Origin of the sequence: Pseudooceanicola sediminis, assembly GCF_003575965.1 — a bacterium.
Lineage (GTDB): Bacteria > Pseudomonadota > Alphaproteobacteria > Rhodobacterales > Rhodobacteraceae > Pseudooceanicola > Pseudooceanicola sediminis.
On record NZ_QWJJ01000001.1, the window covers coordinates 1 to 56886 of the forward strand.

A 56886-nucleotide genomic window follows, 5' to 3' on the forward strand; every position below is an offset into this window, starting at 1 on the left:
CGGATCGGCGCGGGAGGGGGCGGCGCGGTGCGGGGCGCGGGCTGAGCGGGGCCGCTTGGGCGGGCGCGGCGCGGGGGCGTCGGTATTGCGCGGGGATCGACCTGTAAGTCGTTGATATCGCGAGATTCGAACGTCGGTATTTGAACGGTATCTGAGCTGTATCCGAACGGTGAAAAATCTGCATCACCAGACCACCGGATGCGTGGCCCCTGTGGCGACGTTCACCAGCCCTTCGGGGGCATGATCGGAGGGCGCGACAAGGCACCATTTCCAGGGCGAGCAGGTCAGCGTGGCCCATGCGAGGCGTTCGGGAAAACCGGGTTGCCAGCGCGGGTTGAAGGAGGGTTCGTACAGCCAGTCGATCCCTTCGGCCGCCGTGAGCAGGGCCTGCATGTCGCGATCCAGCGCCTCGGCGGGACGCGCGCTCATCAAGCCGGCGATTTCCCAGCGGATCGTGGCCAGCACCCGACCGCCCGAGACCAGCGCCCAGCCGCCATCCATGTCCGCGACCGTGTTGGCGGCCAGCGCCATGGCATCGTCGGACGAGCCGCAGGCCCAGAGGTTGTGCTTGTCATGGGCCATCGAGCAGGCAATCGCGGTGTCGGGGGTGCGCGGGCCACAGCCGAGCCAGAACATCTTCGACACCGCGCCTTGCCCCGAGAACCGGTCGATCACGGCAAACTTTGTGACGTTGCGGTCGGCATCGCGTTGCACCGCCCCGTCCTGCACCGGCAGGTCCATCGTCAGGAAGTCATCGGCCCAGTGGAAGGGGCGCAGAAGCGCCGCCGTGACCGTCTGGCGACCCGAGGGCGCGGCGATGCGGAAATCGCCGGGCACCAGCGCGCGCCCGACGTTGATGGTTTTCGTCGCCCAGTCGGGCCAGTCGATGCAGGGCACGTCGATCAGGTAGTCGGTGCCGGTGGCGACGTGGCGGCCATCGGCCCAGACCTGATGAATGGAAAAGCTGTCGAGATCGTCGAGCAGCACGATGTCGGCGTAGCGACCGGGCGCGATCAGGCCGACCCATTGTTCCAGCCGCATGTGCCGCGCCGGGTTGATCGTGGCGCATTGCACGGCGATTTCGGGGGCAAGACCGGCGGCAATGGCGGTGCGCACGTTGTGATCGGTCGCGCCGGTTTTCAGCGTGTCGCTGGCAGAGCGGTCATCGGTGGCGAAGGCGACGCGGGACCAGTCGCGCAGGCCAAGATCCAGCAGGCCGCGCACCATTTCGGAAAGCGAGTGGATGCGCAGCTCGATGAACAGCCCGGCGGCGAGCTTGTCCATCGCCTCTTCTGCCGTCCACATCTCATGATCGGAGGAGATTCCGGCGGCGGAAAAGGCGTTGATCGTGGGCAGGTCGGTCAGGCCAGCGGCGTGCCCCTCGACCACGGCGCGGCGTTCCAGCGTGGCGCGGATCATGCCCCAGAGGCGTGTGTGCGAGGGGTTTTCGGGGTCAGAGACGCCGGGCCAGTCCATCACCTCGTCCAGGCCGGCGACCATGCGCGAGGCGTCGAGGAAATCGCGCTGTGCGTCATAACCGAGCCAGCCGCCGCCATGTTCATAGGCGGTGGGGGGGACGGCGGAACCGGGCAGCGGAAAGATTTTCAGCGGCGAGCCACGGCGGCGGGCCTCAAGCCAGAAATCGAGGGTGCGGTCGGCGTTGACGTTGGAAAATTCGTGGCTGGCCTCGCAGGTCCAGGTGTTGCCCCGGGGGATGACGAGGGCGGCCTCATGCTCGGGTGTCAGGTGCGAGGATTCGATGTGCTTGTGCACCTCGCCCAGGCCGGGAACGGCCGAAAGGTCCGGCAGGTCGACGCGGGTTGTGGCGGTGCCGGGCCAGCTGCCTGCGGGGCCGGTGTAGGCGACGCGCTTGCCTGCAATGACGATTTCGCGGTTGTCGCGCCAGAGGCCGGTGCCGGTGTCGAGCAACCGCCCGACGCGCAGAACGGTGTCGGCGGGGGCGCGGCCAAGGGCAACCTGCACGAGGTGCTGGCGGATCGCGACTTCGGTTTCCGGGTTCAGGTCGACGTCGGCGTCAAGGTCGGCATCAACATCGGGAAAGGTCTGGTCTGTCATCGGTATCCTGTGGGCGCACGCGGGCCTCAAAACGCCCCGGTTTGATGACCCGGGGGTAGAACATGTCGCCGGGCCGGGCAAGAGAGGCCGCGAACGGGTTTGTGTCAGCTTTCGCCGGAACCGCCACGGCTGCGGCCCAGTTCGTGCCGCAGAAACAGCGCGTAGCCCGCCAGCACCATCAGGGCCAGTGCGAACCACGTGATCGCATAGCTGAGGTGGGCATTGCGGAAACTGACGACGGTCTGCCCGCCACGCGGCCACGTGTCGCTGTCGGTCTTTTCCTGGTCGACGAAATAGGGCGCGACGTGGCCCAGCCCCTTGGCGGCGGCGATCGCGGCGATGTCGCGGCGATACCAGGCGTCGTCTTCTGGGCGGTTGTCCTGGCTGAACAGCCAGCCCTGATCTTCGGGCAGGCGCAGCAGGCCGGTGACGGTCTGCGGGCCTGTCGGGGCGGCGGTGCGGGTGGCGGGGTCGCGCTGTGCCTCGGGCACGACGCCACGGTTGACCATGACGATGCTGTCGTCATCGCGCCGCAGCGGGGTCATCACCCAATAGGCCGGGCCGAAATCGGAGGGGGTGTAGACCTGAACCTCGTCGTCATTGAGGAAGGTGCCGTGCAGGGTGACATGGCGGTATTCATCGCGCGGCCGGGTGATGGCGGGCCAGTCGGCGGGCCCGGGGGCGGGCTGAGCGGGGGCATGCACGCGGGCATCGACACGTTCGATCAGGTCGATCTTCCAGTGCAGGCGGCGCAGCTGCCAGGTGCCGAGGCTGGCAAAGCCCGTGATGGCGAGCGTGGCAACCAGGGTGACGATGATCAGGAGGGGCCAGCGGAGGGGGCGGGACATGGCGCGAAACTCGGTACGGTCTGGGAAACGGAAAACGGGGCCGGGCGTGCCGGCCCCGTCGAAGGGCAATAAGGGGGCGGATCAGCCCTGTTGCGACTGAAGCGACATCATCTTGTCCATGTCGGGCATAGGCATCATGTTTTCGTTCATGTTGTGCATGACCCAGAGCGAGCCTGCCAGCACGATGACGAGGATGATCACCGCAAAGAGGGTGGCGGCGATGGTCCAGCCCCCCTCGGACGAGCGGTTGACGTGCAGGAAGTAGACCAGGTGCACGATGATCTGCAGGGCGCCGAAGCCCATGATGATGCCGATCTTGAGCATGCGCGAGATGTCCGGCTCTCCCAGAATGATCCCGAAGGGGATCACCGTCAGGATCGCGGCCAGCACGAAACCGGTCATGAGCTGGTTCATGTTGCCATGGCTATGGGTTGAATGATCGCTCATCAGATCAGCCTCACGAGATAGACAAAGGAAAAGACGCCGATCCAGATCAGGTCGAGGAAGTGCCAGAACATGCTGAGCGTCGACAGGCGGCGCATGTTGGCCGTCGTCAGCCCGTGCATGCGCAACTGCACGCAGAGCGTCACCAGCCAGATCAGGCCACCGGTGACGTGCAGGCCGTGGGTGCCGACCAGCACGAAGAACGCCGACAGGAAGGCCGAACGATCAGGGCCTGCGCCGATGTGGATCAGGTGGTTGAACTCGTAGATCTCCATCCCGATGAAGCCGAGGCCGAGCAGACCGGTCACGACCAGCCATTTCAGCGCAGTGTCGAGGCGGTGTGCCTCGGCTTGCAGCATGGCGACGCCGAAGGTGATGGAGGAGAACAGCAGCAACGCCGTCTCGATCAGCACGAAATCGGCCTCGAACAGATCCTTGGGGGCCGGGCCACCGGCGTAGTTGTAGCCCAGCACCGCATAGGTCGCGAAGAGCACCCCGAAGATGATGCAATCGCTCATCAGGTAGATCCAGAAGCCGATGGGCGTCGGGCTTTCGTGGTGGTGATCGGGATGGCTGTCCGGGCCATCGGGCCCGTTCACGGGCCCGGTGACGGGGGTGTCCAACATGGTCATGCCGTGGCTCCCTTGCTTTCGGTGTGCGCGACCTCATCGACGGGGATGTAGTAGTCGCGGTTGTAGTTGAAGGTATGGGCGATGCCGATGGCGATGCAGGCGAACAATGCCAGGATCGCCAGCCACCAGATGTACCAGACCATGGCAAAGCCGAAGGCCAGCGCGAACAGCGAGATCACCGCACCCGTTCCCGTGCCCTTGGGCATGTGGATCGGGGTGTAATGCGTCGACCATTTGAAGCCGGTCTGCTTCATCCGCCAGAATTCGTCGCGGCCGTGCACCTCGATCACCTGCGGAAAGTTGTAGGGCGCAGGTGGCGATTGCGTGGCCCATTCCAGCGTGCGGGCATTCCACGGGTCGGGGCCACAGGCCAGCGCCTTGCGGTTCCTGATCGACACGGCAAAGCCGATGAAGGTCGACAGGATGCCGAAGGCGATCAGCACCGCGCCACAGGCCGCAATGATGAAATAGATCTGCCAGCCGGTGTCCATGTACTGCTGCATCCGGCGCGTCGCGCCCATCAGCCCGAGCGCGTAGAGCGGCAGGAAGGCAAAGTAGAAGCCGATGCACCAGAACCAGAAGGTGCGCTTGCTCCACTTGTCATCGAGGCGGAAGCCGAACGCCTTGGGCCACCAGTAGGTGACGGCCGCGTAGACGCCGAACACCACGCCGCCGATGATCACGTTGTGAAAGTGCGCGATCAGGAACAGGGTATTGTGCAGCTGGAAATCGACCGGGGGAACGGCCAGCAGAACGCCGGTCATGCCGCCGATGGTGAAGGTGACGATGAAGCCCAGTGTCCAGAGCATCGGCACTTCGAGGCGCACGCTGCCCTTGTACATCGTGAACAGCCAGTTGAAGACCTTGACCCCCGTCGGCACCGCGATGATCATCGTGGTGATACCGAAGAAGGTGTTCACGCTGGCACCGGACCCCATGGTGAAGAAGTGGTGCAGCCAGACGACGAAGGACAGCACCATGATGCAGGCCGTGGCCCAGACCATGGTCTTGTACCCGAACAGCGGCTTGCCCGAGAACGTCGCCACGACTTCGGAAAACACACCGAAGATCGGCAGGATCAGGATGTAGACCTCGGGGTGGCCCCAGATCCAGATCAGGTTGACGTACATCATCGCGTTGCCACCAAGGTCATTGGTGAAGAAGTGCGTGCCGAGGTAGCGATCCAGCGTCAGCAGGGTCAGCGTGGCGGTCAGCACCGGAAAGGCGGCGACGATCAGCACGTTGGTACACAGCGCGGTCCAGGTAAAGACGGGCATGTCGAACAGCTTCATCCCCGGCGCGCGCATCTTGAAGATGGTGGCGATCAGGTTGATGCCCGACAGCGTGGTGCCGACCCCGGCGATTTGCAGCGACCACAGGTAGTAGTCCATCCCCGGCCCGGTCGAGAAAGAGGCCCCCGACAGGGGCGGAAAGGCCAGCCAGCCGACCCGCGCGAATTCACCCACGAACAGCGACACGTTGACCAGCAAGGCGCCGGCAACCGTCATCCAGAACGAGAAGTTGTTCAGGAACGGAAAGGCCACGTCGCGGGCCCCGATCTGTGTCGGCATGACGAAGTTCATGATGCCGGTGACGAAGGCCATCGCGACGAAGAAGATCATGATCACGCCGTGCGCGGTAAAGACCTGGTCGAAGTGGTGCGGCGGCAGATAGCCCTCGGCGCCACCGGCGGCCAGCGCCTGCTGCGCCCGCATCATCAGCGCGTCGGCAAAGCCACGCACCATCATGATAAAGCCCAGCACCATGTACATGATGCCGATCTTCTTGTGATCGACGGTGGTGACCCAGTTCTTCCAGAACGGCACCCAGAGGCGATAGCGGGTCATTACCGCCAGCACCGCCAGCCCGCCCAGCACGATAGCCAGGAAGGTGCCGACAAGGATCGGTTCGTGATAGGGAATCCAGTCGAGGGACAGCCGACCGAAGATCGGAGAGACCGTTTCCTGCGTTGTTTCAACGACTTCTGTTGACATATCAGTTGTGCTCCATTGCCGGGGCCGAACGGGTGTGTTCTTGGACATCGGGGGCGTCGTTGGCACCGGTATCGTCGTTGCCATCGATCAGGCCCGCGCCGGGGGCCTGCATCAGGTTGCCGAAACCGTCGATCATGCGCTGGCCATCGTATTCGTAGGCGGCCTTGTCACCGATACCGGCCAGGCCTCCGCCGCCGTGCATGTCGGTCATCATCATCTGGTCCATGCAGACCTTGCCCTCCTCGACGCAGAGGCCGACGATACGCTCGAACAGTTCGGGGTCGGGGTCGGTGTAGAGGGTGACGGGATTTCCGATGGAGGGTTTTTCCAGCGCGAGATAGGCGTCGCGGGTCAGGGCGGTGCCCTCGGCCCTGGCGGAAGAGACCCAGGCATCGAAATCAGCATCGCTCATCGCGTCGGTATCGAAGGTCATCTGCGAGAAGCCGGGCCCGGAATAATGCGCGGAGCGGCCCGCGAAGGTGCCGACCTCATCCGCGATCATGTGGATCCTGGTTTCCATGCCGGCCATCGAATAGACCATGCCGGACAGCGCCGGGATCGACAGCGTGTTCATCACCGTGCTGGAGGTAAGGCGGAAGTTCACCGGGCGATTGACCGGGATCGCCAGTTCGTTGACCGAGGCGACACCGTATTGCGGATAGATGAACAGCCATTTCCAGTCGAGCGAGACGGCCTCGACCTCGATCGGCTCGCCCGCGTGGGCAAGGTCGAGGGGGCGGTAGGGGTCAAGCCGGTGGGTGTAGATCCAGGTGAAGACACCGAGCGCGATGACGATGGCGACAGGGGCGCTCCAGATCAGGACTTCGAGTTTGTTGGAATGGGCGAAGTCAGGTTCGTAGTCGGATTTGTCGGGGCGGTCCGCGCGGTATTTCCACGGAAAGTAGACGCCCATGAAGATCACCGGAATGATCACGATGAGCATGAGAAGAGTCGAGATGATCAGAAGGTTACGCTCCTGTCCGGCGACCCAGCCGGAGGGGTGGAGCACATCGTACTGACATCCCGACAAGGACACTGCCAAAAGCAGCATCAGAGGGATCTTGAAGGGTTTCAACACTGCTTGCCTCTTGCGCGGTTGACGGGCGGGCCGGTCGCGGGACCGGCAACCCGTAGGAAGGAGAGCCGGTGCGCAAAACGGAGGGGGCGCGACCGGACTTGTGCCGCGGCGAATATGCCGCCGCCGACAGGAGCGCGAGGCGTCACACGGCCGCACCTTGCGCAACTTGCCGTTTAATCACAAATGCTTGAGGTGAAATGCGTGCAACCGGGGGTGGACCGCGCGGCGGGGTTCGCATGGCCGGGCAATGGGCCTGAAGTCGCATCTGCGACGCATATATCCCAACAAAACCGGGCGCTTTGGCGGGGCTGCGTCGCGACGCGGGCCTGAGCGATTTCCCGCTGTGCGGGTTCGCGGGCGACGGGTCATTTCGCAGGTGCAGCATCGTCGTGCACGCGGGGATTGCGCACGCTTGAGCACGGCGCAGAGCGGCAATGATCTGAGCGCAGGGCAGAGCGTGAAATTTGTGACCCGGACCCCGCGGCGTGGGGTCCAAAGGGGGGGTGGCCAGGGGCGAAGAGTCGGCGCGGGCGCGGATCGCGCAGGGGGGTGCGGCACAAATCCACGTGTGGCCCGCAAGTTTGCTGTTGCGAAGGCCGCCCGGCCGCGGGCAAGCATTTCGAGCGCCTGCCGGGACTTGCGCGTTTTGCCTATTCGGGACCTGTCATCATGGATTTCATCAATGCCGCGCTCCTCGGGATCATCGAGGGGATCACGGAGTTTCTGCCCATATCATCGACCGGGCATCTGATCATCGCGGAAACCTGGTTGGGCGCGCGCTCCGAAACCTTCAACGTGGTGATCCAGGCGGGGGCGATTCTGGCGGTGACGCTGATCTACTGGCGGCGGATCGTCAGCCTGCTGACCGGCTGGAACGACCCTGAGGCGCGCGATTACCTGGGCAAGATCCTGATTGCCTTTGCCATCACCGGGGTGCTGGGCCTGATCGTCAAGAAGCTGGGATTCGAACTGCCGACGGAAATCAGGCCGGTCGCCTGGGCGCTGGTGATCGGTGGCATCTGGATGCTGCTCGCCGAGGCGCTGGCGGCGCGGTTGCCCGATCGCACGCGAGTCACGCTGAGCGTGGCGATCGCGGTGGGGCTGGCGCAGATCGTGGCCGGGGTGTTTCCGGGCACCTCGCGATCGGCCACCACGATTTTTGTCGCGATGCTGCTGGGGTTGTCGAACCGGGCGGCGGCGACCGAGTTTGCCTTTCTCGTCGGGATACCCACGATGTACGCGGCCAGCGGATACGAGCTGTTGTCGCAGCTGAAGGACGGCGGCATCGAGGAAGACTGGAGCGCGCTTGGCGTGGCGTTCGTGTTTTCCACGCTTACGGCGTTCATTGCCGTGAAATGGCTGCTGGGTTTCATCCGCAGCCACCGTTTCACGTCGTTCGCGATCTATCGCATCGCCTTTGGCGGGGCGCTGCTGGCGGCGGTGTCGGCCGGTCTGCTGACCTGACGCCGCGGGCGGCGCCCGCGCAGGGCGGCGGCCTGGCATTGGGGGTGGCGCATTTATCAGGACGGCGCAGCATGCGGCAGCGCGACGGGAAGACGCGGGGTTTGGCCGGGAGGGTGCGAAAATTCTGGTGATCATTAACCCGTGGTGGCACGGTTTAGGTTAGACCGGACCTGCCGTAGCCCCAGGAAGAAGACGCTGATGATGGCGAGCCCGAAGCGGACGTACGATGAAATTCTGGATCTGCACGGGATCAAGGTGCCGCTGTACGCCGACGTCGTGACGCCGAAGATCGAGCGTCAGATGCGCGTCGGGCACTATGAGGCGGGCGAAAGCCGGGCCGCGCGGGCATTTGTGCGCGCGGGCGACAGGGTGCTTGAGCTGGGGGGGGGACTCGGGGTGATCTCCTCTGTCGTGGGGCGGATCGAGGGCGTCGAGAAGGTGCTGTCGATCGAGGCCAATCCGCAGTTGATCGAGGTGATCCGGGAAACGCAGCGTCTGAACGGCGTGGACAGGTGCGAGGTGCGTCACGGCGTGATCGACAGCCATGACCGCGACAGCGTGGCGTTCTATGTGCGACCGGATTTCTGGGCGTCCAGCATGACGCCGGACGCGCCCGTGTCCGGTGCCCAATCCGGTGCGGTCGATGCGGAGCGGCCCGGCCATCACGAAACGGTTTCGGTGCCGGGTCTGTCGCTGGATCGTCTGGTGCAGGAGTTCCGCCCCAGCGTCCTGATCGCGGATATCGAGGGGGGCGAGCTGGATCTGTTCGAGAGCAGCGCCCTGAACGGTGTGCGCACGATCATCATCGAGCTGCATCCAGGCGTCTATGGCACTGCGGGGCAGGAGCGGATCTTGTCGACCTTGCGCGGGCTTGGGTTCGTGATCGACGCGGATCATCTGAAAGGGTCGGTCTGGGTATTGCATCGGCAGGCGGTGCCCGCGCTGTCGCCGCCCGGGCATCGGGGCGCAGCCCCCCGCATCGCCATCGTGACCTGCATGAAGAACGAAGGCCCGTTCCTGTTGGAATGGCTGGCCTATCATCGCGCCATCGGCGTGACGGATTTCGTCATCTTCACCAACGATTGCACGGATGGCACCGACCGGATGCTGGACAGGCTGGATGCGGCCGGGGTGGTCACGCACCTGCCGAACCCGGCCACTTTGGTCGGCTCGACGTATTTTCAGCCTGTCGCGCTGAAATATGCGTGCCAGTTGCCGCAGGTGCGGCGGGCGGATTACGTGATGTGCATCGACGTGGACGAATTCGTCACCATCCGCGCCGGGGCGGGCCGGTTCAGCGACCTGTTGCAGGCGGCAGGCCCGTTTCATGCCCTGTCGATGAGCGAGCTGAACTTTACCAGCAGCGCGACCTGGGGTTTCGAGGATTGCTGGCTGACGGAGCGGTTTCGCGATCATGAGACGCCGACGCCGGGACATTGGCAGGCACGGCGCGGGGTCAAGACAATCGTGCACGGCATTGAAAACATTCGCGCGATCCAGGTGCACCGGCCCTATCTGACGCCGGGCACCGAGGCGGATTTCGTCTGGCTGGACGGATCGGGACGCGCCTTTGACAGGTCGTTCACCTTTTACGATCCGCAGAACGGGGTCGACCGACGCGGGCGCTATGACCTGGTCTGCCTGAACCATTACGCGCTGCGCAGCGTCGAGAGCTATCTGCTGAAGCTGGACCGCGGGGATGCCGTTTCGCCGCGCAACGTGGTGGACGGCACGTATTTTCGCAAACGTTCGATCGGGGGGGCGGCCCTGGGCTGGATCGATCCGATGGTGCCCGCCGCGCGCCGGGAATGGAGCGTGCTGATGCAGGACGACGTTCTGGCGGGGCTGCACGACGCGGCGGTCGCGGCCCACAAGGCGCGACTGAGCCATATCGCGGAACGTCCCGAAATCGCGGGCATCGCGGCGTGGATCCGCGAGACATATTTTGCCGCGCGATAACCGGGTCTGCGCCATTTACTGCCAAGCGTCCCCGTGCCCTTCGGCGCCATCGGGGGGTGAGGCGGGCCTGGGCGTGAGGACGACGCCGGTGACGGTTGGGGCAATGTCGTCACGCCGGCTTGTCGCGAGGCGGAGGCTTTCCGTGCCGCAGGTCAGCACCACGTCGTCCTGCACCTGCCGGATCCGTACCGGCCCCATCACCGCCCAGTCCGACAGGTCGATCACCCCTGTGCGGAACCCCCGCACCAATTGCGGCAGGCCTGTGCGCAGAAAGATCAGCGTCGTGATGCCCTGGGTGGCGTCGATGGTGTTCTGACCAGCGTCGAGGGTGATGCGGCTTTGCCCCGGTCCGGTGGTGATCATGTTGACGCCGCCACCGGAATAGATGGTGTCGTTGCCCATTCCGGCAAAGATCACGGCATTGCCGCTGCCGCCGTGGATCAGGTTGTTGCCGTCGATGGCATGGATGGTGTCCTGGCCTTCGCCGCCATGGATCGTGGCATCCGACACCCCGGCGTGAACCCGGTTTTCACCGCGCCCAAGGTGGGCGGTCAGGCTGTCGCTGGAGGTGGTGATGTCGTCGCCGCCATCCCCCCCGACCACATCCAGCGCAAACCGGTTGTGGCCCCCGGCAAAGAAGATCCGGTTGCCGGCGTCGTTGCACTGGATGCGAAAACGCGTGACGCCGCCGTTGGTGTCGGAGGCGAAAAGCAGCTCTCGGATGCCATCGGCGAGGTCGAGCGTGCCGTTTTCGCGCAGCGTGGCGAAGTGCTTGCGATGGCCCGGGGCGGACAGGCCTGCGGGCGCGGACCCCACCGTGATCACGCCGTTCGTGGGCAGCGATTGCAAGGGCGGGCCACCGTCGTGCACCGATATGTAGTCGGCCGTGCCGGAGTGCGGCGGATCGCCCGCCGCCGCGATGAGCAGGCCATAATCGCGGCAGGTGGCCAGCAGGCTGCTGCGCATTTTGGCGTAGTGCGGGTGATCGGGGCCCAGATCGGTGGTCAGCCAGGGGTCGTGCGTCACGTCATAGAGGGCGCTGGTGCCGTCCTGATAGAGCGTGACGCGCAGGTCGCCTTGCCGGATTGAGGCGCTGCCATACCAAAAGGTCGGCACGGCGCGATCGGGCGCGCGCCCCCCCTCGACCAGCGGACGCAGGGAGGTGCCGACCGCGTGGCGCATCGGGCGCGCCCCGGCATAGTCCAGGATGGTCGGCCCCAGGTCGAGCAGGGCCACGGGGTCATCGACGACGCGCGCGGGTTGGCGCGGATCATGCACGATCAGCGGGACACGCGTCGCCTCTTCCCACAAGGTGAATTTGCGGAAACGGTTCTTGTCGCCCATGTGGTAGCCGTGATCGGAGAAGATCACGACGACGGTGTCGTCTGCGTGGGGCGAGGCCTTGAGCGCGTCCCAGACCCGGCCGATATGGCTGTCGACATGGCTGAAAGCCGAGAAATAGTTGCGGACGGATTTCTGCCAGTCCTCGACCGCGCCGGCCGTGTCCATGTTTTCCTGCATGAAGGTGGCGGTGAAGGCATTGAGATCGAAGCCCTGCGCCCAGTCGGCCGGCTGGATGAAATCCTCGACCGGGTACATCTGCTTGAAGCGATCCGGGGTGCGGAACGGCGGGTGCGGGTGGTGAAAGCCGACCTCTCGGTAAAACGGCGCGGCGGCGTCGTAGGATTTGAGGAACCGGATGGCGTGCTGGGACGAACGGTAATCGTAGTAGGCGCGGTCATCGGCGGTATCGGTGGTGCCAGCGCCGTTCATGCGCCCGCCATACTGGATTGCGGGGGCGTCGCGTTTCGGGCCGAAATAGACCTGCGCCGCGGGATGCGAATAGAGCGTGTCGTGCACCGCGGGGGGCAGGGGTTTGTAACCATGGTGGATCTTGCCCGCGGTGGCGCAGTGATAGCCCGCCTGCCGCAGGCGGTATTGCCACATCTGTTCGGGGCGCAGCAGGTCAAAGATGTTGGTGTAATTGTCAAAGATGCCGGTGGCATAGGGCGACAGGCCCGACATGGCGCTGGCCCGGCTGGGTCCACAGATCGGCACCTGGCAATAGGCCGAGGTGAACAATGCGGAGTTGGCGCAGATCCGGTCGAGGTTGGGCGTGTGCAGCGTGGCCCCGAACGCGGTACGGTAGCGCCAGAAGGCGAAGGCGTCGTCCATGCCGATCAGGATCACGTTGCGCCGGTCTGCCATCTGCATCTTCTTTCTTGCCTTTGCGTTGCGCGGCCGGGGTCAGCCGGTGACCACCTTTTGAAGGCCCGACAGGGCGTAGCGCCGCAGCACATGCCCCGGAACGGCCAGGCTGTCGGCCTGCCATGTGTCGCGCAGGCCGCCGCGATTGGCGGCGCGGTCCTGCTGTCCATCCGCCGTGGCGCCCCAGGCATAGCTGAGCGAGAGCGCGGCGCCGGTCGGGGCCTTGTCGCAGAAGATCCTGACGATGGGGGGCCCGCGCATGACCCGCACGCCCGTGATCTGCGCGCCGTTGTCGCAACCGTGCAGGGCAAATCCATGCGGTTCGTCGGGGTCGAACGCCAGCCCGGCGTCGGTGATGAAATGCGCCCTGAGTTCATCGCCGTCGGGGTGCACCAGGCTGAGAGAAGGGCAGCGCCAGGGGGTGCCCTGCTGGGTCTGGCGGACCGCCAGCACCTTGATCTCGTCCATCAGGGCGGCGCTGGTTGCGTCGTGCGTTGCGGGCATTCCGGGCAGAAAGCCATAGGGATAGCCGGGTGTCGCGACGATGAATTTCAGTGTCGGGTGATCCAGGTCCAGCCGCGCCTCGGCCAGGATCACGCCCGATGTGCCATCGTCACGGGTGCCTGCCGACTGGGCCACGACGATATGCGGCACGCTGGCCTGTCCGGTCGTCGCGGCCACGGCGCGCCCCAGCCAAAGGGCGGTCCGGGCATAATGCGCGTCGGCCTGCGCTTCGTCGGTGTCGGGCGCACCGCTGAGCAGGGAAAGGTCGATGCGATCGACATGCAGGTGCTTTTGCCAGCGCGACAGCGCCTGTGCGCCGGTGGCAAGTTGGTCGTTCAGCGTCGCGGCCAGGGGCGCATCGGGTGCGGCCTCGGCCAGGGTCAGGCCGGGTTGCTGTGCCTCGATGGCCAGAACGGTGCGAAAGGCCAGGCCGTCGCGGCGGGCGTGCATCTGCGTCAGGACCGCCTGCGACCGGGCCGCCAGATCAGGGGCCGCACCACTGAGGTGCTGGTTCACGACGTGATAGTCAAAGCGTTCGGGCAGGGTGCGCGGGCTGCTGCGCATGTCGCCAAAGCTGAGCATGGCCAGCGCCAGCGGCGGGGTCTGGGCCAGGGTCAGGCGTTCGCGTTCCTCGTATCCCATCAGTTGACCGCGATACTGATCCGAAAGATAGCGCAGGGCGGATCCGTCCCGCTGTATCATCCAGGCATTGCCGCGCGTGCGCGGCGTGTCCGGCGCGGTTGCGGCCTGTGGTTCGGGATCTGATCCCGCCTGTAATCCGGCGTTTGATCCGGCGTGTAATCCGGCCTGTGATCGGGGGGGCGTTGGTGGGGCGGGTGGCATTGGTGTGACCTGATCCTAAACGCTCTTTGGGTCGCCGCGCGGTGATGCCGCGCCAAGGGCACCCGGTGACCCCATCCCATGACCCCAGATGGCCGCAGTTGCCGCGATACTGGACCATCAACCTGCATCAGGGCAACAGATCCTTTCGCGGTCGCGCGGCGCCCCGACAACAGTGCCAAGGGGGTGCGGTGCGGCGATCGCGCCGTGGCAACACCGGCCCGACAGGGCGGCGAAGTCGGGCGACGGCCATTGCCATTGTCCAGACCACGGGATAGCAATTCGCGGAATCAAGATGTCAATGAGGGAGGACATTCGATGTTTTTGAAGGGAATTCGGGGCACGGCGCTGCTTGGTGCCATGGCCAGTGTGACCGCAGGCGCGGCCATGGCACAGACCGAAGTCAAGATCGCCTATGCGCTGGCGCCGGACTCGCACTATGGTGTGGCGGCCCAGAAATGGCAGGACGTGGTCGAAGCCGAGACCGATGGAAAGTTCACCTTTCGGCATTTCCCGTCCTCGGCACTGGGTGGGGAACGCGAAGTGATCGAGGGGCTTCAGCTGGGCACCGTCGAGGCCACGATCGTGTCGACCGGCACGCTGAGCAACTTTGTGCCCGAGACGGGGGTGACGGACATTCCGTTCCTGTTCCGCAGCCTGGAACACGCACGTCACGTGCTGGACGGGCCGATCGGGCAGGAAATCCTGGCCAAGTTCGACGATGCCGGGATGGTCGCGATGGCCTGGGGCGAACAGGGTTTTCGTCACATCACCAACAACCGCAACCCGATCGAGACGCCCGAAGACCTGGCGGGCATGAAGCTGCGCACGATGGAAAACCCGGTGCACCTGGCCGCCTTCAACGCGCTCGGCGCGGCACCGACGCCGATGGCCTGGCCCGAAGTGATCGGCGCGCTGCAACAGGGCACCATCGACGGTCAGGAAAACCCGCTGTCGGTGATCGTGTCGGTCAAGCTGAACGAAGTGCAGAAATACCTGACGCTGTCCGGGCACGTCTATTCGCCCGCGATGCTGCTGGTGTCCAAGCCGTTCTGGGAAGGTCTGTCGGATGAGGACAAGGCCGCCTTTGAGGAGGGTGCGTCCGAGGCGGTCGTGGCCATGCGCGCCTTTGTCGACAATGTCGAAAGCAGCGGCGTCGAGACGCTGAAAGAGCGTGGCATGGAGGTCAACACCCTGTCGCCAGAGCAAAAGGCGGCGTTCCGCGCCTCGGTCGAGGGGGCCTATGAAGGGTACTACGAGACCTACGGCAAGGACCTGATCGACCGCATTTCCGCGACGGAATAAGCGCTGTTTCCATGATGGATTGGCTGGCGGCGACTGCTGCCGGCCAATTCGTGTTTTACCGCCGGAGGAAAGATGCGCAGGCTGGAACGTGTATTCGTCGCGCTGAACGGGGCTGTCGTGATCGCGATACTGTCGTCGATGGCGCTGATCGTCGGGGCGAATGTGACCCTGCGCTATACCACCAATCATTCGCTGCCATGGGCCGATGAGGCGGCGCGCTATCTGATGATCTGGATGACGTTTCTGGGTGCCGGGCTGGCGTTGCGGTGGGGTGGGCATGTGGCCATCACCAATCTGCACGATGTCCTGACGACCCGTGGCCAGCGGGTGTTGCGGGCGGTCATCGTGCTGGTCCTGCTGCTGTTCTTTGCCTTCATGGTGCATGTCGGCCTGCAATACATGGACCGCGCCCGTTTCCAGAAGACCCCGGCGCTGCGCCTGTCATTCCTGTATGTCTATGCCGCGATGCCGGTGGGATTCAGCCTGCTGATCGTGCATCTGTTGCTGATCGCGAGACAGTTCATCCGCGCCGGCCATTTCGAGGAGGCCGAGGGCGCGGGCAACGCGATCTCGGGGGCGGCAAATGGTTGAGATCCTGTTTGCGTCGCTGTTCGTGCTGATGGTGCTGGGGTTGCCGGTGGCCTTTGCCATGGCGATTTCCGTCTTTGTCGCGATTGGCCTGGGCAGTTCGTATCCACAGATCGTGGTGGTCAAGGAGATGTTCTCGGGGCTGGACAGCTTTCCTCTCCTCGCGGTGCCGTTCTTTATCCTGGCCGCCGAGATCATGACCGGAGGCGCGATAACCACGACATTGTTGCGTTTCGCGGCGCAGTTCGTCGGGCATCTGCGCGGCGGGCTGGGCTATGCCAACGTGATTTCCTCGACCATGTTTGCCGGTATTTCCGGCTCGGCGCTGGCGGATGCGGCGGGACCGGGCGCGATGATGATCCGCATGATGGAAAAGGGCGGCTATGACCGGGCCTATGCGGGCGCGTTGACGATTTCCAGCGCGGTGATCGGGCCGATCATCCCGCCGTCCATCGTGATGATCATCTATGCGTTGCAGGACGAGGCGGTGTCGGTGGGGTCGCTGTTCATGGCGGGGGTGATACCGGGGTTGCTGCTGGGGATCGGCAACCTGGTGGCCAACGGTGTGGTCAGCTGGAAGCGCGATTACCGCAGTGATGCGCCGCGCCCGGACAAGGCCGAGATGCTGCGCACCACGGTCAAGGCGATGCCGGCACTGGGACTGATCGTGCTGATTGTCGGCGGCATTCGCGGTGGCATCTTTACCCCGACCGAAGCGTCGGTGATCGCGGTGTTCTATGCGTTGTTCTGCGGCATGGTGATCTACCGGGCGCTGCAGTGGCGCGATCTGCCGGGGATCATCCTGCGCGCCGCACTGATCAGTGCGGCGGTGCTGCTGATCCTTGGCGCGGCGCGCGCGTTCGCCTGGGTGCTGGTGATCGAGGGGCTGCCGCAATTCCTGGCGCAGACCATCATCAGCTGGGACCTGTCGCCCATCGTGTTCCTGCTGGCGGTCAACCTGCTGATGCTGATTTTCGGCCTGTTCATGGACCCGTTGCCGGGGGTGATGATCCTGGTGCCGATCCTGGCGCCGATCAGCCATGCTCTCGGCATCGCGCCGGATCACTTTGCCATCGTGGTCATCGTCAACCTGACGCTGGGATTGACGACGCCGCCGGTGGGCAGCCTGATCTTTGTCGTATCTTCGGCCGCCAATCTGCGGCCCGCCGCGCTGGTACGGGAAATGCCGCCGTTCTTTCTGGCGAACCTGATCGTGCTGATGTTGTTGACGTTCGTACCGATGCTGAGCACCTGGCTGCCGGGGATCAGCGGCTTTTGACACCTGACGCCGCGCGCGGGGATCACGCGCGGCGGAACATCAGCAATTTCGACATGTCGTCCTTGTGCGCACCCTGGCCGCGCTGGCCGTAGATCGGCACCAGCGGCATGTCCAGCTGTTCGATGCTGTTGCCCAGTGCCGCCAGTTTCGCCCCGAACCCCTGTGCCTGCCAGTGGTCGGCATGAACCGAGATCACGGCAAGGCCACCGGGGCGCAGGATGCGCACCACTTCGTCCAGCGCCTGCGGGCCGACGTGGCCGGTGGTGAAGGTGCCGGTGGACACTGCGCCGGCATACTGGCCGTCCCTGACCGGCAAACGCTCCAGCAGATTGCCTTCGAACAGCGACGCATAGATGGTCTTGCGCCGGGCCACCGCCAACATTTCCGGGGAAAGGTCAGTGGCATCTATCGGCGAGACGTCCAGTGCCGCGAGGGCAGCCCCACACAGGCCCGTGCCCGCGCCGAGGTCCAGGACAGGGCCGGTGCCCCCCGCATCTACAAAGGCGGCAGCGACCGCCCCCGGCAGCGCAAAATCCATTTCGGCAGCGAAACTTGTGTCGTAGGTGTCGGCCCAGTTTGCATAGAGACGACGGCTGTCATCCGGGGTGCGCAGCCCATAGGCCGCCTGAAGGTCTGTTTTGTCTGTCATGAGGGCAGGGTAGCGGCCAGGACCGTGCCATGCAAACCGCACCGCTGAGACGGACGGCAAGGCCGAGGCAGGCGCGTGCAGGGATGCCGGCGGCTTGAGCGGAGCCAGCGGCGGCAACGGTGCCCGCGTCGGGGCGCTGAGGGCGATCGGTTGCCGGTATGACGGTGGTGGTGTGAGTGGGCGTGGTGTGAGCGGGCGTGGTGTCAGGGGGCGTCGCGCGGAGGGCCGCTGGTGCCGTTGGCTGATGTCTGCGCCCGGTCGGATTCGGCGCTGTGCTCGGCTGCGGCGGCGCTGATCTTGTGCTTGTCCTCTTCGCTGAGGGTGTCGCGGCCGGCCCCTTCGAGGTTGACCTTGACCTCGCGGCGGGCAAATTCGATCCCCGCCTTTTCGAACTCTTCCTTGACGCGGGTGTAGACCTTTTTGCGGATCATGAACTGCGCGCCGGGCTTGTGCGTGAACTTGCCCCGGATGACGATGCCGTGGTCGTTGTATTCATAGACGCCCTGGCTCTTGAACGGTTCGATGAAGCCGGGGCCGAGCTCCGGGTCTTCCAGCATCTCCTGGCCGATCCGCTTGAAGATCTTTCGCACCTGTTCGACATCGGTATGGAAGGGCACGGTAAAGCGCAGTTTCATGATGCCCCAGTCGCGCCCGTAATTGGTGACGGTATTGATTTCGGAGTAGGGCACGATCAGTACCGGCCCCTTGGCATCGCGCAGCCGCAGCGAGCGCAGCGAGATGCGGTCGACCGTGCCGATGGCGCCGCCCGCGTTGACATATTCGTTCAGCCGGAAGGCATCGTCTACCAGGAAGAACATTCCCGAGATTACATCGCTGACCAGTTTCTGCGATCCGAAACCGACGGCGATGCCGACGATCCCGGCACCGGCCAGCAGCGCCGTGACATCGACCCCGAGGTTGGCCAGGATCGTCAGGATGGTCGCCGAGATCACGAAGAACTGGAGCGCGAAACTGATCGGCGGCAGGATCGTCCCCAGCCGCGTGGTGGCGGTGCCGCCCATGCCTTCGCCATCCGGGACCCGGGCTGTATCGGCAGCAGTGGGTTGTTCGCGGGCGAGGCGGATGTTGATCAGCAGCCGCACCATTTCCCACACAAGGTAGCCGCAGACGGTGATCAGGGCGACCTGCACGACGGCGCTTGCCAGAGGGGCGCCGACACCTGCGGTGGCCATGCCGATGGCGGTGATATGCCAGAGCCGGGCGGTGGCCAGGATCACGGCCCCGAAGACCAGCACCCGACCGATGCGGACATAGGCGCGACGGCTGGCGCGATAGGCGTGGCGGGCCATGTCGCCTTCGCCTTCCATGTCGGGCATGAAGTGGCGCACGATGGCATGGATCAGCGTGTCGAGCAGGGGCGCCACGAGCACGATGACCATGCTGACAAAATGCCGCCCCCCCGCCAGCACGCCGGTAGCGTTCATCACGTTGGCGCCGACGCAGAAGATGTAGGTGGCGACGATCGAGACCACGGCAAGGTAGGGATAGGCGCGGATCGACCAGGCGTCGAAGGCTGTCAGTTCGGTCCGTCCGCCCTCCATTATCGCGCGCCAGCCGTTGCGGGTGAGGATGAACAGCAACAGCATCCACCCGAAGAAGACGATGTTGAACCAGTGCCAGAAGCCGGGCGCGCCGCCGAAGGCCTTGTTGAGGGCGGCCATCGCAAAGGTGAAGCCGAGGCCATAGGCAATGCCGACAAAATTCCAGTAGATCACCCGCGCCATGTGATCGGAAAGGCTGAGCAGTCGGGCCTGGCGGTGCGTCGGCGCCAGGAAAAAGCGCAACAGCACGATCGCAAAGCGTGGCATGAACACGATCCAGAACACGATAGGCGACACCAGCGGCACGGATTCATCGGGTTTGAACAGGTGCAGCACTGCAAAGGCCGAGACGGTAAAGATCAGCGCACCGATAATTTCGTAGAACATCCGCAGGGCGGCCAGGCGAAGATTGTACATCAGGTCCGTGCTGCGCCCCAGCGGCGCCCGTGCCCGGGGTCGGCGGAACAGCACCCGATGCGCCAGGGTCTGGGCGGCAAGCCCGACGCCGATGGCAAGCGCCACCGCCAGCAGCATCTTGCGCACGCCGTCCGGCCCGAGACGGGCCGCAAAACCATTCAGAACCGCGCTTTCCGCGGCGATAAAGGCATCGGCGTTCGCGAAATTGTGCACCGTGGACTGCCAGATCCTGCGCATGGTTTCGGTCATCAGCGCACCGACGTTGGCATAGGTCACACCATCGGTGGCGGCGGCGGTGGTCGCCGCAGCATCCAGGCGGTCGAGCAGCAGGGCGCGCACCTGTGCATCTGACAGCCGGGCCATCAAGGCGTTGATCGCCTGGGGGGTCAGGGGGTCGGGCAGGGCGATGGGGTCGGTCGTCGCAGTCGGTGTGAGTGTCTGCGTCAAGGACGATACGGTTTGGGCGGTCACGGGCCCTGCCACCAGCCCGGTCAACAGGACCAGAACAGCGCCAAGACTGAAGATAACAGTGCGCATGTCGACTCCTGCTGCCAACTGACGTCAGGTTAGCCGCGCCCGATGGCAGTGACAATGCGTGTTTGCCGAGGCTTTGCATCTGCCTGTGGTGATCTTTGCAAATCGGATCGTCGTGTGCAGACAGGCTGGGCTGAGTTTGTTCGGGGCCCTTCCGCGCCCTGGTCCGCGTCGTGATGTCGGTACGGCTTTGCAATGCGCCCGGGCGCGGATCTGCAAGGTCGTGGGTGTAGAGCGGGGGTCGCGGTGCGTGTGTATCCTCGGCGCGATCGGATGTGCCGGACCGAGCGAGGCATGCGATGGTTCGTTCCACCGCGCCGGACTTTCGAAGACTGCCTCGATGTCGCAAAAGAAAAAAGGCGACCCGGAAAGGGTCGCCTTTTTTTAAATTTAAACCAAAGGTTTAAATGGCTCCGGCGGTAGGGATCGAACCTACGACCAATTGATTAACAGTCAACTGCTCTACCGCTGAGCTACGCCGGAACATGGCGGCGATATAGCAATGGGATTCTGTGTGAGCAAGAGGCATTTCGACATATGCAGGAATTTTTTCCTGAGCTCTGATCGGGCGCGCAATCCCGAGGGGCGGTTGACGCTAGAGGCGCTTGAAGAGGGCCTCTGCGTGAAGATCGCCGACGGGACGAGCCAGGTTTCTGCCGGTCAGGTCAATGAGATGGGCGAGGACGTTGCGCGTGGCCGCGGGCATGAGGTGGGGCGGCGTATCCTGATAGACCATTGCGGCCAGTTGGGACGGTGTCGCGTGCTTGCCGGTAAGAGCATCGAGCAACGCAGCCTCGCGTGATTTGCGGTGCGCAATCAACCAGGTCAGCCGTTCAGCGGGGTCCTCAACCGCCGGGCCATGGCCCGGCAGGAAGCGCGCCGCCCGCAGGGTTTGGAGCCTGACGCAAGATGCCATGAAATCGGTCAGGTCACCATCGGGCGGCGAGACGAGTGACGTCGCCCACCCCATGACCAGATCGCCGGTAAAGATCGTGTCATTCATTGCAAAGGACAGGTGATTGCCAAAATGCCCCGGCGTCCAGAGCGCCCGAAGCGACCAGCCGTCTCCGGTGACCCTTGTGCCGTCGGGGAGGGAAATGTCGGGGACGAAAGCATGATCTGTCCCCTCGCCACCGCCCAGGTGTGACGTCGCTGCCAGGTGCTGCATGACGCTCGACCGGCCGGCGAGCGCATCGCCATAGGCAAGCACGGACGCGCCTGTTCTTGCCGCCAGGGTCCGCGCCAGCGGCGCGTGATCAAGGTGCGCGTGGGTGACCAGGATATGCGTGATCGACTGACCCGGCAAAACCGAACGCAAGATCGCGTCCAGATGAGCCTCGTCGTTCGGCCCGGGATCGATCACCGCCAGGCCGCGCTGACCGACCAAGTAGGTGTTCGTCCCCGGTCCGGTAAAGGCCGAGGGATTGGGCGCCAGAAGGCGGCGGACATCGGGGGCCACTTCTACAGCCTCTCCGGCAGCGCCGAGACCCATGCGCGCGGATAATGTATCGTCTGGCTGCATGGCGCTTTTCTCCCGTCACTTACGGGATTAGGTTAGCGCATGTTGTTCAGTTGGCTCAAACATTATGTCCCGCGCGGGATCTATGGTCGTGCAGCGCTCATCCTGGTGCTGCCGGTCGTGACGTTGCAGCTCGTCGTGTCCGTCGTTTTCATTCAGCGACACTTCGAAGGGGTCACCGTCCAGATGACGGACAGTATCAGCCGGGATCTGCGCCTGATCCTAAGCGACCCAGAGGGCGGCGGGCGTCCCGAACTGGCGGGTATCCTGGGGATCAGGGTCGACACGATTGCCCCGGACGCGGTGCCGCAAGACGACGGAGCACGCTGGTTCGACGTGTCCGGCCGGGTTGTCATCCGGACCCTGCATAAGGTCGTGCCGGAGGTCGACGCCGTCGTCCTGCCTGATGATCACGTGGTGCATGCCTATGTCATGCGGGGCTCTCAGGCGCTTCGCCTCAGTTTTCGTCGCGCGCGGGTGTCGGCGTCGAATCCGCACCAGCTGTTGGTCAACATGGTTGTTTTCGGGGTGCTGATGACCCTGATTTCATTCATCTATCTCCGAAACCAGCTGCGGCCCATCACACGCCTGGCAAAGGCGGCCGAGGCGTTTGGAAAGGGGCGGCACATCCCCTATCGACCAAGTGGGGCCGTCGAGGTCCGCGCCGCGGGCAATGCGTTCCTTGACATGCGCAGCCGGATAGAACGCCAGATCGAGCAGCGCACCCTGATGTTGTCCGGGGTCAGCCACGATTTGCGCACGCCACTGACGCGCATGCGCCTGGCGCTGTCGATGCTAGAGGACGAAGACCGCATCGGACTTGAGCGTGATGTCGATGACATGCAGCGCATGCTCGACGAATTCCTGTCGTTTGCACGTGGTACCGCCGAAGAGGTGGTGCAGAACGTGAACCCCATCGAACTGGTCCGCTCGATTGTCAGTGATGCGCAGAGGGGGGGGCAGAATGTGACGCTGGTCCATGCCGTGGGCGAGGGGGAGATGCCTTTGCGCCCCCATGCGGTACGCCGGGCCGTCGACAATTTGATCGGAAATGCGGTGCGCTATGGGACGCGGGCGGAGGTTGCCATTGATCTGTCGCAGCGCAGTCTGCGCATCCGTGTCGAAGACGATGGCCCGGGCATACCGGCTGCCAAGCGCGAGGAAGCCGCCCGCCCGTTCACCCGCCTGGAGCCTGCGCGAAATCAGAACAACGGCTCCGGCGTGGGTCTGGGCCTGTCGATCGCAACCGACATAGCCCGCGCGCACGGCGGTGTCCTGCGCCTGAGTGAAAGCGAGAGTCTGGGCGGCCTTCGCGCAGATATCGTGATTGCCCGCTAGGGTCAGGACCCTAAAAGGTTGGTCTGGGCGCGATGCTCGTCTTGAAGTCGAAAATTGAGGTCAGTAAGAACCGGTTTTGCGAGAAGGGCCAAGCATTGGTTGGTCACCGATATTCCACTACCTCTAAATAGGATAAAATTTTGAAGCGCATTGATCGTTATATATTCGTCATCGTCGCCGCGCTTACCGTTGCGATGTTTGCGGCAGCGATGTCTGATGCAATTTCTCGCATGGGAAGGAGCTTTCCACGAGCGTCAGATGCCCCCAGCTCGCCGGAAAGATATGAGTTGATCCGAGAAGTGAATAACGGATGGCTACTGTTGGACAAAGAAGACGGGCGGATTTGTCTGGTAGCGGCTCAAGGTGATTTCGGGAGTTGGTGCAAGGCGGTCAAATAGCGCCTCGCCAAACGATCACGAAGTATCTGCTGTAGTCGGAAGTCTCGGTCGAGCGTCGAGGTGCCGTCGCGGCGGAAAGCGTGCTCAAACCCTCTGTCCTTCGCTCGACGAAGGCATTCTCTTTCGCCTCCTTCGGGTGCGTGACTGTTCCGCCCGTCCAGTTGGATGGTTGTTGCAGTTGTATCCAGCCCTTTGAGCGTGGTGCACTTGATGCCTAAGTCACTGAAAAGTGGTGAGCCATTTTCAAGCCGCGTGGTACACACGAGCATTGAAAACACTGCTGAAAATGTGATTTTTGGTAGGCCCGGCAGGATTTGAACCCGCAACCAAAGCGTTATGAGCGCTCTGCTCTAACCGTTGAGCTACAGGCCCTACCTTGGCGCAGAGTGGTAGTTTGAGCGCGCCGGACCGTCAAGGGCGTGTTGGCGAGATGGAAACACCTCTTTCGCAGGATCCGGGGAAACGCGCCCGTATTGGCACGATTCTTGCAGCCGCAAGGCGTCTGGCGGCTTTGTGATTGCGCCAATGGGGCAGATCGGCTACCGGGTGCCGCAACGTTCCCTGTGAATTTCCGGGGAAATGGCGGCGTGAAAAGGAGCCAGCAATGACCGAGGGCAAAAACGGTATTACCTACGCGGATGCGGGTGTGGATATCCATGCCGGAAATGCCCTGGTCGAGCGGATCAAACCTGCGGCAAAACGGACGAACCGGCCTGGCACGATGTCGGGGCTTGGCGGTTTCGGTGCTCTTTTTGACCTCAAAGGGGCAGGATACGACGATCCGATCCTGGTCGCGGCGACGGATGGCGTCGGAACCAAGTTGCGGATCGCGATTGATACCGGTCACGTCGATACAATTGGCATCGACCTGGTGGCGATGTGTGTGAACGATCTGGTCTGCCAGGGCGCCGAGCCGTTGTTTTTCCTAGATTACTTTGCCACCGGCAAGCTTGAGCTGGAAAGCGCGACGGCTATCATCGAAGGTATCGCCAAGGGATGCGAGCTGTCGGGCTGCGCGCTGATCGGTGGCGAAACGGCGGAAATGCCGGGGATGTATGCCAAGGATGACTTCGATCTGGCCGGTTTTGCAGTCGGCGCGATGGAGCGTGGCACGGATCTGCCCAAAGACGTTGCGCCGGGTGATGTCCTGCTGGGGCTTGCGTCGGATGGAGTGCATTCCAATGGCTATTCGTTGGTGCGCAAGCTGGTCGATGTTTCGGGCCTGGGCTGGGATGCACCATGCCCCTTTGGCGCAGGCACCTTGGGCGAGGCGCTGTTGACCCCGACGCGCCTCTACGTGAAATCCTGCCTTGAGGCTGTTCGGACGGGCGGCGTTCATGCGCTGGCGCATATTACCGGTGGCGGGCTGACCGAAAACCTGCCGCGCGTGCTGTCGGGCCACGGTGCTGTCATCAACCTCGACGCGTGGGAAAAGCCGGCCGTTTTCCAGTGGCTTCAAGGTGTCGGCGGTACGTCCACCGAAAACATTCTCGAGACGTTCAACTACGGCATCGGCATGGTCCTGGTCGTGGCACCTGAGCGTGCAGAGGCGCTGAGCACATTGCTGGCAAACGCGGGCGAGACGGTGTTTCAATTGGGTCACGTCCAGGACGCTTCAGGTGTGCGATATACTGGTGCAGGCCAATAATGCGGGCACGGGTGGGGCCGGTGAATTGACCAAGCGCGTTGCGATCTTGCTGTCGGGTGGGGGGTCCAACATGGTGCGCCTGGTCGAAAGCATGGGGCAGGGGCATCCTGCCCGCCCTGTGCTGGTGATGTCGAATGATCCCAACGCCGGTGGCCTGGCCAGGGCAAGGGAGATGGGGGTGCCTGTCGCCTCGGTCGACCACAAGCCCTTCAGCAAGGACCGTGCCGCATTCGAGGCGGTCCTGATCGAGCATCTGGAGGCCGCGCAACCCGACATTCTTTGCCTGGCCGGCTTCATGCGCATTCTTACCGGCGATTTCATCCGTCATTTCGAAGGCCGGATGCTGAATATTCACCCATCCCTGCTGCCGAAATACAAAGGGCTGCATACCCACGAACGTGCGATCGCCGCGGGCGACAAGGAGGCCGGTTGTTCGGTGCATGAAGTGACGGCAGAGCTGGATGGTGGTCCGATTCTGGGGCAGGCGCGCGTGCCGGTGCTGGAGGAGGACACAGCCGAAACGCTGGCCGCACGGGTGCTGAAGCAAGAGCATCGCCTGTATCCCGAAGCGCTGCGCCGCTTCGCCGCCGGGGACCGCAGCCGCTTTGAACTGTAATCAGGCCACGCGCGCATCATAGGTGGCGCGCGCGGACAACACATCACCGAGATGGTGTTTCGTCCAGCCGTACAGGGCACGAAACGGTGGCAGCAATGTGCCGCCAAGGTCGCTGAGTTGGTACTGTACCGCCACAGGTGATGTGTCGATCACCTCGCGTATCACCAGGCCATTCCGCTCAAGCTTGCGCAGGGTCTGCGTCAGGGATTTCTGCGAAATCCCCTCCAGCTGTCGCTTTATCTCGTTAAATCGGGTCGGGCCGGTATCCAGCACCGTCAGGATCATCATCGACCATTTGTCGGCGATCTGGTCGAACAATTCGCGGTTCGGGCAGTCGACGGAAAAGGCGGCAACGTCACAGCGGACGCCCTGATAGCTTAGATCTTCCATGAGGTTACCTCGAGGTGACGTGGTGTACTTCAGGTGCGTGATTGACACTAGGTTTCCCGAATATACTTAGGCCGGGACGAGATTGAAAGGATACTTCTCATGTCCCATCCAACAGACATCCTGTTCCGCCCCTTCACGCTGAAAGGCATCGAGCTGAAGAACCGCATCGTCATGGCGCCTATGACACGCTCCATGGCACCAAAGGGGCTTCCTGGCCAACCGCAGGCGGATTATTACGCCCGCCGAGCCCAGAACGAGGTCGGTCTGATCCTGTCCGAGGGCACCGTGATCGACCGGCCTGCATCACGTAACACGCCCGGCATTCCCTTTTTCCACGGGGATGCGTTGAAGGGCTGGAAGGACGTGATCGACGCCGTTCACGCCGCAGGTGGACGCATGGGGCCGCAGATCTGGCATACCGGATCGACCCGCGGCGGCGAGTGGGAACCCGAATCCCCTGTCGAAAGCCCCTCGGGTCTGATTGGCCCCGGTGCACCGCGCGGTGTCGAGATGAGTGAGGCGGATATCGAGGCGACCATCGCCGCCTTTGCGTCGGCTGCGGCGGATGCCAAGCGGCTCGGGTTCGACGTGGCGGAACTGCACGGCGCACACGGCTATCTGATCGACCAGTTCTTGTGGGAGGGGACAAACCTGCGCACCGACGCATGGGGCGGTACCACCCTGCCGGAGCGGTCGCGCTTTGCCGTCGAAGTGGTCAAGGCCGTACGCGCCGCTGTTGGCCCGGATTTTCCGATCATCTTGCGCCTAAGCCAGTGGAAGCAACAGGACTACGCCGCCAAGCTGGCCAATTCGCCGCAAGAAATGGACGCGTGGCTGACGCCCCTGGTCGATGCCGGAGTCGATGTCTTTCACTGTTCGCAGCGCCGGTTCTGGGAGCCTGAATTTGCAGAGATCGACGGCGAAAATGGCCTGAACTTTGCCGGGTGGGCAAAGAAGATCACTGGACAGCCGACCATCTCGGTCGGGTCGGTCGGCTTGTCTGGCGAATTCCTGTCGGCCTTCGGGGGCGAGGGGTCAGAGGCCACATCGCTGGACAAGTTGCTGAACCGGATGGAGCGAGACGAGTTCGACCTGATTGCCGTCGGTCGCGCCCTGCTCAGCGACCCGGCCTGGGCGGCCAAGGTCAAACGCGGCGCGGTCGGGGAACTTCAGGGTTTCGAAGCCAAGGATCTGGCCGAACTGGTCTGACCTGCGCAGTCGCGGAAAAAGCCGCCGCCTTCCATTTCGATGGGGGGCGGACACGGTCGTCCACGTGGTGTTCGGCCACGTGGTCTTTTCAACTCCGGAAATGCTGCTTATGACTGGTTCGTGAAGGCGGGATGAACCCGCAACCCTAAGAAAGTGCGAAATGCAGACCATTACCAGTACCGAGGGCCTGGCAGCCTTCTGCGAGCAGGCGAAATCCCATCCCTACGTCACTGTCGACACCGAGTTTCTGCGCGAGCGCACGTATTACTCTCAGCTTTGCCTGATCCAGCTGGCTTTTCCCGGCCCTGAGGCAACCTGTGCGGCGATTGTCGATCCGTTGGCAGAGGGTCTGTCACTCGATCCGCTTTACGCGCTGTTTCGTGACACTTCGGTGGTCAAGGTCTTTCACGCAGCGCGGCAGGATCTGGAAATTTTCTTTGTCGATGCCGGTCTGATTCCCGAACCTCTGTTCGATACACAGGTCGCGGCAATGGTCTGCGGTTTCGGAGAGCAGGTCGGGTACGAGACGTTGGTGCGAAAGATTGCGCATCAACCACTCGACAAATCGTCGCGCTTTACCGATTGGTCGCGACGCCCTCTGAGCGATGCACAGTTGAAATATGCGCTGGCCGATGTGACCCATCTGCGGGAAATCTACGAATACCTCGCGGGGCAGATCCGCAAGGCAGGGCGAGAGAAGTGGGTCGAGGAAGAGCTGGGTATCCTGACCAATCCGGACACCTATGTCGTGCGACCCGAAGACGCTTGGCAGCGCGTGCGCACCCGTACGAATTCTGGCAGGTTCCTCGCCATATTGCGTGAACTGGCAAAGTTCCGCGAAAGTTTTGCCCAGACGCGCAACGTGCCGCGCAACAGGGTCTACAAGGACGATGCCATGGTCGAGCTTGCCTCGACAAAGCCGCAGAACGCACAGGACCTGTCGCGGTCGCGCTTGTTGCTGCGTGAAGCCCGCAAGGGCGAAATTGCAGACGGCATCATTGCCGCCGTGAAGGCAGGTCTGGACTGTCCTGACAGCAAATTGCCACGGCCCGACACCTCAGCAGAAAAGCTGCAGGTGAACCCGGCCCTGGCGGATCTGCTGCGCGTCCTGCTAAAGGCGAAATCCGATACCGCCGGGGTCGCGGCCAAGCTGATCGCCGCCACGTCGGAGTTGGATGCCCTGGCCGCCGGCATGCGCGATGTGCCGTCGCTGAAGGGGTGGCGACGCGATGTTTTCGGTGCGGACGCCCTGCGCTTGTGCGATGGCGAAATCGGCCTCGCCACAAAGGGTCAGAAAGTCGTCACTGTCGACCTGCGCTGAATGCTGCGACCAGAGCGTCGCGGGCGCGCTCTGGTCTTCACTACCTAGCGGCTTTGGCTGAGCGCATTCAGCCCGCCGACCACCTCTATCTTTCGCACGTCGGCCAGCTCGATATCGGACAACCGCGTTGCCGCGACCACCTTGCGCGATGCTTCGGTTCCGACGGGCAGGGAGGTGCGCGTTGCGGGAAGATAGGCCATCAGGGTATAGCGCGCGACGCCGTCGACAGGGCCTTCGGCATTCTGGGGAACCAGGCCGACCTTGAAGGCCCCTTGGTAGGCCGAGGTCGCGCTGACGCGGATGATTGCGCCGCCCGGTACCTGTTCGACGTCCAATGTATCGATACGCGCAACGGGCGTGCGCAGGTCCACCACCTGTTTCTTGCTGCTCAGCACGCGGTCTGGGATTAGTGGATTGGCGGTTCCGCTGGTGCTGGCGCTCGCGGTGGTCTGGGTGCGTCCGAACCAGTTGGCCGGGTTCGCCCGGCTGTCGCGGATCGTGGCACAACCGGCCACCGAGAGAGCGGCGATCACCACGACGGGAATAGTCTTGCGCATATGTCCGGAGCCTCCGTGAACCTGTGTCTCCGTCTAACCCACCACGACACGGTTGAAAAGCCGCCCGTGGGTCTGGACCTTCGGTGGAACGGGAACTACCTCGGGGACATCGACCAGGTACCACGGCTAGGAAGGCGGATAATGGCGCAGGAAGCATTCGAAGATATCGTCGCGGACTTTGAGTTCCTCGAAGATTGGGAAGATCGCTATCGCCATGTCATCGATATGGGCAAGGCGATGGACCCTTTACCGGATGCGTTGAAAGTGCCCGCCACCAAGGTTGATGGCTGCGCAAGCCAGGTGTGGCTGCATCCAAGGCCGGAAAACGGCATTTTCTTTTTTGACGGTGAAAGTGACGCGATGATCGTGCGCGGCCTGATCGCGGTCCTGCGCGCGCTTTATAATGGGGTGCCGATGGACCAGCTGGCCGGAGTCGATGCCCATGCGGAATTGGCGCGGCTAAGTCTCGAGGATCACCTGTCCGCTCAGAGGTCGAACGGATTGCGCGCCATGATCAAGAGGATCGGCGAGCAGGCGCCGACCTGACCGAGCCTACCCACGCGAAACGTAGCGTCTGAGAGAGCGGACAAAGGCGTCGATCGCCGACTCGGCGGCGCTACCGGGAAAGGCGGCGACGATCTGCGGCTCCAGCCGATCCGACAGTTTCCCGAGGTGGGCCTTCCGGATTTCCTCGTCGCTGTCCGACAGCGGCAAGGTGGCGGCGGCGACCAGCAGTTCGAGACGCTGGTGAATCGCGCGCATCCCGGCAAACGCCGTGATCATAGGCCCGGCAAGTTTTGGCGCGTCGCGCCAACTCAGCCCATCAAAGAGTTCCTGCGTGACCCTTTGCCCGGCGCCCAGGCAATCATAGGCAACGCAACCCGGATACCCCTTTTCGGTCAGTTCAGCGTGGATCGAACAGGCATGTCCGGCCAGGTTGGGGCAGGGCAGGCCCGCGGGTTTGTCTATGGCAAAGCTGTCGCCCGCATCCAATGCCAGCGCCAGACAGCACAACGCCGCGCACTGGCTGCAATCCGCGCTCAGATGCGGTGTCATTGGCTCGCCTCTTTCGCCAGTTCGCGGGCCAGGTCGCCGTATCCGGTATAGCGTCGCTCAAACCTCAGCCCCAGCCGATCTGCACAGGCGCGTGCCTTTTTCGTGAGAGCGGGATCGTCAGTTTGCGCCAGGTAGACGAGTGCCTCGTAATTCGCGAAATACATGTCCTTCAACTCAGGATGGCGATCCAGCCCGAGGGGGTGCCACACGAAGGCATCGAACTGACGCGCCAGAAAATCGGTCAGGTAGAACGAAGTTACTTCGCCCCGGGCCTCGAAGGCCTCGACGCCATCAAAGAAGGCATAGCAATGGGGGCCGGACAACATCTGCACCCCCATCTCGATGCACGCGGCCTCAAGAAGGCCACCGGTACCGCAATCGGCATAGAGGACAAAGATATTTGGATACCGCGCGCGGTGTTCGGCAACCTTCGCCCGCACCGCATCCGTGATCAGGTCGGGGGTATTGTGCAGGATCGCCGGAAGGCAGATCAGATCCATGTGATCCCAGGCGTTGATCTGCTTCAGCGCCAGCACCTCGCGCGCCAGAGCACCGCAAGCGATAAGCAGGGTGCGTTCGGCGCCGGGTGCCTGATCGCGCAGATCCGCGCCCTCTTTCGTGAGTACCGGATCGCTGGGTAGCGTGGTCATGTCATCGACGCTTTTTGTTTACGGCCAGGCGCAGCAGCAGGACCCCTCCGATCAGGATTGGCATGCCGACGGGGGCGAGCTGTGGAAAGCTGGACGCGACCCAGACAGTGACACCTGCAAAGGCGACGGCGGCCGCGAGCAACAGCAAGAATTTCGACCAGGGCATTGGGTGTCCTCCTGCCTCATAGATAATCGATCCTGTGGGAAACGAAAGGCCCGCCAAGGCGGGCCTTTCGGATGGACGGTGCCGCACGCCTGTTTGACCAGACCGTACTGCCGCGCGACGGATCAGCTGGGTGCGCGGTTGTGCTTGCGCGCCATGAAGGATTTGGCGGTTTCCACGGCCACGGCGGCGTCACGGCAATAGGCATCGGCACCGATGGCGCGGCCGAACTCTTCGTTCAGCGGGGCCCCGCCAACGAGCACGATATAGTCGTCGCGCTTGCCCTGTTCCTTCAGGGTGTCGATCACGACCTTCATGTACGGCATGGTGGTGGTCAGCAGCGCGGACATGCCGAGGATGTCGGCCTTTTCCTTGTCCAGCGCCTCAAGATATCCTTCGACGGCATTGTTGATGCCCAGATCGACGATCTCGAAACCGGCGCCTTCCATCATCATCGCCACCAGGTTCTTGCCGATGTCGTGGATGTCGCCCTTGACCGTGCCGATCACCATCTTGCCAATCGTCGGCGCGCCGGTTTCCACCAACAGCGGTTTCAGGATGGACATGCCACCCTTCATCGCGTTCGCGGCAAGCAGGACTTCGGGGACGAACAGAATGCCGTCACGGAAATCGTTGCCGACGATGGTCATGCCGCCGACAAGGGGGCGGGTCAGAATGTCGTACGGTTCCCAGCTACGCTCCAGCAGGATGTTGACCGCCTCCATGATCTCGTCTTTCAGACCGTCATAGAGATCGTCCATCATCTGATCGACAAGTTCGTCGTCGCTAAGCTCGGACAGGATGATATCGTCTTCTTCGTCGGACATGTGCGTTCCTGTGTCTGTTTGCGCGCTGCAAATCGGTGCTTTGATCAAGCCTTGTCGCAAGTGGCGGCAACCGACTTTCCGAAATGCGACTTATCGCGCGATGCTGCCGACTTATAGCGACTGATGCAAAAAGAAATATTGAAAAAATTTCATGGAGATCATGGGGCTGAGGGGGTATGTTCCTTGTATGTTCCAAACAGACTCACATCCAGTCGACAAAGACGCGCGAAAGGGGCGGGCCGCAGGCAGTAACGCCAGCGGTCGGTTCGAGACGCATGAAAGGGTGCCGGAAGCAGACGGTTGGGATATCGTCGAGGAGACCGGCCAGATCCGCACGCAGGTGCGTGATGAACAGGCGCGGAGCCTGATCAGCTATAACAAGTCGCCCGATCTGCCGTTCGATCGCTCGATCAATCCCTACCGCGGCTGCGAGCACGGCTGCATCTATTGCTTTGCCCGCCCCACGCATGCCTATCTGGGGCTGTCGGCGGGGCTGGATTTTGAAACGCGGTTGATTGCCCGGCCGAATGCGGCCCTGATACTTGCCGAAGAATTGGGCAGGAAAAGCTATCGCGTGGCCCCGATTGCCATCGGCACCAATACCGACCCGTACCAGCCTATCGAAAAGCAGCGTGGCATCATGCGGGAATGCCTGGAGGTCTTGTGGGAGCATCGCCACCCGGTGGCGATCGTGACCAAGGGGACCGGCATCCTGCGGGATCTCGATATCCTTCGCAAGATGGCAAAGCTGGGGTTGGTGCGCGTAGGTGTTTCGATCACGACGCTGGATCGTGACATCGCCCGCACGATGGAGCCACGCGTGCCCGCGCCCGAAAAACGCCTCGAGGTTGTCCGGTCGCTGGCCCGTGCCCAGATCCCGGTGCGCGTGATGGTGTCACCCGTGGTGCCAGGGCTGACCGATTCCGAGGTCGAGGCGATCCTGACCGCAGGGCAATCCGCCGGGGCCAGTTCTGCCAGCTGGATCATGTTGCGCTTGCCCCGAGAGGTTTCGCCGCTGTTCCAGGACTGGCTGGCGGAACATTATCCCAATCGCGCCGCGCGCGTCATGGCCCGTTTGCGCGAAATGCACGGTGGCAAGGAATATGCTTCTGACTGGCATCGGCGGATGCGCGGAGAGGGGCCCTATGCCGCCATGATTGGCCAGCGGTTCAAGGCTGCGGCCAGGCGGTTGGGCCTTGATCAGGCACAGCCGGCCCTGCGATGCGATCTGTTCCGCGTACCGGTCAAGCCGGGCGAGCAATTGAGCCTTTTTTGATCTACGTGGCCACGACGGCTTCGCCGCGTGGTTCGATGGTCGCGCCCTGCGCCAGCCCCGTTTCCGCGCACTGACGCACACAAAAAAGGCGCCCGTTGCGGGGCGCCTTTTACTTGGACGGAGAAGAGGGGGATCAGACCTTGCGACGCCGTGTTGCGCGCCGGGTCGGGGCGTCGCTGAGATCGCCCGTGCCGTCGGTGGCCGAGGAAAATCCCCCGAGCAGTTCGGTGATCTGTTCAAGTGTCGGCCGTGGCCCCCGAGGCCGGGTCGACAGGGCCTCGTGCATCTTGGCGAGGTGATCAGGCATCGTTCCGCAGCATCCCCCGATGATCGTAGCCCCGCAATCACGCGCCATGATTGCATATTCTGCCATCAGTTCGGGCGTCCCGTCATAATGGATGTGACCATCTTCGTACTTGGGAATGCCCGCGTTGCCCTTGGCGATGATCGGGCGCTCGACACCCATGGCGGCGAACCCGAGGACCGTGCGCAGCAGGTCAGAAGCACCGACACCGCAATTCGCGCCGTAGGCCAGAGGTGGATTTTCCAGTTTTTCAACCATCTTCACCATGGCTTCGGAGGTCACACCCATCATCGTGCGGCCAGCGGTATCAAAGCTCATGGTGCCGCACCATGGCATGTCGGCCAGTTTGAATGCCTCTGCCGCAGCCTTGTATTCTTCGGGAGCCGAGATGGTTTCAAGCCACAGAACGTCCGCGCCCCCTTCCTTCAGGCCCTCGGCCTGCTGGTGAAAGATTTCGACGGCCAGTTCATGTGTCAGCGGGCCCATGGGGGCCATGATGTCGCCTGTCGGGCCAACGGATCCGGCCACGATCACGGGACGACCTGCCTTGTCCGCCACTTCGCGGCCCAGTTCGGCAGAGATGCGCGACAGCTCGCCCGCGCGTTTTTCGGCGTTATGCAGCTTGAGCCGCGAGGCGTTGCCACCAAAGGAATTGGTCAGAAAGATATCGGAGCCGGAGTCGACCGCACCCTGATAAAGCTTCATGATCCGATCCGGATGCTCCTCGTTCCACATTTCCGGCGCGTCGCCCGAGCTGAGGCCCATGTTGAAGAGGTTCGTGCCAGTGGCGCCATCGGCCATCAGCCAATCTCGTTTCTCCAGCAGGCGGGAGAGGGCATTCGTCATAGCGGACTCCTTGCGGTTTTCCGGCCGCGCTTCTCACATGGGGGCGGCCGGGGCAATCCCACGCTCGTCATACCCCTCCTCGTCCGCGGTTGGAAGGGCATCGGGCTGAGATGGGCGTCTTCGCATGGTAAGCGCCAGGTCGACCGCACCCAGTATCAGCGAGGCATGGGTGGGCGCCGCTATATAAAGCGCGATGCGACGCGGCGCAAAGCTGTCCTTGAAGCGGCAAAGGCCATCTCCGCCGGTTTTTTTAGCAACGCGCGTGCGAATCCGAGACAAAAGCGCGTGCTCGGCAACATCGCGCGCAGGCATCGCGGCAAGAGAGAGCGGCAGGTTGGCGCGTCCCGCATCCTCGATTGCGCGCAGCGTCAACAGGTGCATCGTGCCGTCCGGCAGACCGGCGCCGTGGCGCATCAGGTCCAGGCAGAGCTGGTTGGGATTCTCGTGAAAGCTGACGAAGGCGACCAACCTGTCCTTTTGCCAGGCACAGTAGACGCGCTGATGACGGATATAGCCTGCCTCGAACCGACCCATGGATAGACCGCGAGGTTCGCCATGTGTTTGCTTCCATTGCTGATCCAGTGCCGCCATCTGGTCAATGAGGCGGGGGGACAGGTCGCTGCCCGAGGATTGTGTGATGACAACCCCGGCCTTTTCGGCCTGGCGGACCTTGCGCCGCAACTGCCGATGGCGTGAGCCGGACAGGCTGAAATCACCCGGTACGATCATGGCCTCGTCTGCCACGCGGGCAACACGCCAGCCGGCGCGGCGGGCCGCGATGGCATGCGCCGCACTACATTTATACACCAGCGGCAACCGGTTGGAGGCACGCGCGGCGGCGGCAAGGCGCGGCAGCAGCGGGGTGATCGGCCCGGTCAGGGGATCAAACAGCAATGTCAGGCTTTGCGACGTATCCACGGTCAGGGCGCTGGCATGAGGGCTGGCCAGGACGCGGGCGTTGTTCTGCCGGGCGATCCCGGCCTCGGCGCGCAGGGCGCGTAACAGTAGATCTTCGGGCACGCGGCGCTTGATCCGGGTGCGGGGGCGGGCGGGGGTGTGGGTTCTGGGGCGAAAGACATGCACGGCGGCAATGGTGGCCGGGATGGCGTAGTAAACCAGTCTGAACCCCAGGATCGCCGCGACCATTTCGGCCTCGGCCACCTGGGGCAGCAGGGCCAGCAGGGTCAGCTCGAACGGACCGACGCCGCCGGGAGTCCCGGCAAAGAGGCCGGCCCCAAGCGCGAGCAGGAATGCCGGGAACAGTGCCGTAAACGGCAGACCTTCGAGTAGAAAGACCTGTAGGGCGGCAGCGGCGGCGAGGGTGTCGATAAGCGCGAAAAATCCAATTGCCCCAATGGCGTGCAGGCTGGGAAGCCGTAACCGCCAGCGCCGGATGCGCAGCGTCGGGCGCAGCAGGCTGAGCAATGGCAGGCTGAGGGCCAGGGCGATCGCGCAACCTGCCAGCCATCCCGGTAGCAGCGCGGGCGCCAGCGCCGCGCAGGCCACGGCAGCGATCACGGCCCAGGCGAGGAGAAAGGAGGCGGCGACGGCGGCGGTCATCTTGGCGGCGCGCAATGGCCCCAGGTCGGGCAGCAGGCGCCAGCGGGCCAGCGTGCCGGTCAGCATGCCCAGCCCCAGAACCTGCGACAGCGCGATGGCGGTGATGCCGGACACCTGCGCGCGCCCCTCCGGGACCCCGGTGCGCAGATGCCTGTGCATCACGGCATCATAGCGGCCCAGTGACCAGAAACTGACGGCGGTTGCCAGCGCTGCGGCCAGCCATTGCGACAGGGTTACCGCATTGAATGCCTGCCACATGAGCGCGGGTTCGAGGCTGGTCAGCCGCCCGGCGAGCAGCCAGAGACAGGCCGCCCCAATCAGAAACGGCGCTGAAAGACGCACCCATCCGCTGCGCGCCCAAAGACGTGATCCGATTGCCCATGCCATTGCACGACCCCTTCCACTCAACCCGCTTGACGAAGTAGGCAGGCTTTCTTGCCGAGTTCTTAATCCTGCCGCCGGAAACCCGTCGCATTGTAGTGGTCTGCATCGGCACCTGGCCGTTCCGTTGCCGGTTAGGGGACCGATGCGACCGGAAATTTGCGTGTGTTCTCAAAAGGGTGCTCAGGCAAGCCCGGCGTATTGCGAAGGGGCGTGGAATGGCCGGCGCGAGGCCGTGGGTCGCGATTGTCGGCACCGGTCGACCGCCGCCGCCTTTTGTCGAGGGGCCCTGAGGCAGGTCTCGGGCGCCGGGGAACCGGCCCGGAGCACACGAAACGCGGCTGCGACAGGGCGATGGATTGCGGGTCTATTGCGGCCTTTATTGAGGTTTTCAGGTCACCTGTACCGACGGGCGATGAGGCGTTACTTGCGACATATCACGAGGTACACTAAGAGGGCGCAAAGGCGAGACTCTCTCGCCGCATCAGAAGAGGCCGTACGCCCATGGCACGACGCAAGAAAATCTATGAAGGCAAGGCCAAGATCTTGTATGAAGGCCCCGAGCCGGGCACGATCGTGCAGTACTTCAAGGATGATGCCACCGCCTTCAACGCCCAGAAAAAGGACGTGATCGAGGGCAAGGGCGTGCTGAACAACCGGCTGTCGGAATTCTTCATGACCGGTCTGAACAACATCGGCGTGCCGACCCATTTCATCCGTCGTCTGAACATGCGCGAACAGCTGTGCCGGTCCTGCGAGATCATTCCGCTGGAAGTGATCGTGCGCAATTTCGCCGCCGGTTCGATGTCGAAACGCCTCGGGATCGAAGAGGGTACGGCGCTGCCGCGGCCCATCGTCGAATATTGCTACAAGGACGACGCCCTGGGCGATCCGCTCGTCTCGGAGGAGCATATCGCGGCCTTCGGATGGGCCAGCCAGCAGGACATGGACGATATCGTCCACCTTGCGCTGCGGGTGAACGACTTTCTGTCGGGTGTGATGATGGCGGTCGGGATCAAGCTGGTCGATTTCAAGATCGAGATCGGCCGCGTCTATGAGGGCGACTTTCAACGTCTTGTTGTTGCTGATGAAATCAGCCCCGACAGCTGTCGCCTGTGGGATATCGAAACCGGTCGACACCTCGACAAGGACGTGTTCCGCCGTGACCTGGGCAGCCTGACGGACGCCTATACCGAGGTGGCGCGCCGCCTTGGCGTGATGCCGAAGAACACCGGGCCGTCCAAGCCCACGCTGATCAACTAAGGAGCCTTGCCGATGAAAGCCCGCGTCCATGTCATGCTGAAGAATGGCGTCCTCGATCCGCAGGGCGAAGCCGTGCGCCATGCGCTTGGCGCGCTTGGGTTCGATGGCGTGCAGGGGGTGCGGCAGGGCAAGGTGATCGAGCTGGACCTGGCCGATGGCACGAGCGAGGCCACCGTGACCGAGATGTGCGAGAAGCTGTTGGCCAACACCGTGATCGAGAGCTATTCGGTCGAGGTGGTCTGAGCACACCGACGAGGTACGACACCAACGCAAGGGACCCCGGCGGCGAGCGCTGCGCGGGGTCTTTTTGCATACCAGACACGCCCGGCGGGGCGGTTTCGCGGGGCGGTATCGGTATTTTCCGTCAGGGGAGGCGTAAGTCCTTGATATCGCGAAATTCGAACGTCGGTATCTGGGCGGTATCCGAGCGGTATGTGAACGGTGCGAAAGCGGGCGTTCTGCACAGCCAGTCACCATTGGTTCATCCCTGTGCGATAAGCCTGCCCCGGCGCGGCTAAAGGCTTGATTTGGCCGGTTGGCGCGCGTATCAGCCTCGGGATATTCCGCCCGTTCCTTTTGCCATGGAGTGCCGCCCATGAAAGCTGCCGTCCTCGTTTTTCCCGGATCGAACTGTGACCGTGACCTGAAAGTGGCCTTCGAGGCCGTTGGGGTCGATGTCACGATGGTCTGGCACAAGGAGTCCGACCTGCCGGAGGGGATCGATATCGTCGGCATTCCGGGTGGCTTTTCCTATGGCGACTACCTGCGCTGCGGCGCGATTGCGGCCAATTCGCCGATCTGTTCGTCGCTGAAGCGGCACGTGGACCGGGGCGGCTATGCGCTTGGCGTCTGCAACGGGTTCCAGATCCTGACCGAAACGCGCATTCTGCCCGGCGCGCTGCTGCGCAATGCCGGTCTGAAGTACATCTGCCGTCACGTGCCGCTGACAGTGGCGACGACGGATTCGGTGTTTACGCGTGGCTACGAGGCGGGCGCGACAATTTCGGTGCCGATTGCGCACCATGACGGCAATTACCAGGCGGACGCCGAGTTGCAGGCGCTGCTGGCGGGCGAGGACCGGATCGCCTTTACCTATGGCGACAACCCCAATGGATCGGCCGCCGATATCGCCGGTGTGCTGAGCGAGAACCGGCGCGTGCTGGGAATGATGCCGCACCCGGAACGCGCGGCGGACGAGGCGCATGGCGGTGCCGATGGCGCGGCGCTGTTTAGCGGGATCGTCGAGGCGATGGTCGCCGCCTGAGGGCGGCCCCTTTTCGCGGAACAGGCGGGATTTTCGGCGTAATCGAGCCGGTTGGGCCAGGCAGCACCGCCGGCCTGCCGCATGGCCTCTGCGTGCTGGCTTGAGCGGGCGCGCGGGGCGGAGTACCTTGTGCGCATGGCAAAAAGAACCCTTCGACAAGGCGCGAGCCGACGTGGCCCGAATGGCCGGATGAGCCGCACGATTTCATGGCGCGCGCGCATCGCGCTTGGCCTGTTCATCGCGCTGGTCGTGGTGGTGGTGGCGATCACCAACGCCATGTTGATGAACCGCTTTACCGAGACCACGCGCAACCGGGCCGAGCTGCGGCTGGCGTTGTTCGGGGCCAACCTGGTCAGCGAGCTGCGGCGAAATTCCATCGTGCCGCAATTGCTGGCGCGCGACCCCGAGCTGATCGGGGCGCTGAGTTCTGCCGATTATTCCCGATCGACGCAGCGGCTGATCTCGTTCGTGGACGAGATCGGCGCGGCCAGCCTGATGTTGCTTGACAAGGACGGGCGCACGGTGGCGGCGACGGATCGCAACCGGCTGGGTGAACAGCACCGGGCGGATGCCTATTTCGTCGAGGCGCAGAGGTCGAACGAAACGGTGTTTTCGGTGATCCAGCGCGAGGCGTCGGGGTTTCTGTTCGCCTATTCCCGCCGGGTCGAGATGCAGGGCCAGTTCATGGGCGTGATCATCGTCGAGGTGGATTTGCAGAAATTCGAACGCACCTGGGCGGGGTTTTCCGACGCGTTGCTGGTGATGGATTCGCAGGGCCAGATCATTCTGGCGACCGAGCCGGTCTGGCGCGGGCTGACCGAGCCGCAGGCCGTGGCGCGCGAAACCCCCGACAGCGCCATTCAGCGTGCGCTGATGGCAACGACCGACTGGGGGTCGGAGGTGGACGGGTACTTGCAGGGCGAGGCGGTGATGCGGGTCAGTTCGCGCATCCCGTTCCGGGGCTGGCAGGTGGCCAGTTACACGACATATTCGAGCGTGCGCGAAAAAGTGAACGGCGTTCTGGCGCTGGAGATCATGGGATTCGCCATTCTGCTGGCGCTGGCATTCTACGCGCTGAGCCGCAAGACGATGCTGCGGATGGCGCTGTTTCAGCGCGAGTCGGCGGAACTTCGCGCACTTAACGCGAGGTTGCAGCGAGAGATCGCCGAGCGTGAGCGGATGGAAAAGAGCCTTGAGGTGGCGGGGCAGACCCTGGCGCAGAGCCAGAAGCTGGCCGCCCTGGGCGAGATGTCGGCGGCGGTGAGCCATGAGCTGAACCAGCCGCTGGCGGCGATGAAGACCTATCTGGCGGGCGCGATGTTGCTGCTGCGCCGCAACCGCCCCGAAGAGGCGCTGTCGAGCTTTGGGCGCATCGACGATCTGATCGGACGGATGGGCGCGATCACGCGACAGCTGAAAAGTTACGCCAGCAAGGGCGGCGACAGTTTTGCCCCTGTAAACGTTGGCGAGTCGCTGGCGACATCGCTGTCGATGATGGAGCCGCAGCTGCGTCTGCGAAAGGTGCGGATCACGCGTGCATTGCCGGAAAAACCTGTCATGGTGATGGCCGACAAGGTGCGGCTGGAGCAGGTGATGATCAACCTGTTGCGCAATGCGCTGGATGCCACGTCGAGCGTCGAGGATGCCCAGATCGACATCCTGCTGTCGGCGGGGGAAACCGCGACGCTGACGGTGCGCGACAATGGCTATGGCATCGCCGATCTGGATGCGCTGTTCGAGCCGTTCTACACCACCAAGCAGCCCGGCGATGGCGTCGGTCTGGGGCTTGCCATCTCCTCCGGCATCGTCAACGACCTCGGCGGGCGTCTGACGGCACGGAACGCAGAAGGGGGTGGGGCTGTTTTTGAAGTACAGCTTCCTATCTTGTCAGAAGAAATAGAAGCCGCAGAGTAGTTGAAGGCGGAGATATATATGCAAAAGGCCATGAAGATCGCGATCGTCGATGACGAGCAGGACATGCGTCAGTCGATCAGCCAGTGGTTGGCCCTGTCGGGCTATGACACCGAGACATTCCCGAGCGCCGAGGAGGCGCTGAAGAAGCTGGGGCCGGATTATCCCGGCATCGTGATTTCCGACATCAAGATGCCCGGCATGGACGGAATGGCGTTTCTGAAAAAGCTGATGGGCAGCGATTCCGCCCTGCCGGTGATCATGATCACGGGGCACGGCGATGTCCCGATGGCGGTCGAGGCGATGCGCCTCGGCGCGTTCGATTTCCTGGAAAAGCCGTTCAACCCGGACAAGATGACCGCCCTGGCCAAGAAGGCGGCCAATGCGCGCCGGTTGGTGATGGACAACCGCCAGCTGCGCAAGGAGCTGTCGGACGGTGGCCAGATCATGAAGAAGCTGATCGGCACCAGCCCGGTGATGGAGCGGTTGCGCGAGGATATCCTGGACCTCGGGCAGGCCGACGGCCATGTGCTGATCGACGGCGAAACCGGCACCGGCAAGACGCTGGTGGCGCATTCTCTGCATGCGGTTGGCGCGCGGGCGGGCAAGAAGTTCGTGCTGATTTCCTGTGCGGCGCTGGAGGAAGAGGCGCTGAGCAAGCGGCTGTTCGGCCCGATGATGCCAGAGGACAGCCGGTTGCCGGCGATCGAGGAAGCGCGCGGCGGGACGCTGGTGCTGGAGGATGTCGAGGCGCTGTCGGACAGTCTTCAGGCGCGTCTGCTGAGCGTGATCAACGAACAGGGGATGCCGGGCGAGACGCGGATCGTCGCGATTTCCAACCTGCAGGAGCAGGATCGCACCTGCGAGGACATGCTGCGCCCGGACCTGTTCTATCGGCTGGCCGCGCTGCGCATCACCGTGCCGCCGCTGCGCCAGCGTGGCGAGGATATCCTGACGTTGTTCACGCGGCTGTCGGAGCAGTTCAGCGATGAATATGGCTGTGATGCGCCGCAGGTCTCGGCGCAGGAAGCCGCGCAGCTGTTGCAGGCGCCATGGCCGGGCAACGTGCGTCAGCTGATCAACGTGGCCGAGCGCGCCGTGCTGCAATCGCGCCGCGGCTCGGGCACCATCGCCAGCCTGCTGATGAGCGAGCATGAAGAGATGCAGCCCGTCATGACGACCGAAGGCAAACCGCTGAAGGAATATGTCGAGGCGTTCGAGCGGATGTTGATCGACAACACCATGCGGCGCCACAAGGGCAGCATTTCGTCGGTGATGGATGAGCTGTGCCTGCCGCGCAGGACGCTGAACGAGAAGATGGCGAAATACGGGCTGCAAAGGTCCGACTACCTGGGCTGAGGTCGGTTTTAAGAAGCGAGAAGGGGCGGAGCGGCGAGGGCCGGCTTCGCCCTTTTGATGTTCGGCTCCGGCATTTGCGGCAAACATGGTTAATTTTATCTTGCCAAGACCGGCGCAGCGGCGTTCCTGGGCGCATGGTGAAACTGGTTTTGATGCACAAGGCGGACTCGGTCTACGAAGATGTGCCGGAGACGGTCTATGATTTTCCGAAATCCTATCTCAAGGCTGCCCGAGAGGCTGTTGGAGACTGGGTGGTGTATTACGAACCGGTGAAAGCCGGGCCGCGGGGCTATTTCGCGGTGGCGCAGATTGCAGAGATCATTGCCAAGCCCGGTGTGCCAGATCGCTATCTGGCGTTGATCAAGCCGGGTACGTTCCTGGAATTCGATCAAGAGGTGCCGCGTCTGGTGGAGGGGCGGCCACTGGAGGCGTCGCTGACGGCGGTGGATGGCACGCCGAAAAGCGGCGGCGCGGTTCAGCTGGCGGTGCGGCGTCTTGCGGAGGCCGATTTCGCGCGGATCCTGAACATCGGGCTTCGCGAAGATCTTGAGGCGCATGAGGCAGGGCGGTATGACCCGAACGGCTATCAGGCGGACGAGGGGGCGGAAATCTTTCGACGCCCGGTGCTGGAGCGATTGACGCGGCGGCCCTACCGCGATGTGGCATTTCGGCGCCGCGTCCGGGCCGCCTATGATTATCGCTGCGCGATTTCGGGGCTGAGGCTGCGCAACGGTGGCGGGCGCCCCGAGGTCCAGGCGGCGCATATTCGTCCGGTAGAGCGGATGGGCAGTGACTCGGTGCGCAACGGGCTGGCGCTGTCGGGCACGTTGCACTGGATGTTCGACCGTGGGCTTGTGACTGTGGCCGAGGACATGACGATCCTTGTGTCGCGCAATAAGGTACCCGGCGACGTGGTGGCCCGGCTGATCATGCCTGATCGCAAGCTGAGTCTTCCCGCCGATCGCCACAACTGGCCGCATCCCGAGAACCTGCGCTGGCATCGGGAAAACATCTTCGGGCAGGTGATGACCGACGAGGCGATGCCCTGGGGATAGACTGCGGGTTTGCAGGAGGCGTTGCTCATGCTTGGCGGTCCCCCACTTTGGGTATTTCCGGCCAGATGACAGGGAGGCGGGCGCGGGCGGGGGATGGTCTTGCTGTCGCCGGAGGGTGATTTTGTGAGGCGGATTGACTGGGTCGTCCAGCCGCGCGCGGTGCTGTTTCAGGTGGCGTATGTCAGGGCGCGCCCTGCGGGGACCGGCTACATCTTGGGGGTGCGTGATTTTCTCCATTGTCATTGGGCCATGCGGGGCCTTATGTTCAATGGACGGGGTTGGGTGTTTTCCAGCGCCGCGAGAGTTTCGCTGATGGCGGGCGCGACGGAGTAAAGTCCGGCCCCGCATTCAGACAGGATTGAACCCCGAGATCGGGGTTTGTGCATCGTCGGCGGGCCTGAGGGTCTGGCCGGCAAAGAATGGGCGGTCCGCCCCGTGACACGGCAGGTTTCCGATACGGAAGCCGAACACCGCGAAACGGGGAGGCCGTCGGAGAAGAAACGCGATGAGGCGTGTGAGGAGAGAGACAGTGAGTGGGAGCGCCCTGAGGGACGCCCGCGACCCTGTCACATCCACCGCCGAAATTGCCCCTGACAGACGCGCCTTTCGGACCCTCGGACCCCCTGGCATTGCCCGGGAAACGGGGCTGGTCTGGTGCGCAATTGGACATAATGGCAAAGAAGATGCTTATCGATGCCACACACGCGGAAGAGACGCGTGTCGTGGTCGTGGACGGAAACAAGGTAGAGGAGTTCGACTTTGAATCCGAGAACAAACGCCAGCTAGCTGGCAATATCTACCTGGCGAAGGTGACACGGGTCGAGCCGTCGCTGCAGGCCGCCTTTATCGACTATGGCGGAAATCGCCATGGTTTCCTGGCCTTTTCGGAAATTCATCCCGATTATTACCAGATCCCCGTCGCGGACCGTCAGGCGCTGATGGCCGAGGAACATGCCTATGCCGAAGCGCTGAAGGCACGTGAGGACGAGGACGAAAAGCCCAAGCGGCGCACCCGTACCCGTTCGAAGACCCGTGCCGAAGAGGCCGGATCGGATGACGCGAAGGTCAGCCAGGACGTTGATGACGCGGCCGAGGGCGCCGAGATCAGCGGCATGGAGACCATCGACCTGGATGACGGCGATGACGACGAAGGCCGCTCGCCCATGGAAACTGTTGGTGAGACCCCTGTCGAGGAGGCCGACGACGACGGCGACTATGACGGGTCTGACGACGACGACAGCGATGACGACAGCGATGACGACAGCGATGACGATGACCATGCCCGCAATGGCAATGGCACGCGCAGCCGTGGCCGTCGCAGCCGTCGCAAGGATGCGGGCCAGAAGGACAGCGAGATCGAGAGCGTCGCGGACGAGGACGATCACGACGATATTCGCCCGCCGCGCAAGCCCCGGCCCAAGCGGTACCGGATCCAGGAAGTCATCAAGGTTCGCCAGATCCTGCTGGTGCAGGTCGTCAAGGAAGAGCGCGGCAACAAGGGCGCAGCACTGACCACCTATCTGTCGCTGGCCGGCCGGTACTGCGTGCTGATGCCGAACACCGCCCGGGGCGGCGGTATTTCGCGCAAGATCACCAATGCCGTCGACCGCAAGAAGCTGAAGGAAATCGCCGCCGAGATCGACGTGCCGCGTGGCGCGGGCCTGATCGTGCGCACCGCCGGTGCCAAGCGCACCAAGTCGGAGATCAAGCGCGATTACGAATACCTGCAACGGCTGTGGGAGCAGATCCGCGAGCTGACCTTGCAGAGCATTGCGCCGGCGAAGATCTATGAAGAGGGCGACCTGATCAAACGCTCGATCCGCGATCTGTACAGCCGCGAGATCGACGAGGTTCTGGTGGAAGGCGAACGCGGCTATCGCAACGCCAAGGACTTCATGAAGATGATCATGCCGTCCCACGCCAAGAACGTGAAAAACTATTCGGACGGTTTGCCGCTGTTCGCGCGCTTTCAGGTCGAGAGCTATCTGGCGGGGATGTTCAACCCGACGGTGCAGCTGAAATCAGGGGGCTATATCGTGATCGGCGTCACCGAGGCGCTGGTGGCGATCGACGTGAACTCGGGTCGGGCCACCAAGGAAGGGTCGATCGAGGAGACGGCGACCAAGACCAACCTGGAGGCTGCCGAAGAGGTGGCGCGCCAGTTGCGTCTGCGCGATCTGGCCGGGCTGATCGTCATCGACTTTATCGACATGGACGAGCGGCGCAACAACCTGGCCGTCGAGAAGAAGCTGAAAGACAAGCTGAAGACCGACCGGGCGCGGATCCAGGTGGGGCGTATCAGCGGCTTTGGCCTGCTGGAGATGAGCCGTCAGCGGTTGCGCCCCGGCATGATCGAGGCGACGACGCAGCCCTGCGCGGCCTGTCATGGCACCGGGTTGATCCGGTCCGACGACAACATGGCGCTGAACATCCTGCGCCAGATCGAGGAAGAGGGCACCCGCCGGCGCACCCGCGAGGTGCTGGTGAAATGCCCGGTGGCCATCGCCAACTACCTGATGAACCAGAAGCGCGAACATGTCGCCCAGATCGAGGCGCGCTATGGCATGGCCGTGATGATCGAGGGCCATGGGCACCTGGTCAGCCCCGACTTCGAGATGGAGAAGTTCAAGACGGCGACGCGCAAGGTGGTCGAAGTGGCCCATATCGTGTCGGCGGACATGTCGCTGATGGACAGCGTCGATGGCAATGCCTGGGACGATGAGGACGAGAGCGCCGATGAGGACGCCGAAGACCAGGCTGGCGATCCGGCAGCTGAGTCCAAGGCAGAGCCGAAAGCCGAGGGTCGCAAGGACGAGACTGCAGCCGAGACGGCTGGCGAGGGGGACGAGCAGCCCAAGCCGAAGCGGCGCCGTCGGCGTCGGCGCAAGAAGAAGGGCGGCGGCAACGACGACGGCGGTTCGGGTGACGACGACATGAACGCGTCGGATGGCGGCCCGGATGCGGAAGCTGCCGCGAGCGGGTCCGATCCCGAAAACGCGGATGTGGCGGACGAGAAACCCTCGAACGGGCGCAGCCGCCGGTCGCGCGGGCGCCGCTCGGGCAATCGCGAATCCGGTGAGCAGACCGGTGCGGGCGATACCCCTGCCGAGGTCGAGGCGCGCCAGGAGGTGATGGCCGAGGCTGAAACCACCGGCGATGCCGTGCCCGAAGGCCAGGTTGCCGGCAGCCCGGCGACGCAGGACAGCGTCGATGCGGTTGCAAAGGGCACCGTCGATGCGCCGGACGTGCCGGTGACCGCGGCGAAAGCTGAACCCGCCACCGGTGGGACGACTGACGCGGCACGGGCGGAAACGCTGGCCGACGTGTCCTCTGGCGAGGTGGCCCCGGAAGGTGCCGCCCTGTCGCAGGAACCTGTCGCAGAGCAGGATGACCCGCACAAAGCCGCGCAGGATGCGCCGGCCGAGGCGGCGAAGCCAGATGATGCCGCAGCGGAGACCGAGGGAGAGGCTGAGCCGGAGGCCAAGCCAGCGCCCGAGGCAGGGCGCGAGGCGGAGCCTGCCATGGCAGAACAGGCCGGTGATCGCCCACAGGAGACTGCCGAAGCCAAGCCGAAGCGCCGGGGTTGGTGGTCGCTGGGAAGCTGATCACGGGATCCCGGATCCGAGACTGGAACGCCGCGCAGGATGTTGCGCGGCGTTCTGCGTTTGCGCGACCCGTCGAGGGAGGGCGCATATCGAGACGGCGGTGATTGGGTATTTCCGGCCAGATGAAAGAGCCGGGGTGCCGTGGCCTTGCGAGGTCAGTCGCGGGTCTTGCGGATCACGAAGGCATGGCCTGTGTCGGTGTCTTGCGAGGAGAGCAGCTCGTGTCCGGCTTCGGCGCAGAAGTGCGGCATGTCGATCAGCGCCATGGCATCATCTGTCACGATGCGCAGGCAGGCGCCCGGAGCGAGGGACATCAGCCGCTTGCGCGCGCGCAGGACGGGCAGGGGGCAGAGCAGCCCGCGGGCGTCGATATCCTCGGCAATCTTCATGGTATCGGGATAGGAGGGCGGCGGGGCCAAGTCCAGTGTTTCGTGGCCGGCCCTGCAACAGTTTGACACGTCGATGTGAGGTCGCGCGCGGGTGACGCGGCCACGCGGACGGGGTAGGAGAGGCAAAGCCTAGGAGGGGTCATGTTCGGAATAGAGATCATGGATGCGGCGCTGTTGCCCGCGATGCTGGTGGCGCTGGCGGCGGGGGTGATCTCGTTCCTGAGCCCCTGCGTGTTGCCGATCGTGCCGCCCTACCTTGCCTACATGTCGGGGGTGTCGGTGAGCGACATGGGGCGCAGCGGGGCACGAACGCGCGCGGTGGTGCCGGCGTTGTTCTTTGTCATGGGCCTGTCGACCGTCTTTCTGTTTCTCGGCTTTGCGGCCTCGGCCATCGGGTCGGTGTTGCTGGCCTACCAGGGGTGGTTCAACACCATCGCCGGGGTGCTGGTGATGGGGATCGGCGCGCATTTCGTCGGATTGTACCGAATCGGGTTTCTGGACCGGGAGGCGCGGCTGGATGCCGGGGATCGCGGCGGCAGTGCCTTTGGCGCCTATGTTCTGGGGCTGGCGTTTGCCTTTGGCTGGACCCCCTGCATCGGGCCGCAGCTGGGAGCGATCCTGTCGCTGGCGGCCCAGGAAGCATCGGTAAGCCGGGGCATGTTGTTGTTGTCGATATATGCGGCGGGTCTTGGCATACCGTTCTTGCTGGTCGCGGCCTTTCTGCCGCGTCTGGCCGGGCTGATGGGGTGGATGAAGCGCCATATGGAGCAGATCGAGCGCGCCATGGGGCTGTTGCTGTGGACCGTCGGGTTGCTGATGCTGACCGGCGGATTTTCGCGGTTTTCCTATTGGCTGCTGGAGACGTTTCCGGGGCTTGCCGTTCTGGGATAAGCCTTTACATTCGCACGACGTTAAGACTTATCTGCGCCAAGGAAGAGGACATGAGCCGAAACGCTACATCCGATCCCCGTGCAGAGGCTGATGGCCCGGAGAATGCACACCCCCTGCCGCCCGCCGTGGCGCGCAGGCAGGTGTTCTACATTCCCGGCTATGACCCCATTCACCCACGCCGCTATCGTGAGCTGTATCGCAAGGAGTCGGCGGTGCAGGGCGCGATCTCGGAGTATCGCATCGCGCTGAAGGCGCGACGGCGCCGTGCCGCCTATGGCTGGCAGGTCAATGCGACGATCGAGGGGCGCGATGTGGAAACCGACGTCGAGGTCATGGTGTGGTCGGATATCGTGCGCGACAGCATGGGGTCGTCGATCGCGGCGACCTATCTGCAGCTGGCGCGTACGGCCTGGGTCTATCTCTGGTCGGGGGCGTTGTTCCGGCTGATGCGCCTGCGCAAGGGCCCCGTGATCGCGGCGCTGTATCCGGTGGGCTTCCTGCTGGTGCAGCTGATGGTGGCGGCCCTGATCGGCGGGGTGATTGGCGGCATTTTCAACTGGGCGGCGCGCGGTGCCCGGCTGGACGGTTTGTCACCCTGGATCGGTATTCTGGTCGGGCTGGGTGTGATGCCATTCGTGCTGGGCTGGTTCAAGACGCGCGATTCCCGGTTTTATGCCTATTACCTGATGCATGATTATTCGTTTTCCGCACGGGGCAACGGCGCCAATCCCGAGGCGCTGGAGGCGCGGATGGCGCAGTTTCGCGAGCGGATCGGTGCGGCGTTGAAGGGCGACGCGGAAGAGGTGCTGGTCGTGGGGCATTCCTCGGGGGCGCATCTGGCGGTCTCGGTTCTGGCGGATCTGCTGCGCAACGGCGAGCTGCCGGAGGACGGGCCGGTGCTGTCGTTTCTGTCGCTGGGGCAGGTGGTGCCGATGGTGTCGTTCCTGCCCGGGGCCCGCCGGCTGCGCCGCGATCTGGCCTATCTGGCGATGCAGGACCGGGTGTTCTGGCTGGATGTCAGCGCGCCGGGCGATGGTTGCGCCTTTGCGCTGTGCGATCCGGTGGCGGTGTCGGGCGTGGCGCAGGCGGGCAAGCGCTGGCCGCTGGTCATATCGGCCGCGTTCAGCGAGAGCCTGACGCCCGAGAGGTGGGCCGAACTGCGCTGGCGGTTCTTTCGGGTGCATTTTCAGTATCTTTGCGCCTTTGACCGGCCAAGGGATTATGACTATTTCCGCATCACAGCCGGGCCGCAGACCCTGGCGCAGCGCTATGCCGGGCGTTCCGCCTCGCCCGCGCGGATCGAACGGGCGGTGAACCGGCACACGTCGGTCGCCCCATGACACCCCCCAAACCGCCCGCGCGTGACGAGGCGGTTTCGCTATGGCGCTATGCGCGGCTGTTTCGCGCCGATATCCTGTCGGCGCAACCCGCGCGTCTGTACCGGGCCTGGATGGCCGAATTTCGCACGCCCTTTTTCCGGTCCTACCTGATCAACCAGCCCGATCTGGTGCGGCGCGTGCTTCAGGACCGGCCCGGGGATTTTCCCAAGTCCGACCGCGTCGGAGAAGGATTGCGGCCGCTGTTGGGCAATGCGGTCTTTCTAAGCAACGGGGCGACATGGCGACGCCAGCGGCGCATCATCGATCCGGCCTTCGAGGGGGGACAGCTGCGCGCCAGGTTTCCGGCGATGCAGGCCGCCGCCGAAGCCTGTGCCGCGCGGCTGGACAGCCGTGTCGGCGAGGCGCTGGAGATCGAGGCTGAAACCAGCCACGCCGCGGCGGACGTGATTTTCCGCGCGCTGTTTTCGATCCCCATCGAGCATAGTCAGGCGCGCGCGGTGTTCGACCGGTTTCGCCAGTACCAGCGCAGTCAGCCCGTGCTGAACCTGGCGGCTCTGGTGCCCTTGCCCCGCTGGATGCCGCGGTATTTTCCACGGGCCGTTCGGCGGGCAGGGCACGACATTCGCGCGCTGGTTCGGGGGCTGGTGGAGGCACGGCTGCGCGAGATCCGGGACGGGGTGGCACCCGATGACCTGGCCACGCGGATCATGACCACGCCGGACCCTGACAGCGGGCAGACCTTCGAGGCAGAGGAGATGGTGGACCAGGTCGCGATCTTTTTCCTGGCCGGGCACGAAACCTCGGCTTCGGCACTTGCCTGGGCGTTGTACCTGCTGGCCACGCATCCGGACTGGCAAGAGGCCGTCGCGGTTGAGGTGGCCGCCGCAGGCCCGCCGGAGTTTGCGGGCTTGTCGCGGCTGGGCCTGACCCGCGACGTGTTCCGGGAGGCGCTGCGCCTGTATCCGCCGGTGCCGATGATGGTGCGCGAGGCCAGTCAGAGCGAGGTTTTTCGCAACCGGTCGCTGCGCCGGGGCGCGCAGGTGGTGCTGAGCCCCTGGCACCTGCACCGTCATGTCAGGCTGTGGCAGGATCCCGACGGTTTCGATCCGGGCCGTTGGCAGAGCGAGGCGGGGCGCCATTCGCAGCGCGCCGCCTATATTCCGTTTTCGGCCGGGCCCCGCGTCTGTCCGGGCGCCGGGTTTGCCATGATCGAGGGGGTTGTGCTGTTGGCCGAGATCCTGCGGCGGTTCCACATCGAGGCGGTGCCGGGCCGTGTGCCGGAGCCTGTTGCGCATCTGACCCTGCGCAGCCGCAACGGCATATGGTTGCGCCTGACACGGCGCGAGGACCGGTCAAGCTAGGCACGGCCTGAGGGTAACGCCCGACACGCCCTGCGGGCGAGCGGCCAGAGGACCCGCCCGCGCCGCGCGGGTCCGCGACAGGATCAGGCGCGCAGGGCCGCGCCGCTGGGATCGAACCCGGTATCGGTGATGACGGTGGCCGGACACATGCGGCCCAGGATCTCGATCTCGGCGGCGGTTCCGGGGTGGGAATGATCCGCGGGTAGAAAGCCGAAGGCAATGCTCTTGCCCAGGTGATGAGAGTAGCCGCCCGAGGTGCAGAAACCGACAACGGCGCCGTCGCGCCAGATCGGTTCGTAGGCGTGCACATCGGCGTCGGTGGTCGTGACCTCGAACGCGCAGAGCTTGCGGGCGGCCGGGCGGGTGCGCGCAGATTCGGCAGCGGCGCGGCCGATGAAGACCTCGGGCTTGGACCACTGGATGAAGCGGTCGAGACCGGTTTCCGCAGGTGTGTAGTCTGGCGAATATTCCCGCAACCATGAACCGAACAACCGATCGAGCCGCAGCGACATCATGGCGCGCATTCCAAAGGGCTGCATGCCATGCGGCTGACCCGCCTGCCAGAGGGTCCACCAGAGGCTGCGCTGCGCCATCGGATCGGTGTAGATTTCATAGCCCAGATCGCCGGTGTAGGACACGCGCTGTACGATGCATTCGGCCTGTCCGATGGTCATGCGGGCGACATCGAGGAATCGCAACGCCCCGATGTCGCTGAGCGTGCAGGCCTGAAGTACCTGGGTCGCCTTTGGTCCCGCCAACTGAAATCCGGTAGAAGTGTCCGATATATTAGTGACTTGCACCCCGTCGTGAATGTTCTGCATGAACCAGCGCAGATGGAAGGCTTGGGCAGAATAGCTGGCGTTCAGGCGAAACTCGTTCTCCGACAGGCAGGAGATGGTGAAATCACCGATGATGCGCCCCGAGGGCGAGAGCATGGGCGAGAGCGAGAGGCGGCCAGGCTTTGGCACACGTCCTGCCATGATCGTGTCGAGCCAGCTGCGCGCGTTAGGCCCCGTCACCCGATACTTGCCAAAGTTCTGAAGTTCGTTGATGCCCACGTCTTGGCGGACGGTCGCGACCTCTCGGGCAGTGGCGGCAAAGGCATTTGAGCGTCGAAAGGACGGGGTTTCGAAACTCGGCTCTCCGGCTTGGGCAAAATAGTTCGCGACCTCGAGTCCGTATTGCTGGCCCCAGACGGCGCCCATGTCCGAAAATATGTCGTACATGGGGGTGGTGCGGCAGGGGCGCGCGGCGGGCAATTCTTCGTTGGGATAAGACACCGAGAAGCGTTTCTGATAGTTTTCGATGACTTTCGGGCGGGTGTAGCCGGGGGTGATCCAGGACCCGAAGCGGGCTACATCCAACGCCGTGGTGTCGCGTTCGCATTCGCCCTCGATCATCCATTGCGCCAGCATCAGCCCGACACCGCCGCCCTGGGAAAAGCCGGCCATCACCGCGCAGGCGCTCCAGTAGTTGCGCAGGCCGGGGACCGGGCCGACCAGGGGGTTTCCATCGGGGGCAAAGGTGAAGGGGCCGTGAATGACGGTCTTGACCCCCGCCGTCGCCAGCACAGGGAAGCGGCGATAGGCGAATTCGATGGAATCCGAAATCTTGTCCAGATCGTCGGGCAGCAGTTCGTGGCCGAACGACCAGGGCGTGCCGTTGACCGCCCATGGTTTTGCGCGCTGTTCGTAAAACCCGATACAAAGCCCGCGCCCTTCTTGCCGCAGGTAACTTTCGCCTGCCGGGTCCATGACATGGGGGTGTTCGCTAGGGCGTTGATAAATCTCGGGAATGTCGTCCGTGACGATGTAGTGATGTTCCATCGGATGCAGCGGCAGGTAAACACCGGCCATCGCCGCAACCTCGCGCGCCCAGAGGCCGGCGGCGTTGACGACATGTTCGGCGTGGATCGTGCCCTTGTCGGTGACCACGTCCCACGTCCCGTCCGGGCGCTGGTTGGTTTCGCGCACCATGCAATGCGTCTCGATCGTGGCGCCTGCCATCTTGGCGGCGCGCGCATAGGCGTGGGTGGTGCCCGAGGGGTCGAGGTGCCCGTCGAGCGGATCGTAGAGCGCGCCGATGATACCGTCGAGGTTGGTGACGGGGGCGATATCGCGGATCTCGTCCGGGGTGACGATGCGGGTGTCGAGGCCCATGTGGCGGTGCTTGGCGCGTTCGGCCACCAGCATGTCAAAGCGGTCCTGCGTGTCGGCCAGCGTGACACCCCCGACGTGATGCAGGCCGCAGGACATGCCGGTGATCTCCTCAAGCTCGCGGTAGAGGCGGATGGTATAGCCTTGAAGGGCGGCCATGTTGGTATCGCCGTTCAGGGTGTGAAAGCCCCCCGCCGCGTGCCATGTCGAGCCCGAAGTCAGCTCGGAGCGTTCCAGCAGCATGACGTCGGACCAGCCGAGCTTGGTCAGGTGGTACAGCACGGAGCAGCCGACAACACCGCCTCCGATAACGACGACTCGGGTTGTGGTCTGCATGGCGTGCTCCTTGGGGTGATTGTCGGGATGCTGTGGGGGGCAGCGCCCGAGGGCAAGCCTGAATGCGACGCCGGGTGTCGGTTTTGCAAAGTCGCCCTGCGGGAACGGACAACACGTGTCCCTGCCGTGGGTCAGTGAGGCGAAGTGCCGAAAATGCTGGCAGGATCAGCCCCCGGGCGATGGTGCTGCGGCCTTTTGCAAATGCCTCGTCCATTCTTTGCAAACTGTGTATGTTTGGGGAGGGTATGGTTGGGGGACCATTCATGAAAGCGGTGACTTCGCTGATCATCGTGCTTGCTGCGGGCGGGTCCGGCGCCTGTCCCCAGAGCACCTGGCACGTGGCGCCGACCTTTCAACAGCGTCTCGAGCAGCTGGGCGCGGGCGGCCCGATGCTGGCATCGTGCTGCAAGATCTGTCGGAAAGGCAAGGCCTGCGGAAATTCCTGCATCAGCGCATCCTATGCCTGTCACAAGGGGCCAGGTTGCGCCTGTGACGGCTGACGCCTGAGGTCACGGTGCTTTCCCTTTCGGCGGAATGCCTTACTTACCTTCAGGACAATTGAAGGACACAGAATGCTTCCATCGCTCTTGCGCAAGATGCACGAATTTTCGCGCCGCCTGGTGATCCGCGTCATGCTTATTGCCTTGCTGGCCGTGCTGGCCGTGGGGCTGGCCAAGCTGCTGTCGGGGCTGATCCCGGCAGAATGGGATGGCATGGTGGGCAAGGATGCGGTGGATCACATCCTGTCGATCATTGCCAACTCGATGCTGACGGTCACGACCTTTTCGCTGACGGTGATGGCCGCCGCGCACCGCAACGTCAGTTCGCAGTGGACCCCTCGGGCCCACCAGATGCTGTTGCAGGACACGACCACGCATACTGTCCTTGCCACCTTTGTCGGGGCTTATCTGTATGCGCTGCTGGCCATCATCCTGCGTGATACGGGCATTTTCGTGCATCAGGGGCTGGCCGTCCTGTTCGGCATGACCTTGCTGGTCGTGGCGATGATCGTCGTGGCGATCATTCGCTGGATCTCGCATCTGGAGATGCTGGGCAGCCTGATCGAAACGTCGCAGCGGATCGAGGATCAGACCGCCGAAGCCTATGAAATGCGGGCGAAATTTCCGGCGCTCGGGGCGCGCATCCTGGACTTGGCGCAGGTGCCTGACAGCGCGTCGGACGTGCGGGCGCATCAGACGGGCTATGTGCAGAAGATCTACCAGGACCTGTTGCAGGACGCCGCCGAAGAGGCCGACGCGCGGATCTGGCTGCTGCGGCCGGTGGGGGGATTTGTGCACAAGGGACAGGTCCTGGCGCGGGTGGACAGTACCGACGATGACCTTATCGAAACGGTCCGGCGCAACGTCGCCATCGGGACGCTGCGCAATTTCGAACAGGATCCGATCTTTGGCCTGATCTGCCTGTCGGAAATCGCCGTGCGGGCATTGTCGCCGGGGGTGAACGACCCGGGCACCGCGATCGACATGATGCGCCGGATCACCCGGGTGCTGATGGATGTGAACGTCGAAATCGACAGCAGTGGGCACGAAGTCCTGCACGACAGGCTGTTCGTGCCGGCGCTGGATCGGGCGGCCCTGGTGTTGCGCCCGATGGAGCCGATCCTGGTCGATTGGAACCATCGCCCGGAGATGCAGGAACCGATGCACCAGACCTTCGACGCCCTGTCGCAGCACTATGATCCCGAGGTGGCAGGCGCCGCGCGTAAACTGCGCGCCGAGACATTCAACGACTGAAAATGGCGCGGCCAAGCGGGGCGTGCAAAAAGCAGGTTCCGCGCTTAGACACTGTTTTTTCAGTCACTTGCGCGGGCAAGACCTATTCAGCGGCGTCCATCAGCGGGCGGATCTTGAGCCGGGTGAGGCGGTTGTCCTTGCGGGCGGCGACCTCGAAACGGAAGCCATGGAAGGCAAAGACCTGGCCGACGGTTGGGATCATCTGTGCTTCGTGGATGACGAGGCCCGCGATAGTGTTCGCCTCGTCATCGGGCAGCGACCATTCCATCGCCCGATTGAGGTCGCGGATCGTCATCGCGCCGTCGACGAGATAGTTGCCATCTTCGCCCGGGCGCACGACATGATCTGCCCCGGCGGGGTCGAATTCGTCGGTGATCTCTCCCACGATCTCCTCCAGGATATCCTCGAGCGTCAGCAGGCCCTGAAGCGATCCGTATTCATCGACCACCAGGGCGAAATGCGTGCGCATGTGCAGGAACTGGCGCATCTGTTCATCGAGCGTGGTGGTTTCGGGGACGAAGTAGGGCTTCATCATCACGTCCGTCACCTTGAACTTGTCCAGCGCGTTGGCGACGCCGCCGCCTTCGGTGCCGAGCTTGTAGATGGCGCGCAGCAGGTCCTTGGTGTGCAGGATCCCGATGATATTTTCCGGCTCGTTGCGATAAACCGGCAGGCGGGTGTGGTTGGATTTCATGCATTGCGACAGGATGTCGGCGGGGGCATCGGTGGCGTTGATCATTTCGATCTGGCTACGATGCAGCATGATTTCTTCGACAGCGCGGTCACTTAGGTCAAGCGCGCCGAGGATGCGGTCACGATCTTCCTTTTCCACGACGCCTTCGGAATGGCCCAGTTGCAGGGCGCCGGCGATCTCTTCGCGCACCGCGAGGATCTGGCTGTCGGGGTCGGTGCGCACGCCGAACAGACGCAGCACAAGGCGCACCAGAAGGCGCACGGCACTGACCACGGGCGAGGCAATGGCGATGATGAACGCGATGGGGGCGGCGACGCGGGCGGCCGCGACCTCGGCGTTGGTGATGGCGTAGGTCTTGGGCAGCACCTCGGCAAAGATGAGCACCAGAAGGGTCATCACCAGAGTGGCCAGCGCCACACCGCCATCCCCGAAAACCCCGGTGAACAGCGAGGTTGCCAGCGAGGTTGCGAGGATGTTGACGAGGTTGTTTCCCAGTAGAACGGATCCGATAAGTCGTTCATTATCCTCGGTAATTTTCAACGCCCGCTCGGCCCCGCTGGAGCCTTTGTCGGCAATCGAGCGCAGTTTGCCGCGCGAGGCGGCCGTCAGGGCGGTTTCGGAGCCGGAGAAGAAGGCGGAGAACACCAGCAGCAGCAGGATCCCCGCTGCGGTGAGCCAGAAGGCGGTGTCCATCGTGCCGGTTTCGACAAGTGCTGTCGCGCTGTCCATGAAAGGTCCTCTTTGTTGAAAGGGGTTATGGGCATAGCGGGGCGATGGTTCAAGTGGTGGTGAAACGACCAGGGCGGCGGGCGCGAAAATGCCGGCAGATCGCATCGGTTTCAACGTCGGTATCTGAACGGTATCTGAGCGGTGCCGGAGACGGTCAAGGCGATGGGAGGAGGGCGGCGCGGGCTTGGCGTGAGGCGATGAGGAGGCGGGCACAATGCGGGCGTTTGCACCTGGTCATGGCTGCGCGCGGGGGCGTTTGGTTCCGGATCTTGTCGGCTGGCGGAAAAGTGCACCGCCCGGCCTTGCCCGACGGGCGGGGCAGGTTGGTTGCCCGGGGAC

General features: G+C 63.7%; 47 protein-coding genes and 2 tRNA genes. 25 read left to right on the plus strand and 24 right to left on the minus strand.

Going from position 1 to position 56886, the window contains the following annotated elements:
- Positions 1–183: 183 nt before the first annotated feature.
- The 6 genes from DL237_RS00005 to cyoA all read right to left on the minus strand — a co-directional run bounded on the left by DL237_RS00005 (position 184) and on the right by cyoA (position 7045).
- The gene (locus DL237_RS00005) at positions 184–2076 is read right to left on the minus strand and encodes an adenine deaminase (protein WP_119396977.1); all 1893 of its coding nucleotides are present in this window, start codon (positions 2074–2076) and stop codon (positions 184–186) included.
- Positions 2077–2180: 104 nt separating this feature from the next.
- On the minus strand, positions 2181–2924 hold the full coding sequence (locus DL237_RS00010) for an SURF1 family protein (protein WP_119397310.1): 744 nt from the start codon (positions 2922–2924) through the stop codon (positions 2181–2183).
- A gap of 81 nt (positions 2925–3005) precedes the next feature.
- Positions 3006–3371, minus strand: a complete 366-nt coding sequence (gene cyoD / locus DL237_RS00015; RefSeq protein ID WP_119396978.1) for a cytochrome o ubiquinol oxidase subunit IV — start codon at positions 3369–3371, stop codon at positions 3006–3008.
- On the minus strand, positions 3371–3994 hold the full coding sequence (gene cyoC, locus DL237_RS00020; protein WP_119397311.1) for a cytochrome o ubiquinol oxidase subunit III: 624 nt from the start codon (positions 3992–3994) through the stop codon (positions 3371–3373). The genes cyoD and cyoC overlap by 1 nt, the downstream gene beginning before the upstream one ends.
- A 2-nt stretch (positions 3995–3996) precedes the next feature.
- A complete protein-coding gene (cyoB, locus tag DL237_RS00025) occupies positions 3997–5994 on the minus strand; it encodes a cytochrome o ubiquinol oxidase subunit I (RefSeq protein ID WP_119396979.1) in 1998 nt (665 codons plus the stop codon).
- Position 5995: 1 nt separating this feature from the next.
- Complete coding sequence (gene cyoA, locus DL237_RS00030; RefSeq protein WP_119397312.1) at positions 5996–7045, minus strand: ubiquinol oxidase subunit II; 1050 nt, start codon at positions 7043–7045, stop codon at positions 5996–5998.
- A 696-nt stretch (positions 7046–7741) separates the two neighbouring features.
- Between cyoA and DL237_RS00035 the strand changes: the two genes are divergently transcribed.
- Together DL237_RS00035 and DL237_RS00040 are read left to right on the plus strand one after the other, a co-directional pair.
- Positions 7742–8536 carry an undecaprenyl-diphosphate phosphatase gene (locus DL237_RS00035; protein ID WP_119396980.1) on the plus strand — a complete coding sequence of 265 codons (795 nt, stop codon included), beginning with the start codon at positions 7742–7744 and terminating at the stop codon, positions 8534–8536.
- Positions 8537–8734: 198 nt separating this feature from the next.
- Positions 8735–10495 (plus strand): FkbM family methyltransferase, encoded by a 1761-nt coding sequence (locus DL237_RS00040; RefSeq protein ID WP_119396981.1) that lies wholly within the window; start codon positions 8735–8737, stop codon positions 10493–10495.
- Positions 10496–10510: 15 nt separating this feature from the next.
- Here the strand turns inward: DL237_RS00040 and DL237_RS00045 are convergent, their stop codons facing one another.
- Positions 10511–12703: a sulfatase-like hydrolase/transferase gene (locus DL237_RS00045; protein WP_158585564.1), complete on the minus strand. Its 2193-nt coding sequence runs from the start codon at positions 12701–12703 to the stop codon at positions 10511–10513.
- Between the two features lie 39 nt (positions 12704–12742).
- Positions 12743–13909 (minus strand): hypothetical protein, encoded by a 1167-nt coding sequence (locus DL237_RS00050; protein WP_119396983.1) that lies wholly within the window; start codon positions 13907–13909, stop codon positions 12743–12745.
- 498 nt (positions 13910–14407) lie between these two features.
- Between DL237_RS00050 and DL237_RS00055 the strand changes: the two genes are divergently transcribed.
- From DL237_RS00055 to DL237_RS00065, 3 genes are all read left to right on the plus strand, one after another.
- Entirely contained in the window at positions 14408–15352 is a 945-nt protein-coding gene (locus tag DL237_RS00055; protein WP_119397313.1) for a TRAP transporter substrate-binding protein, read from the plus strand.
- 72 nt (positions 15353–15424) lie between these two features.
- A complete protein-coding gene (locus tag DL237_RS00060; protein WP_119396984.1) occupies positions 15425–15943 on the plus strand; it encodes a TRAP transporter small permease in 519 nt (172 codons plus the stop codon).
- Positions 15936–17219 (plus strand): TRAP transporter large permease, encoded by a 1284-nt coding sequence (locus DL237_RS00065; RefSeq protein WP_119396985.1) that lies wholly within the window; start codon positions 15936–15938, stop codon positions 17217–17219. Before DL237_RS00060 ends, DL237_RS00065 begins: the two co-directional genes overlap by 8 nt.
- Positions 17220–17241: 22 nt before the next feature.
- Here DL237_RS00065 and DL237_RS00070 read toward each other — a convergent pair whose 3' ends face one another.
- From DL237_RS00070 to DL237_RS00085, 4 genes are all read right to left on the minus strand, one after another.
- On the minus strand, positions 17242–17868 hold the full coding sequence (locus DL237_RS00070; protein WP_119396986.1) for a class I SAM-dependent DNA methyltransferase: 627 nt from the start codon (positions 17866–17868) through the stop codon (positions 17242–17244).
- Between the two features lie 203 nt (positions 17869–18071).
- Positions 18072–20384 (minus strand): mechanosensitive ion channel family protein, encoded by a 2313-nt coding sequence (locus DL237_RS00075; RefSeq protein ID WP_119396987.1) that lies wholly within the window; start codon positions 20382–20384, stop codon positions 18072–18074.
- A gap of 405 nt (positions 20385–20789) precedes the next feature.
- Positions 20790–20864: transfer RNA gene (locus DL237_RS00080), tRNA-Asn, on the minus strand.
- 112 nt (positions 20865–20976) lie between these two features.
- Positions 20977–21903, minus strand: coding sequence for an MBL fold metallo-hydrolase (locus DL237_RS00085; RefSeq protein WP_233544801.1), 927 nt, complete (start codon positions 21901–21903; stop codon positions 20977–20979).
- A 39-nt stretch (positions 21904–21942) separates the two neighbouring features.
- On the opposite strand from DL237_RS00085, the gene DL237_RS00090 reads away from it, so the two are divergent.
- Positions 21943–23238: an ATP-binding protein gene (locus tag DL237_RS00090; RefSeq protein ID WP_119396989.1), complete on the plus strand. Its 1296-nt coding sequence runs from the start codon at positions 21943–21945 to the stop codon at positions 23236–23238.
- A gap of 140 nt (positions 23239–23378) precedes the next feature.
- Entirely contained in the window at positions 23379–23636 is a 258-nt protein-coding gene (locus tag DL237_RS20450; RefSeq protein ID WP_147405301.1) for a hypothetical protein, read from the plus strand.
- A gap of 296 nt (positions 23637–23932) precedes the next feature.
- Here the strand turns inward: DL237_RS20450 and DL237_RS00095 are convergent.
- Positions 23933–24008, minus strand: a tRNA-Ile gene (locus DL237_RS00095).
- 232 nt (positions 24009–24240) lie between these two features.
- Here DL237_RS00095 and purM point away from each other — a divergent pair.
- Positions 24241–25284, plus strand: coding sequence for a phosphoribosylformylglycinamidine cyclo-ligase (purM, locus tag DL237_RS00100; protein ID WP_119396990.1), 1044 nt, complete (start codon positions 24241–24243; stop codon positions 25282–25284).
- Positions 25256–25900: a phosphoribosylglycinamide formyltransferase gene (gene purN, locus DL237_RS00105; protein ID WP_267896995.1), complete on the plus strand. Its 645-nt coding sequence runs from the start codon at positions 25256–25258 to the stop codon at positions 25898–25900. Before purM ends, purN begins: the two co-directional genes overlap by 29 nt.
- On the opposite strand, the gene DL237_RS00110 is transcribed toward purN, so the two are convergent.
- Complete coding sequence (locus DL237_RS00110) at positions 25901–26290, minus strand: winged helix-turn-helix transcriptional regulator (protein WP_119396991.1); 390 nt, start codon at positions 26288–26290, stop codon at positions 25901–25903.
- 99 nt (positions 26291–26389) lie between these two features.
- Here DL237_RS00110 and DL237_RS00115 point away from each other — a divergent pair, with 99 nt between their 5' ends.
- Both DL237_RS00115 and rnd read left to right on the plus strand, forming a co-directional pair.
- A complete protein-coding gene (locus tag DL237_RS00115; RefSeq protein WP_119396992.1) occupies positions 26390–27499 on the plus strand; it encodes an NADH:flavin oxidoreductase in 1110 nt (369 codons plus the stop codon).
- Positions 27500–27659: 160 nt separating this feature from the next.
- A complete protein-coding gene (rnd, locus tag DL237_RS00120) occupies positions 27660–28820 on the plus strand; it encodes a ribonuclease D (protein WP_119396993.1) in 1161 nt (386 codons plus the stop codon).
- 44 nt (positions 28821–28864) lie between these two features.
- Here the strand turns inward: rnd and DL237_RS00125 are convergent, their stop codons facing one another.
- Positions 28865–29377, minus strand: coding sequence for a hypothetical protein (locus tag DL237_RS00125; protein ID WP_119396994.1), 513 nt, complete (start codon positions 29375–29377; stop codon positions 28865–28867).
- Between the two features lie 141 nt (positions 29378–29518).
- On the opposite strand from DL237_RS00125, the gene DL237_RS00130 reads away from it, so the two are divergent.
- Positions 29519–29923, plus strand: a complete 405-nt coding sequence (locus DL237_RS00130) for a SufE family protein (protein WP_119396995.1) — start codon at positions 29519–29521, stop codon at positions 29921–29923.
- A 6-nt stretch (positions 29924–29929) separates the two neighbouring features.
- Here the strand turns inward: DL237_RS00130 and DL237_RS00135 are convergent, their stop codons facing one another.
- The 4 genes from DL237_RS00135 to DL237_RS00145 all read right to left on the minus strand — a co-directional run bounded on the left by DL237_RS00135 (position 29930) and on the right by DL237_RS00145 (position 32073).
- Positions 29930–30433, minus strand: coding sequence for a hypothetical protein (locus tag DL237_RS00135; RefSeq protein WP_119396996.1), 504 nt, complete (start codon positions 30431–30433; stop codon positions 29930–29932).
- A complete protein-coding gene (locus DL237_RS00140; protein ID WP_119396997.1) occupies positions 30430–31083 on the minus strand; it encodes a DUF1638 domain-containing protein in 654 nt (217 codons plus the stop codon). Before DL237_RS00140 ends, DL237_RS00135 begins: the two co-directional genes overlap by 4 nt.
- A 1-nt stretch (position 31084) precedes the next feature.
- On the minus strand, positions 31085–31249 hold the full coding sequence (locus tag DL237_RS20535; RefSeq protein WP_158585565.1) for a hypothetical protein: 165 nt from the start codon (positions 31247–31249) through the stop codon (positions 31085–31087).
- 122 nt (positions 31250–31371) lie between these two features.
- Positions 31372–32073: a corrinoid protein gene (locus DL237_RS00145; protein WP_119396998.1), complete on the minus strand. Its 702-nt coding sequence runs from the start codon at positions 32071–32073 to the stop codon at positions 31372–31374.
- 187 nt (positions 32074–32260) lie between these two features.
- Between DL237_RS00145 and DL237_RS00150 the strand changes: the two genes are divergently transcribed.
- Complete coding sequence (locus tag DL237_RS00150) at positions 32261–33349, plus strand: PA0069 family radical SAM protein (RefSeq protein ID WP_119397315.1); 1089 nt, start codon at positions 32261–32263, stop codon at positions 33347–33349.
- A gap of 133 nt (positions 33350–33482) precedes the next feature.
- Here DL237_RS00150 and bmt read toward each other — a convergent pair whose 3' ends face one another.
- Both bmt and DL237_RS00160 read right to left on the minus strand, forming a co-directional pair.
- Entirely contained in the window at positions 33483–34499 is a 1017-nt protein-coding gene (bmt, locus tag DL237_RS00155; RefSeq protein WP_119396999.1) for a betaine--homocysteine S-methyltransferase, read from the minus strand.
- Between the two features lie 33 nt (positions 34500–34532).
- Positions 34533–36446 carry a phosphatidylglycerol lysyltransferase domain-containing protein gene (locus tag DL237_RS00160; RefSeq protein ID WP_119397000.1) on the minus strand — a complete coding sequence of 638 codons (1914 nt, stop codon included), beginning with the start codon at positions 36444–36446 and terminating at the stop codon, positions 34533–34535.
- Positions 36447–36944: 498 nt separating this feature from the next.
- Here DL237_RS00160 and purC point away from each other — a divergent pair, with 498 nt between their 5' ends.
- From purC to DL237_RS00200, 7 genes are all read left to right on the plus strand, one after another.
- Positions 36945–37703: a phosphoribosylaminoimidazolesuccinocarboxamide synthase gene (gene purC, locus DL237_RS00165; RefSeq protein ID WP_119397001.1), complete on the plus strand. Its 759-nt coding sequence runs from the start codon at positions 36945–36947 to the stop codon at positions 37701–37703.
- A 12-nt stretch (positions 37704–37715) separates the two neighbouring features.
- On the plus strand, positions 37716–37946 hold the full coding sequence (purS, locus tag DL237_RS00170; protein ID WP_119397002.1) for a phosphoribosylformylglycinamidine synthase subunit PurS: 231 nt from the start codon (positions 37716–37718) through the stop codon (positions 37944–37946).
- A gap of 352 nt (positions 37947–38298) precedes the next feature.
- Positions 38299–38967, plus strand: a complete 669-nt coding sequence (gene purQ, locus DL237_RS00175; RefSeq protein ID WP_119397003.1) for a phosphoribosylformylglycinamidine synthase subunit PurQ — start codon at positions 38299–38301, stop codon at positions 38965–38967.
- 189 nt (positions 38968–39156) lie between these two features.
- Positions 39157–40881 (plus strand): sensor histidine kinase, encoded by a 1725-nt coding sequence (locus DL237_RS00180; protein WP_233544802.1) that lies wholly within the window; start codon positions 39157–39159, stop codon positions 40879–40881.
- Positions 40882–40899: 18 nt separating this feature from the next.
- Positions 40900–42237, plus strand: a complete 1338-nt coding sequence (locus DL237_RS00185) for a sigma-54-dependent transcriptional regulator (protein ID WP_119397316.1) — start codon at positions 40900–40902, stop codon at positions 42235–42237.
- A gap of 134 nt (positions 42238–42371) precedes the next feature.
- Positions 42372–43292: an HNH endonuclease gene (locus tag DL237_RS00190; protein WP_119397005.1), complete on the plus strand. Its 921-nt coding sequence runs from the start codon at positions 42372–42374 to the stop codon at positions 43290–43292.
- A 671-nt stretch (positions 43293–43963) separates the two neighbouring features.
- Complete coding sequence (locus DL237_RS00200; RefSeq protein WP_119397007.1) at positions 43964–46897, plus strand: ribonuclease E/G; 2934 nt, start codon at positions 43964–43966, stop codon at positions 46895–46897.
- A gap of 155 nt (positions 46898–47052) precedes the next feature.
- On the opposite strand, the gene DL237_RS00205 is transcribed toward DL237_RS00200, so the two are convergent.
- A complete protein-coding gene (locus tag DL237_RS00205) occupies positions 47053–47286 on the minus strand; it encodes a sulfurtransferase TusA family protein (protein ID WP_119397317.1) in 234 nt (77 codons plus the stop codon).
- Positions 47287–47427: 141 nt separating this feature from the next.
- On the opposite strand from DL237_RS00205, the gene DL237_RS00210 reads away from it, so the two are divergent.
- From DL237_RS00210 to DL237_RS00220, 3 genes are read left to right on the plus strand one after another with little or no spacing between them, the layout of a single operon-like run.
- A complete protein-coding gene (locus DL237_RS00210; protein WP_119397008.1) occupies positions 47428–48177 on the plus strand; it encodes a cytochrome c biogenesis CcdA family protein in 750 nt (249 codons plus the stop codon).
- Positions 48178–48227: 50 nt separating this feature from the next.
- Entirely contained in the window at positions 48228–49517 is a 1290-nt protein-coding gene (locus DL237_RS00215; protein ID WP_233544803.1) for a hypothetical protein, read from the plus strand.
- On the plus strand, positions 49514–50878 hold the full coding sequence (locus DL237_RS00220) for a cytochrome P450 (RefSeq protein ID WP_119397009.1): 1365 nt from the start codon (positions 49514–49516) through the stop codon (positions 50876–50878). Before DL237_RS00215 ends, DL237_RS00220 begins: the two co-directional genes overlap by 4 nt.
- 83 nt (positions 50879–50961) lie before the next feature.
- Here DL237_RS00220 and DL237_RS00225 read toward each other — a convergent pair whose 3' ends face one another.
- The gene (locus DL237_RS00225; RefSeq protein WP_119397010.1) at positions 50962–53370 is read right to left on the minus strand and encodes a GcvT family protein; all 2409 of its coding nucleotides are present in this window, start codon (positions 53368–53370) and stop codon (positions 50962–50964) included.
- A gap of 263 nt (positions 53371–53633) precedes the next feature.
- On the opposite strand from DL237_RS00225, the gene DL237_RS00230 reads away from it, so the two are divergent.
- The gene (locus DL237_RS00230; RefSeq protein ID WP_147405302.1) at positions 53634–53870 is read left to right on the plus strand and encodes a hypothetical protein; all 237 of its coding nucleotides are present in this window, start codon (positions 53634–53636) and stop codon (positions 53868–53870) included.
- Positions 53871–53942: 72 nt separating this feature from the next.
- A complete protein-coding gene (locus tag DL237_RS00235; protein ID WP_119397012.1) occupies positions 53943–55124 on the plus strand; it encodes a DUF2254 domain-containing protein in 1182 nt (393 codons plus the stop codon).
- 82 nt (positions 55125–55206) lie between these two features.
- Here the strand turns inward: DL237_RS00235 and DL237_RS00240 are convergent, their stop codons facing one another.
- Positions 55207–56547 (minus strand): HlyC/CorC family transporter, encoded by a 1341-nt coding sequence (locus tag DL237_RS00240; protein ID WP_119397013.1) that lies wholly within the window; start codon positions 56545–56547, stop codon positions 55207–55209.
- Positions 56548–56886: the final 339 nt, after the last annotated feature.

What these genes read in the sequence shown, in the direction of transcription:
- DL237_RS00005 (WP_119396977.1), bottom strand. Translation starts at nt 2,076, where the DNA reads ATGACAGACCAGACCTTTCCCGATGTTGATGCCGACCTTGACGCCGAC.
- DL237_RS00010 (WP_119397310.1), bottom strand. Translation starts at nt 2,924, where the DNA reads ATGTCCCGCCCCCTCCGCTGGCCCCTCCTGATCATCGTCACCCTGGTT.
- cyoD (WP_119396978.1), bottom strand. Translation starts at nt 3,371, where the DNA reads ATGAGCGATCATTCAACCCATAGCCATGGCAACATGAACCAGCTCATG.
- cyoC (WP_119397311.1), bottom strand. Translation starts at nt 3,994, where the DNA reads ATGTTGGACACCCCCGTCACCGGGCCCGTGAACGGGCCCGATGGCCCG.
- cyoB (WP_119396979.1), bottom strand. Translation starts at nt 5,994, where the DNA reads ATGTCAACAGAAGTCGTTGAAACAACGCAGGAAACGGTCTCTCCGATC.
- cyoA (WP_119397312.1), bottom strand. Translation starts at nt 7,045, where the DNA reads ATGCTGCTTTTGGCAGTGTCCTTGTCGGGATGTCAGTACGATGTGCTC.
- DL237_RS00035 (WP_119396980.1), top strand. Translation starts at nt 7,742, where the DNA reads ATGGATTTCATCAATGCCGCGCTCCTCGGGATCATCGAGGGGATCACG.
- DL237_RS00040 (WP_119396981.1), top strand. Translation starts at nt 8,735, where the DNA reads ATGATGGCGAGCCCGAAGCGGACGTACGATGAAATTCTGGATCTGCAC.
- DL237_RS00045 (WP_158585564.1), bottom strand. Translation starts at nt 12,703, where the DNA reads ATGGCAGACCGGCGCAACGTGATCCTGATCGGCATGGACGACGCCTTC.
- DL237_RS00050 (WP_119396983.1), bottom strand. Translation starts at nt 13,909, where the DNA reads ATGATACAGCGGGACGGATCCGCCCTGCGCTATCTTTCGGATCAGTAT.
- DL237_RS00055 (WP_119397313.1), top strand. Translation starts at nt 14,408, where the DNA reads ATGGCCAGTGTGACCGCAGGCGCGGCCATGGCACAGACCGAAGTCAAG.
- DL237_RS00060 (WP_119396984.1), top strand. Translation starts at nt 15,425, where the DNA reads ATGCGCAGGCTGGAACGTGTATTCGTCGCGCTGAACGGGGCTGTCGTG.
- DL237_RS00065 (WP_119396985.1), top strand. Translation starts at nt 15,936, where the DNA reads ATGGTTGAGATCCTGTTTGCGTCGCTGTTCGTGCTGATGGTGCTGGGG.
- DL237_RS00070 (WP_119396986.1), bottom strand. Translation starts at nt 17,868, where the DNA reads ATGACAGACAAAACAGACCTTCAGGCGGCCTATGGGCTGCGCACCCCG.
- DL237_RS00075 (WP_119396987.1), bottom strand. Translation starts at nt 20,384, where the DNA reads ATGCGCACTGTTATCTTCAGTCTTGGCGCTGTTCTGGTCCTGTTGACC.
- DL237_RS00085 (WP_233544801.1), bottom strand. Translation starts at nt 21,903, where the DNA reads ATGCAGCCAGACGATACATTATCCGCGCGCATGGGTCTCGGCGCTGCC.
- DL237_RS00090 (WP_119396989.1), top strand. Translation starts at nt 21,943, where the DNA reads ATGTTGTTCAGTTGGCTCAAACATTATGTCCCGCGCGGGATCTATGGT.
- purM (WP_119396990.1), top strand. Translation starts at nt 24,241, where the DNA reads ATGACCGAGGGCAAAAACGGTATTACCTACGCGGATGCGGGTGTGGAT.
- DL237_RS00110 (WP_119396991.1), bottom strand. Translation starts at nt 26,290, where the DNA reads ATGGAAGATCTAAGCTATCAGGGCGTCCGCTGTGACGTTGCCGCCTTT.
- DL237_RS00115 (WP_119396992.1), top strand. Translation starts at nt 26,390, where the DNA reads ATGTCCCATCCAACAGACATCCTGTTCCGCCCCTTCACGCTGAAAGGC.
- rnd (WP_119396993.1), top strand. Translation starts at nt 27,660, where the DNA reads ATGCAGACCATTACCAGTACCGAGGGCCTGGCAGCCTTCTGCGAGCAG.
- DL237_RS00125 (WP_119396994.1), bottom strand. Translation starts at nt 29,377, where the DNA reads ATGCGCAAGACTATTCCCGTCGTGGTGATCGCCGCTCTCTCGGTGGCC.
- DL237_RS00130 (WP_119396995.1), top strand. Translation starts at nt 29,519, where the DNA reads ATGGCGCAGGAAGCATTCGAAGATATCGTCGCGGACTTTGAGTTCCTC.
- DL237_RS00135 (WP_119396996.1), bottom strand. Translation starts at nt 30,433, where the DNA reads ATGACACCGCATCTGAGCGCGGATTGCAGCCAGTGCGCGGCGTTGTGC.
- DL237_RS00140 (WP_119396997.1), bottom strand. Translation starts at nt 31,083, where the DNA reads ATGACCACGCTACCCAGCGATCCGGTACTCACGAAAGAGGGCGCGGAT.
- DL237_RS20535 (WP_158585565.1), bottom strand. Translation starts at nt 31,249, where the DNA reads ATGCCCTGGTCGAAATTCTTGCTGTTGCTCGCGGCCGCCGTCGCCTTT.
- DL237_RS00145 (WP_119396998.1), bottom strand. Translation starts at nt 32,073, where the DNA reads ATGTCCGACGAAGAAGACGATATCATCCTGTCCGAGCTTAGCGACGAC.
- DL237_RS00150 (WP_119397315.1), top strand. Translation starts at nt 32,261, where the DNA reads ATGTTCCAAACAGACTCACATCCAGTCGACAAAGACGCGCGAAAGGGG.
- bmt (WP_119396999.1), bottom strand. Translation starts at nt 34,499, where the DNA reads ATGACGAATGCCCTCTCCCGCCTGCTGGAGAAACGAGATTGGCTGATG.
- DL237_RS00160 (WP_119397000.1), bottom strand. Translation starts at nt 36,446, where the DNA reads ATGGCATGGGCAATCGGATCACGTCTTTGGGCGCGCAGCGGATGGGTG.
- purC (WP_119397001.1), top strand. Translation starts at nt 36,945, where the DNA reads ATGGCACGACGCAAGAAAATCTATGAAGGCAAGGCCAAGATCTTGTAT.
- purS (WP_119397002.1), top strand. Translation starts at nt 37,716, where the DNA reads ATGAAAGCCCGCGTCCATGTCATGCTGAAGAATGGCGTCCTCGATCCG.
- purQ (WP_119397003.1), top strand. Translation starts at nt 38,299, where the DNA reads ATGAAAGCTGCCGTCCTCGTTTTTCCCGGATCGAACTGTGACCGTGAC.
- DL237_RS00180 (WP_233544802.1), top strand. Translation starts at nt 39,157, where the DNA reads ATGAGCCGCACGATTTCATGGCGCGCGCGCATCGCGCTTGGCCTGTTC.
- DL237_RS00185 (WP_119397316.1), top strand. Translation starts at nt 40,900, where the DNA reads ATGCAAAAGGCCATGAAGATCGCGATCGTCGATGACGAGCAGGACATG.
- DL237_RS00190 (WP_119397005.1), top strand. Translation starts at nt 42,372, where the DNA reads ATGGTGAAACTGGTTTTGATGCACAAGGCGGACTCGGTCTACGAAGAT.
- DL237_RS00200 (WP_119397007.1), top strand. Translation starts at nt 43,964, where the DNA reads ATGGCAAAGAAGATGCTTATCGATGCCACACACGCGGAAGAGACGCGT.
- DL237_RS00205 (WP_119397317.1), bottom strand. Translation starts at nt 47,286, where the DNA reads ATGAAGATTGCCGAGGATATCGACGCCCGCGGGCTGCTCTGCCCCCTG.
- DL237_RS00210 (WP_119397008.1), top strand. Translation starts at nt 47,428, where the DNA reads ATGTTCGGAATAGAGATCATGGATGCGGCGCTGTTGCCCGCGATGCTG.
- DL237_RS00215 (WP_233544803.1), top strand. Translation starts at nt 48,228, where the DNA reads ATGAGCCGAAACGCTACATCCGATCCCCGTGCAGAGGCTGATGGCCCG.
- DL237_RS00220 (WP_119397009.1), top strand. Translation starts at nt 49,514, where the DNA reads ATGACACCCCCCAAACCGCCCGCGCGTGACGAGGCGGTTTCGCTATGG.
- DL237_RS00225 (WP_119397010.1), bottom strand. Translation starts at nt 53,370, where the DNA reads ATGCAGACCACAACCCGAGTCGTCGTTATCGGAGGCGGTGTTGTCGGC.
- DL237_RS00230 (WP_147405302.1), top strand. Translation starts at nt 53,634, where the DNA reads ATGAAAGCGGTGACTTCGCTGATCATCGTGCTTGCTGCGGGCGGGTCC.
- DL237_RS00235 (WP_119397012.1), top strand. Translation starts at nt 53,943, where the DNA reads ATGCTTCCATCGCTCTTGCGCAAGATGCACGAATTTTCGCGCCGCCTG.
- DL237_RS00240 (WP_119397013.1), bottom strand. Translation starts at nt 56,547, where the DNA reads ATGGACAGCGCGACAGCACTTGTCGAAACCGGCACGATGGACACCGCC.